The organism is Microlunatus sp. GCM10028923 (assembly GCF_042666975.1).
In the GTDB taxonomy this organism is placed as follows: domain Bacteria; phylum Actinomycetota; class Actinomycetes; order Propionibacteriales; family Propionibacteriaceae; genus Microlunatus.
The window spans coordinates 54,800-111,350 of the sequence record NZ_JBHTFF010000005.1; the positions used below are offsets into that span (position 1 = coordinate 54,800).

At 70.5% G+C, this 56,551-nt stretch carries 53 protein-coding genes (2 of these 53 cut by a window edge); 31 read left to right on the plus strand and 22 right to left on the minus strand.

All coding sequences use genetic code 11. From position 1 onward, the window contains the following. Positions 1-43, plus strand: partial view of a M64 family metallopeptidase gene (locus tag ACFQU4_RS13365; protein WP_377492430.1) — the final stretch only. Its footprint begins 1,391 nt before the window's first position; the window shows 43 of its 1,434 coding nt (coding positions 1,392-1,434); its start codon lies off the left edge, out of view; it ends in the stop codon at positions 41-43. Between the two features lie 111 nt (positions 44-154). Further along, positions 155-1,180, plus strand: a complete 1,026-nt coding sequence (locus ACFQU4_RS13370) for an acyltransferase domain-containing protein (protein ID WP_377492433.1) — start codon at positions 155-157, stop codon at positions 1,178-1,180. On the opposite strand, the gene ACFQU4_RS13375 is transcribed toward ACFQU4_RS13370, so the two are convergent. The 6 genes from ACFQU4_RS13375 to ACFQU4_RS13400 all read right to left on the minus strand — a co-directional run bounded on the left by ACFQU4_RS13375 (position 1,181) and on the right by ACFQU4_RS13400 (position 7,398). Further along, positions 1,181-1,777 (minus strand): GNAT family N-acetyltransferase, encoded by a 597-nt coding sequence (locus ACFQU4_RS13375; RefSeq protein WP_377492436.1) that lies wholly within the window; start codon positions 1,775-1,777, stop codon positions 1,181-1,183. A 143-nt stretch (positions 1,778-1,920) separates the two neighbouring features. Next, positions 1,921-2,976 carry a M24 family metallopeptidase gene (locus ACFQU4_RS13380; RefSeq protein WP_377492439.1) on the minus strand — a complete coding sequence of 352 codons (1,056 nt, stop codon included), beginning with the start codon at positions 2,974-2,976 and terminating at the stop codon, positions 1,921-1,923. A gap of 9 nt (positions 2,977-2,985) precedes the next feature. Then, the gene (locus tag ACFQU4_RS13385) at positions 2,986-3,894 is read right to left on the minus strand and encodes a carbohydrate ABC transporter permease (RefSeq protein ID WP_377492442.1); all 909 of its coding nucleotides are present in this window, start codon (positions 3,892-3,894) and stop codon (positions 2,986-2,988) included. Beyond that, positions 3,887-4,819, minus strand: coding sequence for a carbohydrate ABC transporter permease (locus ACFQU4_RS13390; protein ID WP_377492445.1), 933 nt, complete (start codon positions 4,817-4,819; stop codon positions 3,887-3,889). Before ACFQU4_RS13390 ends, ACFQU4_RS13385 begins: the two co-directional genes overlap by 8 nt. 30 nt (positions 4,820-4,849) lie before the next feature. Then, entirely contained in the window at positions 4,850-6,142 is a 1,293-nt protein-coding gene (locus tag ACFQU4_RS13395; protein WP_377492448.1) for an ABC transporter substrate-binding protein, read from the minus strand. Between the two features lie 251 nt (positions 6,143-6,393). Beyond that, on the minus strand, positions 6,394-7,398 hold the full coding sequence (locus tag ACFQU4_RS13400) for a LacI family DNA-binding transcriptional regulator (RefSeq protein ID WP_377492451.1): 1,005 nt from the start codon (positions 7,396-7,398) through the stop codon (positions 6,394-6,396). 200 nt (positions 7,399-7,598) lie between these two features. Here ACFQU4_RS13400 and ACFQU4_RS13405 point away from each other — a divergent pair, with 200 nt between their 5' ends. From ACFQU4_RS13405 to ACFQU4_RS13425, 5 genes are read left to right on the plus strand one after another with little or no spacing between them, the layout of a single operon-like run. Then, the gene (locus ACFQU4_RS13405) at positions 7,599-8,909 is read left to right on the plus strand and encodes a Gfo/Idh/MocA family protein (RefSeq protein WP_377492454.1); all 1,311 of its coding nucleotides are present in this window, start codon (positions 7,599-7,601) and stop codon (positions 8,907-8,909) included. Between the two features lie 2 nt (positions 8,910-8,911). After that, a complete protein-coding gene (locus ACFQU4_RS13410; RefSeq protein ID WP_377492457.1) occupies positions 8,912-9,823 on the plus strand; it encodes an NAD-dependent epimerase/dehydratase family protein in 912 nt (303 codons plus the stop codon). A gap of 9 nt (positions 9,824-9,832) precedes the next feature. Then, entirely contained in the window at positions 9,833-10,744 is a 912-nt protein-coding gene (locus ACFQU4_RS13415; RefSeq protein WP_377492460.1) for a 5-dehydro-4-deoxyglucarate dehydratase, read from the plus strand. After that, positions 10,741-11,808: a mandelate racemase/muconate lactonizing enzyme family protein gene (locus ACFQU4_RS13420; RefSeq protein WP_377492463.1), complete on the plus strand. Its 1,068-nt coding sequence runs from the start codon at positions 10,741-10,743 to the stop codon at positions 11,806-11,808. The genes ACFQU4_RS13415 and ACFQU4_RS13420 overlap by 4 nt, the downstream gene beginning before the upstream one ends. 45 nt (positions 11,809-11,853) lie before the next feature. Beyond that, positions 11,854-13,023 (plus strand): neutral zinc metallopeptidase, encoded by a 1,170-nt coding sequence (locus tag ACFQU4_RS13425; protein ID WP_377492466.1) that lies wholly within the window; start codon positions 11,854-11,856, stop codon positions 13,021-13,023. Between the two features lies 1 nt (position 13,024). Here ACFQU4_RS13425 and ACFQU4_RS13430 read toward each other — a convergent pair whose 3' ends face one another. The 7 genes from ACFQU4_RS13430 to ACFQU4_RS13460 all read right to left on the minus strand — a co-directional run bounded on the left by ACFQU4_RS13430 (position 13,025) and on the right by ACFQU4_RS13460 (position 20,987). Continuing rightward, entirely contained in the window at positions 13,025-13,918 is an 894-nt protein-coding gene (locus tag ACFQU4_RS13430) for a hypothetical protein (protein WP_377492469.1), read from the minus strand. 127 nt (positions 13,919-14,045) lie between these two features. Beyond that, entirely contained in the window at positions 14,046-14,816 is a 771-nt protein-coding gene (locus ACFQU4_RS13435; RefSeq protein ID WP_377492472.1) for a hypothetical protein, read from the minus strand. A gap of 18 nt (positions 14,817-14,834) precedes the next feature. Beyond that, the gene (folE, locus tag ACFQU4_RS13440; protein ID WP_377492475.1) at positions 14,835-15,440 is read right to left on the minus strand and encodes a GTP cyclohydrolase I FolE; all 606 of its coding nucleotides are present in this window, start codon (positions 15,438-15,440) and stop codon (positions 14,835-14,837) included. Next, positions 15,437-17,797: an ATP-dependent zinc metalloprotease FtsH gene (gene ftsH, locus ACFQU4_RS13445; RefSeq protein WP_377492478.1), complete on the minus strand. Its 2,361-nt coding sequence runs from the start codon at positions 17,795-17,797 to the stop codon at positions 15,437-15,439. The genes folE and ftsH overlap by 4 nt, the downstream gene beginning before the upstream one ends. A 220-nt stretch (positions 17,798-18,017) precedes the next feature. Beyond that, positions 18,018-18,836 (minus strand): sugar phosphate isomerase/epimerase family protein, encoded by an 819-nt coding sequence (locus tag ACFQU4_RS13450; protein WP_377492481.1) that lies wholly within the window; start codon positions 18,834-18,836, stop codon positions 18,018-18,020. After that, positions 18,820-20,007, minus strand: coding sequence for a mandelate racemase/muconate lactonizing enzyme family protein (locus tag ACFQU4_RS13455; protein WP_377492484.1), 1,188 nt, complete (start codon positions 20,005-20,007; stop codon positions 18,820-18,822). The genes ACFQU4_RS13450 and ACFQU4_RS13455 overlap by 17 nt, the downstream gene beginning before the upstream one ends. Then, a complete protein-coding gene (locus ACFQU4_RS13460; protein ID WP_377492487.1) occupies positions 20,004-20,987 on the minus strand; it encodes a hydroxyacid dehydrogenase in 984 nt (327 codons plus the stop codon). Before ACFQU4_RS13460 ends, ACFQU4_RS13455 begins: the two co-directional genes overlap by 4 nt. A 99-nt stretch (positions 20,988-21,086) precedes the next feature. Here ACFQU4_RS13460 and ACFQU4_RS13465 point away from each other — a divergent pair, with 99 nt between their 5' ends. The 7 genes from ACFQU4_RS13465 (at position 21,087) to ACFQU4_RS13495 (ending at position 28,887) form a co-directional block, all read left to right on the plus strand. Next, positions 21,087-21,710 (plus strand): TetR/AcrR family transcriptional regulator, encoded by a 624-nt coding sequence (locus tag ACFQU4_RS13465; RefSeq protein WP_377492490.1) that lies wholly within the window; start codon positions 21,087-21,089, stop codon positions 21,708-21,710. Positions 21,711-21,760: 50 nt separating this feature from the next. Next, complete coding sequence (locus ACFQU4_RS13470; RefSeq protein ID WP_377492493.1) at positions 21,761-22,423, plus strand: VC0807 family protein; 663 nt, start codon at positions 21,761-21,763, stop codon at positions 22,421-22,423. After that, positions 22,420-23,193, plus strand: coding sequence for an SDR family oxidoreductase (locus tag ACFQU4_RS13475; RefSeq protein WP_377492496.1), 774 nt, complete (start codon positions 22,420-22,422; stop codon positions 23,191-23,193). Before ACFQU4_RS13470 ends, ACFQU4_RS13475 begins: the two co-directional genes overlap by 4 nt. A 19-nt stretch (positions 23,194-23,212) precedes the next feature. Continuing rightward, complete coding sequence (locus ACFQU4_RS13480) at positions 23,213-24,091, plus strand: LysR substrate-binding domain-containing protein (protein ID WP_377492499.1); 879 nt, start codon at positions 23,213-23,215, stop codon at positions 24,089-24,091. A gap of 83 nt (positions 24,092-24,174) precedes the next feature. Continuing rightward, entirely contained in the window at positions 24,175-24,402 is a 228-nt protein-coding gene (locus ACFQU4_RS13485; RefSeq protein WP_377492502.1) for a hypothetical protein, read from the plus strand. 62 nt (positions 24,403-24,464) lie between these two features. Then, positions 24,465-27,080, plus strand: a complete 2,616-nt coding sequence (locus ACFQU4_RS13490) for a LuxR C-terminal-related transcriptional regulator (RefSeq protein ID WP_377492505.1) — start codon at positions 24,465-24,467, stop codon at positions 27,078-27,080. Positions 27,081-27,267: 187 nt separating this feature from the next. Then, positions 27,268-28,887: a caspase domain-containing protein gene (locus tag ACFQU4_RS13495; RefSeq protein WP_377492508.1), complete on the plus strand. Its 1,620-nt coding sequence runs from the start codon at positions 27,268-27,270 to the stop codon at positions 28,885-28,887. Between the two features lie 146 nt (positions 28,888-29,033). Here ACFQU4_RS13495 and ACFQU4_RS13500 read toward each other — a convergent pair whose 3' ends face one another. From ACFQU4_RS13500 to dacB, 5 genes are all read right to left on the minus strand, one after another. Further along, positions 29,034-29,771 (minus strand): alpha/beta fold hydrolase, encoded by a 738-nt coding sequence (locus ACFQU4_RS13500; RefSeq protein ID WP_377492511.1) that lies wholly within the window; start codon positions 29,769-29,771, stop codon positions 29,034-29,036. A 35-nt stretch (positions 29,772-29,806) separates the two neighbouring features. Beyond that, complete coding sequence (gene hpt, locus ACFQU4_RS13505; RefSeq protein WP_377492514.1) at positions 29,807-30,358, minus strand: hypoxanthine phosphoribosyltransferase; 552 nt, start codon at positions 30,356-30,358, stop codon at positions 29,807-29,809. Next, positions 30,351-31,337: a tRNA lysidine(34) synthetase TilS gene (gene tilS, locus ACFQU4_RS13510; RefSeq protein WP_377492517.1), complete on the minus strand. Its 987-nt coding sequence runs from the start codon at positions 31,335-31,337 to the stop codon at positions 30,351-30,353. The genes hpt and tilS overlap by 8 nt, the downstream gene beginning before the upstream one ends. Before the next feature lie 10 nt (positions 31,338-31,347). Further along, positions 31,348-32,427, minus strand: a complete 1,080-nt coding sequence (locus ACFQU4_RS13515) for a zinc-dependent metalloprotease (protein WP_377492521.1) — start codon at positions 32,425-32,427, stop codon at positions 31,348-31,350. Positions 32,428-32,488: 61 nt separating this feature from the next. Further along, positions 32,489-33,889 carry a D-alanyl-D-alanine carboxypeptidase/D-alanyl-D-alanine-endopeptidase gene (gene dacB, locus ACFQU4_RS13520; protein WP_377492524.1) on the minus strand — a complete coding sequence of 467 codons (1,401 nt, stop codon included), beginning with the start codon at positions 33,887-33,889 and terminating at the stop codon, positions 32,489-32,491. A gap of 106 nt (positions 33,890-33,995) precedes the next feature. Here dacB and ACFQU4_RS13525 point away from each other — a divergent pair, with 106 nt between their 5' ends. Both ACFQU4_RS13525 and ACFQU4_RS13530 read left to right on the plus strand, forming a co-directional pair. Next, the gene (locus ACFQU4_RS13525; protein WP_377492527.1) at positions 33,996-34,496 is read left to right on the plus strand and encodes an inorganic diphosphatase; all 501 of its coding nucleotides are present in this window, start codon (positions 33,996-33,998) and stop codon (positions 34,494-34,496) included. Between the two features lie 42 nt (positions 34,497-34,538). Further along, the gene (locus ACFQU4_RS13530) at positions 34,539-35,549 is read left to right on the plus strand and encodes a TRM11 family SAM-dependent methyltransferase (RefSeq protein ID WP_377492530.1); all 1,011 of its coding nucleotides are present in this window, start codon (positions 34,539-34,541) and stop codon (positions 35,547-35,549) included. 30 nt (positions 35,550-35,579) lie between these two features. Here ACFQU4_RS13530 and ACFQU4_RS13535 read toward each other — a convergent pair whose 3' ends face one another. Next, positions 35,580-36,584: an acetylxylan esterase gene (locus ACFQU4_RS13535; RefSeq protein ID WP_377492533.1), complete on the minus strand. Its 1,005-nt coding sequence runs from the start codon at positions 36,582-36,584 to the stop codon at positions 35,580-35,582. Between the two features lie 86 nt (positions 36,585-36,670). Between ACFQU4_RS13535 and ACFQU4_RS13540 the strand changes: the two genes are divergently transcribed. The 11 genes from ACFQU4_RS13540 (at position 36,671) to ACFQU4_RS13590 (ending at position 50,112) form a co-directional block, all read left to right on the plus strand. Next, the gene (locus ACFQU4_RS13540; RefSeq protein ID WP_377492536.1) at positions 36,671-37,624 is read left to right on the plus strand and encodes an ABC transporter substrate-binding protein; all 954 of its coding nucleotides are present in this window, start codon (positions 36,671-36,673) and stop codon (positions 37,622-37,624) included. Positions 37,625-38,445: 821 nt separating this feature from the next. After that, on the plus strand, positions 38,446-39,054 hold the full coding sequence (locus ACFQU4_RS13545; protein WP_377492539.1) for an acyltransferase: 609 nt from the start codon (positions 38,446-38,448) through the stop codon (positions 39,052-39,054). Then, positions 39,055-40,359, plus strand: a complete 1,305-nt coding sequence (locus ACFQU4_RS13550) for an MFS transporter (protein ID WP_377492542.1) — start codon at positions 39,055-39,057, stop codon at positions 40,357-40,359. It begins immediately after the preceding gene. Then, a complete protein-coding gene (locus ACFQU4_RS13555; RefSeq protein ID WP_377492545.1) occupies positions 40,356-41,399 on the plus strand; it encodes a hypothetical protein in 1,044 nt (347 codons plus the stop codon). The genes ACFQU4_RS13550 and ACFQU4_RS13555 overlap by 4 nt, the downstream gene beginning before the upstream one ends. After that, positions 41,396-42,790 (plus strand): glycosyltransferase family 4 protein, encoded by a 1,395-nt coding sequence (locus ACFQU4_RS13560; RefSeq protein WP_377492548.1) that lies wholly within the window; start codon positions 41,396-41,398, stop codon positions 42,788-42,790. Before ACFQU4_RS13555 ends, ACFQU4_RS13560 begins: the two co-directional genes overlap by 4 nt. Next, the gene (locus tag ACFQU4_RS13565) at positions 42,787-44,187 is read left to right on the plus strand and encodes a UDP-glucose dehydrogenase family protein (protein WP_377492551.1); all 1,401 of its coding nucleotides are present in this window, start codon (positions 42,787-42,789) and stop codon (positions 44,185-44,187) included. The genes ACFQU4_RS13560 and ACFQU4_RS13565 overlap by 4 nt, the downstream gene beginning before the upstream one ends. Then, entirely contained in the window at positions 44,184-45,764 is a 1,581-nt protein-coding gene (locus ACFQU4_RS13570; protein ID WP_377492554.1) for an acyl-CoA ligase (AMP-forming), exosortase A system-associated, read from the plus strand. The genes ACFQU4_RS13565 and ACFQU4_RS13570 overlap by 4 nt, the downstream gene beginning before the upstream one ends. After that, positions 45,761-47,002, plus strand: a complete 1,242-nt coding sequence (locus ACFQU4_RS13575) for a pyridoxal-dependent decarboxylase, exosortase A system-associated (protein WP_377492557.1) — start codon at positions 45,761-45,763, stop codon at positions 47,000-47,002. The genes ACFQU4_RS13570 and ACFQU4_RS13575 overlap by 4 nt, the downstream gene beginning before the upstream one ends. Before the next feature lie 10 nt (positions 47,003-47,012). Then, a complete protein-coding gene (locus ACFQU4_RS13580) occupies positions 47,013-47,282 on the plus strand; it encodes an acyl carrier protein (protein WP_377492560.1) in 270 nt (89 codons plus the stop codon). Positions 47,283-47,297: 15 nt separating this feature from the next. Beyond that, positions 47,298-48,302 (plus strand): hypothetical protein, encoded by a 1,005-nt coding sequence (locus ACFQU4_RS13585; protein ID WP_377492563.1) that lies wholly within the window; start codon positions 47,298-47,300, stop codon positions 48,300-48,302. A gap of 28 nt (positions 48,303-48,330) precedes the next feature. Further along, positions 48,331-50,112, plus strand: coding sequence for a hypothetical protein (locus ACFQU4_RS13590; protein ID WP_377492566.1), 1,782 nt, complete (start codon positions 48,331-48,333; stop codon positions 50,110-50,112). A gap of 9 nt (positions 50,113-50,121) precedes the next feature. Here the strand turns inward: ACFQU4_RS13590 and ACFQU4_RS13595 are convergent, their stop codons facing one another. Continuing rightward, on the minus strand, positions 50,122-51,720 hold the full coding sequence (locus ACFQU4_RS13595) for a DUF4082 domain-containing protein (RefSeq protein ID WP_377492569.1): 1,599 nt from the start codon (positions 51,718-51,720) through the stop codon (positions 50,122-50,124). Positions 51,721-52,012: 292 nt separating this feature from the next. Between ACFQU4_RS13595 and ACFQU4_RS13600 the strand changes: the two genes are divergently transcribed. Beyond that, complete coding sequence (locus ACFQU4_RS13600; protein ID WP_377492572.1) at positions 52,013-52,291, plus strand: hypothetical protein; 279 nt, start codon at positions 52,013-52,015, stop codon at positions 52,289-52,291. A gap of 339 nt (positions 52,292-52,630) precedes the next feature. Here the strand turns inward: ACFQU4_RS13600 and ACFQU4_RS13605 are convergent, their stop codons facing one another. Then, positions 52,631-53,494: a hypothetical protein gene (locus ACFQU4_RS13605; protein WP_377492575.1), complete on the minus strand. Its 864-nt coding sequence runs from the start codon at positions 53,492-53,494 to the stop codon at positions 52,631-52,633. A 120-nt stretch (positions 53,495-53,614) separates the two neighbouring features. Between ACFQU4_RS13605 and ACFQU4_RS13610 the strand changes: the two genes are divergently transcribed. From ACFQU4_RS13610 to ACFQU4_RS13620, 3 genes are all read left to right on the plus strand, one after another. Next, a complete protein-coding gene (locus ACFQU4_RS13610; protein WP_377492578.1) occupies positions 53,615-54,460 on the plus strand; it encodes a glycosyltransferase in 846 nt (281 codons plus the stop codon). Continuing rightward, positions 54,457-55,137, plus strand: coding sequence for a polysaccharide deacetylase family protein (locus tag ACFQU4_RS13615; protein WP_377492581.1), 681 nt, complete (start codon positions 54,457-54,459; stop codon positions 55,135-55,137). The genes ACFQU4_RS13610 and ACFQU4_RS13615 overlap by 4 nt, the downstream gene beginning before the upstream one ends. A gap of 140 nt (positions 55,138-55,277) precedes the next feature. Beyond that, positions 55,278-56,333 (plus strand): acyltransferase family protein, encoded by a 1,056-nt coding sequence (locus ACFQU4_RS13620; RefSeq protein ID WP_377492584.1) that lies wholly within the window; start codon positions 55,278-55,280, stop codon positions 56,331-56,333. Here the strand turns inward: ACFQU4_RS13620 and ACFQU4_RS13625 are convergent. Beyond that, positions 56,311-56,551, minus strand: partial view of a hypothetical protein gene (locus tag ACFQU4_RS13625; RefSeq protein ID WP_377492587.1) — the end only. It continues 428 nt past the right edge of the window; only the last 241 of its 669 coding nucleotides appear in the window; its start codon lies beyond the right edge, outside the window — the gene reads right to left on this strand; it ends in the stop codon at positions 56,311-56,313. The two genes, ACFQU4_RS13620 and ACFQU4_RS13625, sit on opposite strands and share 23 nt — an antisense overlap.

A 56,551-nucleotide genomic window follows, 5' to 3' on the forward strand; every position in this document is an offset into this window, starting at 1 on the left:
GTCCGTCCTCTCCCGGTACGCGGCTGCCTGGCTGACCCGCTGAACCAGTGGCGAACCTCCACGCCATCGAACTATCGTGCTGAGGGAGGCCCCGAGGAGTCACCCCCGCCCCCGAGTCCGGACCACGGACTCGCCGAGTGAGGGAGTGATCTTGATGAACCACCACGCCTCGACCCCGGCTTGGCAGCGCCTCAGCCTGTCCGAGGTCGCCCGGACGCTGGCCCTCGAGCCGGACGTCGTGGAGCGGCTGACTCCGGTCGCCGGGCCGGACGGTCCGCGGCTGTCCGTACCCGATCATGAAACGGCCGACCGACTGCTGGCCAGGCTGAACACGGAACCGGAGGATCGCGCGACGACGCTCGCCGCCCGCCCTGATCCGGACGACGATCCGGAGCTGTGCTGGCTGCTCGACCGGTCGGCCCGGTTGCTGATCAGCCGGCTGGGCCGGCGGCCACCCGGCAACCCGGCCTGGGCGGCGCTGCCGGGTGGCCCGGTCGCGCGCCACCTGTACGTCTGGGTGTTCCTGACCGTCCTTCCGTACGTCCGCGATCATCATGCGGACCTCGGCCTCAACGACGACGAGTCCTGGGCGTCGCTCGGCGCCCTCGGTTCCGCGCTGGCGAGCGATCGCCGGGTCAACGGCCGGCCCGGGCTCGACGCGACCTGGGGCCTGCCGATGACGTTCTCCGGCACCGGGTTCCGGCTCGGCCGGCTGGCGTACGAACGGCAGCCCCGGCACACCGAAACCGGCCACCCGGTCCTGCGGCCCGGCGAGAGCGCCCTGAACACCCACATTCCCGGCAACTCCGGGCCGCTCACCCCGGCCGCCTGCGACGCGTCGTTCGACCGGGCGCTGGAGCTGGCCCGCGGCTTCCCCGAACAGGTCGCCGGGTTCGGCTGCCACTCCTGGCTGATGGACGATCAGCTGGCCGGCTACCTGCCCGCCGGGTCCAACATCATTCGCTTCCAGCGCCGCTTCACCGCCGTCAACGACCGGATGCGGGCGGACTGGGCGCCGATCCTGCACGTCTTCGGACGGCGGTTCGACGGTCCCGTGGTCCCGCCCGCGTTGCTGGACGAGCTGCCCCAGCGGACCTCCCTGGAACGCGCCGTCGTCGGTCACCTGCGCGACGGCGGTCACTGGTACAACCAGACCGGCTGGTTCCGCCGGCTTCCCTGACTAGCGGAGTTGCAGCCGCATCACGAGCCGCTTGCCCGGCTCGCGGAGGGCGGTGAACCCGCGCGCCTCGTACGAGGAGCGGCGGCCCATCCAGTGGTAGTTCTCCTCGGCCCGCCGGCTCGTACTCGTGTGCGGCGCGTCCTCGGCCTTCGGGAACGCGTCGACCGCCGACGCGCCGGACCGGCGGGCCTCGTCGATCGCGGCGTCGAGCAGCGCCGAGGCGATGCCGGATCCCCGGTCCTCCGGCTGGACGTAGAAGCAGGTGATCGTGAAGACGTCCGCGTCGCCGGGTTCGGGACCGTACTGGCGGGAACGTTCCAGCCGTGGCTGGTCGGCCCGGGCCGACACCGCGACCCAGCCGACCGCCCGGCCGTCGACGTACGCGAGCAGGCCGACCGGCCGGCCGTCGTCGACGGAGGCCTTGAGCGCGGCCTTGCGTTCCGGACGCGGCCGGTCGGACTCGTCGCGCCAGGCCATGCACCAGCAGTGCCCGGGGATCGGGGTCCCGCCGCGCGGACCCTTGCGTTCGAAGAACTCGACCAGGTCGTCCCACCGGTCAGCCGTGACCGGGTGGACCTCGACCGGTTTCGTGATCATGGCCCCATCCTCCCGCGGAGTCCCGGCCCTCGTGGAGTCCCGACCCCGACCCGCCAAGCCCAACCGACCGGGCACTTCAGCAGCGCCACGCCGCCGAAACGCCTGCTTTTGTGCCCGGTCAGCGGGCTTTGGTTGGGGTGGTTCTAGAGGGGGAGGGTGGTGGGGCGGGGGAGGTCGGCCACGGGGGTGGTGGGCCAGGCCGGGTCGGCGGTGAGGACCTCGAAGCCCGTCTCGGTCCGGAGCACGGTGTCCTCGACCTTGCAGCCGGGGGCAGTCGGGTTCCAGGCGAAGGCCTGGCCGGCGAGGATCCGGTCGGCGGCGTCCACCGTGGCGCGCGGGTCGCGGCCGTTGTAGCCGGCCACGCCGCCCTGGTGGTGCCGCTGCCACTCGTCGGCCGCGAACCCGTGCTCGGCATAGCCGGCGCAGCCGGCTCGGAAGGCGTCGCCGAGCGTGCTGCCGGGTACGGTCGCGGCCAGGAAGCCGGCCTCGACGGCGAGGATCCGCTCGTCGGCCGACTGCTCCCCCGGCTCGGCCGGGCCGAACCGGACCCAGCGGGTCAGGTTGATCACCAGCCCGTGCCGGCGCGCGCCGAGCACGGCCATGAAGCGGCGGCCGACCGGGTCGAGCGTCGGCAGCGGATGCCGGTACGGCAGCCGGTCCGCGCCACCGACCAGCACCACCAGCGGCTCGGCCCCGACCTCGACCAGCGCCCCGGTCAGGGCGGCGGCGACCGCTCGCTCGGTGTCGGCCGGCGTCCGGCCGCTCAGCACCTCGGTCATCACCCGGGCCGCGTCCCGGCCCAGCTCCCCATACCGCGCCGCCTCCCCCGGCAGCAGCGGTGCCCGCGCCGCTCGCAGCTGGTCGGCGACCTGGTCCTCGTGCAGGGTGTCCGGCTCAAGATCGATCCCGGCGGGCACCTCCGACCAGGCCAGTTCCCGGATCTCGACCCCGGCCGGCAGTTCCTCGTCCCGCAGCCGGGCCGACTCGTTGCCGGTCAAGATCACCTCGTCGCCCGCCGCTCCGACCAGGACGGCGACGATCGGCGGTGCGGCCAGGTTGACGTGCACCCGAGCCCCGTCGAGATACCAGGCCAGGGCCGGCTGCGAGGTCAGCAGCAGCCGGCCCGCTCCCTGGTCCGCGATGATCTTCAGCAGCCGGTCCCGCTTGATCCCATGATCATCGCCGGTCCGTTCACCCATACCCATGCCTCACTTCAGTCCGGTGGTGGCGATTCCCTTGATCAGGAACCGTTGTCCGAAGAGGAACGCCAGGAAGATCGGCAGCAGCGAGATCACCGACATCGCGAACATCGCACCCCAGTTGCTGCCACCGGTCGAGTCGATGAACGAGCGCAACGCGATCGGCACCGTGAACATGTCCGGCGCGGTCAGGTAGATCAACGCGGTGAAGAAGTCGTTCCAGGTCCAGATGAACGTGAAGATCGCCGTCGTGGCCAGGGCCGGCACCATCAGCGGCAGGATGATGTAGCCGAAGATCTTGATGTGGCCGCAGCCGTCCAGCCGGGCCGCCTCGTCCAGCTGGGTCGGGATGCCGCGGATGAACTGGACCATCAGGAACACGAAGAACGCGTCGGTGGCCAGGAACTTCGGCACCAGCAACGGCCAGAACGTGTTCACCCAGTCCATCTGCGAGAACATGATGTACTGCGGCACCACGGTGACGTGGAACGGCAGCATGATCGTCAGCAGCATCAGGGCGAACCAGAGCCGGCGCAGCTTGAACCGGAGCCGGGCGAAGGCGTACGCGGCGAGCGAGCAGGACACCAGGTTGCCCAGGATCGAGCCGAAGACGACAATCGCCGAGTTGGCCAGGTACTGCCCGAAGGGGTACGCCAGCGCGTTCCAGCCCAGCTCGTAGTTCTCCACGTTCAGGCTGGTCAGCCAGAGCCCGGGCTGGCGGAAGATCAACTCGTTCGGCCGCAGCGAGCTGACCGCCATCCAGAGCAGCGGATAGATCATCAGGATCCCGGCGACGATCATCAGCACGTGCTTGAGCACGGATCTGACCGTCGCCCCGCCGGGCCGGCGCCGGACCCGGTAGTGGCGCACCGGCGGCGGTGCGGGCTTCGTACGGTCAGCCTCGATCAGTTCAGTCATCGTAGAACACCCAATACTTGGCGGCCAGGAAGTTGATCGCGGTGAAGCCGGCGATGATCACGACCAGCAGCCAGGCCATCGCCGAGGCGTAGCCCATGTCCAACTGGCCGAATCCCTTCTGATACAGGTAAAGCGTGTAGAACATCGTCGAGTCGGACGGACCGCCGGAACCGCCCGAGACGATGAACGCCTGGGTGAACGACTGGAACGCACCGATCAACTGCAGCACCAGGTTGAAGAAGATGATCGGCGACAGCAGCGGCAGCGTGATGGTGAGGAACCGGGTCCACCGGCTGGCGCCGTCCACCTCCGCCGCCTCGTAGTACATCCGCGGGATCTGCCGCAGCCCGGCCAGGAAGATGATCATCGGCGAGCCGAACGTCCAGACGTGCAACAGGATGATCGTGCCGAGCGCCGTGTCCGGGTTGGAGATCCAGCCCGGCGGCGACTGGACCCCGAGCAACTGCAGCACCTGGTTCACCAGCCCGGTCGTACCGAAGATCTGCCGCCACAAGATCGCCACCGCGACCGAGGAACCGAGCAGCGACGGCAGGTAGAAGATCGAACGGTAGAACGCCAGTCCGCGCATCCCGCGGTCCAGCAGCAGCGCAATCCCCAGCGCGAGGGCCAGCTGCAGCGGCACCGAGACGATCACATAGACGAAGGTGACCCGGAGCGAGTTGTGCAGCCGGGCGTCGTTCGCCATCGCGACGAAGTTCTCCAGACCGACCCAGTTCGGCGGCTGGAGCAGGTTGTAGTCCGTGAAGGACAACACCAGGGACGCGATCATCGGGCCGATCGTGATCCCGAACAGGCCGATCAACCAGGGCGCCAGGAACAGATAGGCGACCTTGTTGTCCGGCGTCTCGTCCTTGCTGCCCTTCGTCCGCCGCCTCAGCGCGCTGAGCTCACCGACAACGCTCATCGCGTCCCCCGCCCTTCGTGATCATGGACGTCACTTCTGGATGTTGGCGTTGATCTCGTCGATCATCTTCGTCGCCGCGTCGGCCGGCTTGGACTGGCCGAACAGGACCTCCTGGCCGTACCGCTTGACCACGTCGGGCAGGTTCCCGGCGCCGATCGGCGGTGCCAACGGGGTGTCGCCGAGCTCGGGCTTGATCGCATCCAGGAAGGCGATCACCTTCTTGTCCGACGCATTCAGCTCGGACTCGATGGCGGCCCGGACCTCGGTGTTCGGCGGCACGCCCCGCTCGGTCAGTCCGATCTTGCCCGACTCGATCGAGTTCACCAGGAAGTTGACGAACGCGACAGCCGCGTCCGGATCACCGGTCTTGGCCGAGATCGACCAGAACTGGGAGGCCTTGTACCAGAGCTTCGCCTCGGCCGCCTGGCCCGCCTCACTCGGATAGCGGAGCAGGGCGATGTCCTCGCCCGAGGCGTTGTCGAACGCGCTGACCTGGTTCGACCAGGCGAAGCCGAAGCCCAGCCGGCCGGTCGCGAACGCACCCTGGTCCAGCGACTGACCGTCCTCCTCGGCCACCACGCTCGCCGGCTGCCCGGCCTTGGAGTTCATCACCTCGAGGTTGTACGCATACCAGTCGGTCGCGTCGGCCACGTCGAAGGCCAGCCCGGTCGCCGTGAACAGCGCCTTGCCGCGTTGCCGGAGGAAGGCGCTGAAGGCCGCGTCGTTGGAGATCAGCGATCCCATCCCGAAGGTCCCGTTCGGGCTGCCCTTCGTCACCGCGGCGGCGACCTTGATCAACTCGTCCCAGGTCCAGGACTTGTCGTCCGGCGGTTCGACGCCGGCGGCGGCGAAGACCTTCGGGTGGACCATCGCGACCGGCGCGTTGATCCCGGCGTTGACCGCCATCAGGCCGGTGTCGGTCTGGCCGGGCTCGACGGTGCCCGGAGCGAACTTGGACACGTCGACCTTGCCGTTCAGATCCAGCAGGGCGCCGCGGCCGCCGTACTCGCGGACGTACTTCTCGTCCATCTGGATGATGTCCGGCGCGCCGTTCCCGGCGACCTGGGTGGCCAGCTTGTCCCAGTAGGCGTTCCAGTCGCCGAACTCGGGAGCGACGGTGACGTCGGGCTTCTCGGTCTTGAAGGCCTCGATGATCTTGAGCGTGTTCGCCTGCCGGGTGTCGTTGCCCCACCAGGTGACGCGGAGTTTGCCGGTGCCACCGCCGGCGGGTGTGCTCTGTCCGCGGCCGCAGCCGGCGACGGCCACCAGCCCGGCGGAGAGACTGAGGCCGAGCAGTGCTCGTCGGCCAAGGGTTGTGGGCACATCGGCCCTTCCAGGAATCATCGTCGACTCGTCCTTCCCGAGAGATTGCGGGACTGAGCAGTGCTCAGTAACCGCTTTCTAACAGCCGCGCGACGATCCTGTCAATGCCGCACGGGGGCGACGATTCCACGGATTTCCGTTATGTCACGAGTCGGTGGCCGATCAGGCAGGATGTCGGGCGTCCCGGTTCGTGCTCGCGCGCGTTTGCCGCGATCGGCCAGACTGAGAAAACGATTCCGTAACGCCCGGCTTCAGTCGACCCGGGCCCGGCCGGTGCTGCTGCGGGCGACCAGCCGCGGCCGGAACATCGCACTGCGCTCGGGCTTGCGGCCGTTCAGCATCGCCCACAGGCTCTCCCAGGCCAGCTCGCCGAGCTCCATCTGCGGCACCGAGGCCGTGGTCAGCGCCGGGCTGGTGAACTGGGCGAACGGGATGTCGTCGAATCCGGCGACGGAGAGCCGGTCCGGCACCTCGACGCCGAGCTCGTGCAGTGCGCCGAGCAGCCCGAGCGCCACCACGTCGTTGAACGCGATCACCGCGGTCGCGCCCGAGTCCAGCACCTGGCCGGCCGCGGCGTGCCCGTCGGCGAACATCGCGCCGCACGGGATCGAGACCAGCTCGATGGTCGAGCCGAAGCTCTCGAAGCCGCGCAGCCGGGCCGCATTGGAGGCACTGATCGGCGGGCCGGCCAGATAGGCGATCCGGCGGTGCCCGAGGCCGGTCAGGTGCCGGACCAGGTCGCGGATCCCGGACGCCCAGTCGATGCCGAGCAGCGGCGACGAGTCGTCGGTCGGTTCGCGGTTGAGCAGCACCACCGGCGCCAGTTCGGGCAGCAGCCGGCGCAGCTCCTCCTCCGGCATCCGCGGCGCGCAGAGCACCAGGGCGTCGCAGCGGCGGCGCGACTCGACGGCCAGGATCGGCTCCTCCTCGACCCGCTCGGCCGTGTCGGCGACGAGCACCCGGTAGCCCTCCTTGGCGGCGGCCAGGCTGAGCCCGCGCATCGCCCCGTGGAAGGCCGGATTGGTCAGGTCGGGCACGATGTAGCCGATCGTGTGGGACCGGCCGAGGGCGAGACTGCGGGCGGCGGCGCTCGGCGTGTAGCTCAGCTCCTCGGCGGCCTTGAGAACGCGCTCGGCGATCTCCCGGTCGACCGTCGACAGCCCGTTCATCACCCGGGAAACGGTTGCTCGCGAAACGCCCGCTTTCGTTGCCACGTCGGCAATGGTGACCCTGGTCTTATCCCTCGATCGCGCCATGATCTCCCCGCTCCCTGTCCCGCTGACTCTCGTAATTACCTAGTCGCCCCGCCACCTCGTCTCGGTCACGGGCAGCATATCCGGTTGCCGCCCAGGGCGGGACGGTTTGGCTTGCGATTGCCGAGGCTGGCCGAATAGAGTGAAGAAATCGGTTACTCAGATTGGCACTCACAGCGTTGCCAGTGAGGGAGACAGCGAACATGACCAGGAAGAAGTACGCACTCGTCGGCACCGGATCCCGGGCCCGGATGTATCTGAAGGCCCTGACCGAGAGTCACGCCGACGTCGGGGAGATCGTCGGCCTGTGTGACACGAACCCGGTCCGGCTGGCGTACCACGCGGAGCAACTCAAGCCCGCCGAGGTGCCGACCTACGCAGCCGCGGACTTCGCTGCGATGCTGGACGAGCAGCGGCCGGACTGCGTCATCGTCACCTCGATGGACGTCACCCACTCCGACTACATCTGCGCCGCGCTCGACCGCGGCCTCGACGTGATCACCGAGAAGCCGATGACGACGACGGCGGAGCGGATCGCCAGCATCGTCGAGTCGGTGGGCAAGTCGTCCGGCACGCTGACCGTGACGTTCAACTACCGCTACTCGCCGCGGAACTCGATCATCCGGCAGCTGATCGCGGCCGGCGAGATCGGCACCGTGACCGCGGTGCACTTCGAGTGGCTGCTCAACACCGCCCACGGCGCGGACTACTTCCGCCGCTGGCACCGGGAGAAGCAGAACTCCGGCGGCCTGCTGGTGCACAAGTCGACCCACCACTTCGACCTGGCCAACTGGTGGCTCGGCGAGGTCCCCGAGTCGGTGTACGCCCGGGGTGGGCTGCGCTACTACGGGGCGGAGAACGCGGCCGCGCGTGGCCTCGGCCCGCGGCCGGCGCTGAGCCGGGACACCGATCCCGCGACCGACCCGTTCCACATCGACCTGGCCGCGAACGAGACCAACCGGCGGCTCTACCTGGAGGCGGAGCAGGCCGACGGCTACCACCGGGACCAGGACGTGTTCGCGCCGGGCATCACGATCGAGGACAACCTCAGCCTGCTCGTCGGCTACTCCGGTGGCGCCCACCTGACGTACAACCTGACGGCGCACGCGCCCTGGGAGGGTTACCGGGTCGGCTTCACCGGCACCGCCGGGCGGCTCGAGCTCGAGGTCGTCGAGTCCGCCTGGGTGCGGCCGGCCACGACGACGATCGACCCGTCCGCGAACGACGACGGCGAGCAGGCCGCCGTACGGCCGAAGGGCGCCCGGATCCTGCTGCAGAAGCACTGGGAGCAGGCCCGCGAGGTGGAGATCCCGACCGGCACCGGTGGCCACGGCGGCGGCGACGTGAAGCTGCTGGACGACCTGTTCCGGGAGCCGGCCGAGGACCCGCTGGGCCACAAGGCCGGCTACCTCGACGGCGTCCGCAGCGTCCTGGTCGGGGTGTCGGGCAACAAGAGCCTGGAGACCGGGCTGCCGGTCCGGCTGGCCGACTTCGGCCTTCCGCTGGAGGCCTGACGATGAAGGTCATGGTGACCGGCGGCTCCGGGCGGCTGGGCCGGAGCGTCGTGGCCGGGTTGGCCGAGCGCGGGCACGAGGTGGTCTCGGTCGACCTACGCCCGGCCGACGGTACGGTCCCGGACGGCGTGGTCGAGCGGCAGGTCGATCTGACCGATCCCGAAGGCTGCGCGCGGCTGTTCGCCGAGGTCCGGCCGGAGGGGCTGGTCCACCTGGCCGGGATCGCGGTGCCGTTCGTGGCGCCGGAGCGGCACATCTTCACCACCAACGCGACGATCGCGTTCACCACCCTGCAGGCAGCCGTCGAGCACGGCACCAGCCGGATCCTGGTGGCCTCCAGCCCGACCCCGCTCGGGTACGGCTCGCCGCACGGCTGGCTGCCCCAGTATCTGCCGATCGACGAGGCGCACCCGCTGCTGCCGTGGAACGCGTACGCGCTGTCCAAGCAGACCATCGAGCACACCGTCGCCATGTTCAGCGCGCAGACCGGCGGGGCCGTCCGGCTCGGCGTCTTCCGGCCCTGCTTCGTGATCTCCCCCGAGGAGTGGCGGGGCGCGCCGACCCAGCAGGGCCACACGGTACGGGAGCGGCTGGACGACCCGGCCCTCGCGGCGGTGTCGCTGTTCAACTACATCGACGCCCGGGACGCGGCCGGCTTCATCGACACCTGGCTGGCCGCGGCCACCGAGCTGCCGGGCGGCGAGGTGTTCTATGTCGGCGCCGCGGATGCGATGGCCCGCAAGCCGCTGGCCGAATTGATGCCGCTGTACCATCCGGGCACGGACCGGCTCGCCGCCGGGCTGACCGGCACCGAGCCGGCGTTCTCGATCGCCAAGGCCGAACGCCTGCTCGGCTGGCGGCCCGGCCGCAGCTGGCGTACCGAGCTGGTCGACCATGATCATCCGACTGACTGAGGAGCACCCGTGACGTTGAGCTTCGATGGGGTCCTGTTCTTCCCGGTGACCCCGTTCGACGAGCGGTCCACGATCGTCGAGGGCTTGATCACCGAACAGATCCAGTCCCGGCTGGAGCACCGGCCGGGCGGCATCTTCGCCGCCTGCGGCACCGGCGAGTTCCACAGCCTCTCGGTCGCCGAGGTCGGCACCGTCGTCGGCGCCACGGTCACCGCGACGAACGGCGCGGTGCCGGTGATCAGCGGCGCCGGCGGTCCGCTCGGGCACGCGATCGACTGCGCGAAGGCCGCCGCGGACGCCGGTGCGGACGGGCTGCTGCTGTTGCCGCCGTACCTGGTCTCCGCCCCGGTCGACGGCTTGATCAACTACGTGCAGGCGGTGGCCGCGGCGACCGAGTTGCCGATCATCGTCTACCACCGTGCGAATGCGAAGTTCACCGCCGCGGCGATGGCCCGGCTGGCCGAGAACCCGCAGGTGATCGGGTTCAAGGACGGCGTCGGTGATCTTGCCGAGGCGCAGCGGATCGTGCTCGCAGTGAACGCCGCCGGGCGGTCCGACTTCCAGTTCTTCAACGGCCTGCTCACGGCCGAGTTGTCGCAGGCCGCGTACCGGGCGATCGGGGTGCCGCTCTATTCGTCGGCAGCGTTCGCGATGGCGCCGGAGCTGGCCAACGCGTTCTACACCGCGCTGGCCGAGGGCGACGAGGCGCGCCGGCTGGAACTGCTGGCCGGGTTCTACGAGCCGTTGGTGGCGCTCCGGGACAAGGTGCCCGGTTACGCCGTCTCGTTGATCAAGGCCGGGGTGGTCGCCGGCGGGCTGGCGGTCGGCGGGGTCCGGCCGCCCTTGATCGATCCGCCGGCCGATGATCTGGCTGCACTGAAGGAGATCCTGGCGCGCGGCCGGGACCTGCTCGGCTCATGATCACCGGCACGGTCGCCGGGCTGCGCACCCGGCTGCTCACCGCGCCGCTGCCCCGCCCGTGGGGTCCGGACGTGCCCGAGGTGCACGTGATCGTGGTCGAGCTGACCACGGACGACGGCCGGACCGGGACCGGGTTCAGCTGGACCCCGACGATCGGCGCGGCCGCGGTGCAGGCGCTGCTCGATCACGACATCGCCGAGTTCATGATCGGCAAGCCGGCCCATCCGGCGGCGGTCTGGGACGACCTGTGGCGGCACCTGCACGAGGCGGGTGGTGGCGGGATCACCACGATCGCGATGGCCGGTGTCGACCTCGCCCTCTGGGACCTGCAGGCCCGGACCCTGGGCCGCTCGGTGCCGTCCCTGCTCGGCGTCCGGCACACCGAGCTGACCGGGTACGGCAGCGGGGTGAACCTGCACTACTCGACCGAGGAGCTGCTGGACCAGGTCCGCCGCTGGCTGGCGACCGGCTACCGGGCGATCAAGATCAAGGTCGGCAGCCCGGATCTTGATCGCGACCTGGACCGCGTCGCGGCGATCCGGGAGCTGACCGGGCCGTCGGTGAAATTGATGCTGGATGCCAACCAGCGTTGGGATCTGGCGGCCGCGCTGCGCGCCGTGACCGCGTTGTCGCGGTTCGATCCGTACTGGATCGAGGAGCCGGTCCGGGCCGACGACACCACCTCCCACGTCGAGCTGCGGCGCCGGACGTCGGTGCCGGTCGCGGCCGGCGAGAACGTCCACCACCGCTACCGGTTCGCCGAGTTGATCATGGCCGGCGGGATCGACGTGGTGCAGCCGAACGTGGTCCGGGTCGGCGGGATCACCCCGTTCCTGCGGATCGCCGAGCTGACCGCCAGCCACGGGCTGCAGCTGGCGCCGCACCTGCTGGCCGATCTGTCCGCCCAGCTGTCGGTGACCCTGCCCGGTCCGGTCTGGGTCGAGGAGGTCGAGGACACCTCGTTCGAACAACTGGGCCTGGTGACCGCTCCGACGCCGGTCGTCCGGGACGGCGCGCGGGTCCGGGTGACCGATCAGTTGGGCCTCGGGCTGGACTTCGCCTGATCACGACTGCCGTTCCCGGCTGGCCTTGTCTATGCTGACTCCCAAATGAATCAGCCTTCGGGACCACCGGGCTGGCCTGCGGCGGGCCAGCCCGCCTGGGGTCCGCCCGCGGAGCCTGCCGCGGGTGCCGGCGGTCCCGGAGCCCGGTACCCACCGCCGCTGCCGCCGCCACCGCCCGAGCCGCCCCGGCGCGGCGGGCTGATCGCGGCCCTGGTGATCGTGATCTGCGTCCTGCTGATCGGGACGATCGTGATCGCCACCGGAGTGATTTCCGCGTTCCGCGACGTCGCCGGTGATCTTGGCCAGATCCCGACCGCGTCGCCCCGCCCCCGGCCGACGCTGACCAAGCCGACCCCGGCCAAGCCGACGCCCACCAAGCCGACCCGGCCGACGCCGCAGCAGCCACAGACCAGCCGACCCGAGCCGTCCCCGAAGCCGTCGGAGCCCGATCCGACGCCGTCGGAGCCGACCGAGACGCCGAAGGACCCGGGCACCGGTTTGATCAAGAACTCCTTGTACGAGCTCGACCTCGACCGCGGCGACGGTGACTGCGACATCAAGGTCCGGCGACCGAAGCCGCCGCTCAAGGACAAGCGGCTGAAGCCGTACCTGGAAGACGTCGTCGACTGCATGGTCGATCTCTACCGGAAGCCACTGGCCAAGATCGGCTTCGACCTGAGCACGCCCAAGATCAAGACCTACGACGGCACCGTGAAGTCACCCTGCGGACGGCTCGACCAGAACGGCTCGCCGGCCTACTACTGTTCCGCCGACCGGACCATCTACTGGCCCGAGACCAGCGACGACGACCGGGAGGCCTACACGTTCGCCCGGCTCGGCTACGTCGGCCTGCTGGCGCACGAGTTCGGCCACCACCTGCAGGCCGAGGCCGGGATGTTCCGGGAGTACTCGTACGCGTGGGCCGAGGCGAGCAGCGCGAAACAGCTGGAGCTGAGCCGGCGGCTGGAGCTGCAGGCGCAGTGCTTCGAGGGCGTCTTCCTCTCCTACGCCTCGGACTCGATCAACTTCGACGCCGACGACCTGTACGAGATCCGGGAGTGGCATTCCTACACCGGCGACGAGGATCCGCCGGAGACCCGGATCGCCGACCACGGCACCAGCCGGTCCCAGGTCCGCTGGCTGGAACGCGGCTACGACAGCACCGACTTCGGCCGCTGCAACACCTGGAAGGCGAGCACCAAGTCGGTGAAGTAGCTCACCGGCTCCCGACGGGTACGGGGTCGGCGAGCCGCGGCCGCCAGGCCGGACAGCCGACGAACAGGGCGGCCACGGCCGAGAGCTGGCCCACCATCGCGATGATCTTCCCGACCGGTGCCGCATCACCACCGGACGGTGCCTGCTCGAAGGTGTCGGCCATCGACATGCCCATCCCGAACGCCGTGATCCAGGAGGTGTAGCCGACCATCGCGACCAGCAACAGCCCGGCGATCACAACCCGCCGCGTGGTCGCGACCGTCGATTTCCGGCCGAGCCGGCAGAACACCGGGAACGCCAGCGCCAGCCCGCCCCAGACCACGGCCCAGACGATGATGATCGGCGCGCCGGTCGGCTCGCCCACCGCGGCCAGCCGGCCGTAGATCTGGTCCAGGCTCAGCCCCGGCAGCTTGGCCAGCGGGTTCCAGACCGTGACCTGCAGGATCATGATCGGCAGCAGCGCCAGCATGGCGGCCGAGAACGGCAGCGCGATCCGGAACCGGGTGGCCGGGTCGGTCGGCCGGGCACCCGGTTCGACGTAGGCCAGCTGCGAGCCGCCGAGCACCATCAAGGCCATCAGATTCCCGTACGGGATGGCCATCACGACCGTGAGGACCGCCAGCGTCGCCACCCCGGCCGCGACCAGCAGGACGGTCAGGGGCACGGGAGTCCGCAGTGCGCGGACCAGCAGCGGGACGCCGAGGGCGAGACCTGCGGAGCCGAGCAGGACCCCTGCCAGGATCAGGATCGCCGCGGCGACCCCGACCGCGGCCACCCCGATCGCGCCGTCGTAGAGCGTGTACGGATAGCCGCCCAGCAGCACCGCGGCCGACCCGAGGAACGCCGCCGCCCACCGCGCCCGCGCCGCCGTGTCGGATCCACCCGAAGTATCCACCGTGACCCCGTTCGTCACTCTGGCCTCAAGTTTTTCACGTTACGTGAAAAACTGTCGCTTCCCGCGAGATATAACGCGCGGGAAGTGCCAACAAGTGTGGGGAAGTGGGCTCGGGCCCACGAGGAGGTTAGGTTCCGACGGTCGCCCGTCCCCAGGCCGGACCGCCGACGATCAGGGCGAGGACCGTGGCCAGCTGGGCCACGATCGCGATGATCGGTCCGCCCGGCGAGATCGACAAGTCCGGGCCGATCCCGGTCAGCCAATGGCTGTAGCCGACGATCGCGACCAGCAGCAGCCCGGCACAGACGATCCGCCGCGGCGGTCCGGCGAGGATCGGGACCTCACGGAGACCCAGCAGCGGAAGGGCCACCGCCGCCACGACGCTGATCGAGGCCCACAAGATCATCATCCAGGTGCCGGCCGTCGGCCCGCCCACCGCCTGCAGCACGCCAATCGCCACGATCACCAGCACGGCGATCGAGTACGGCAGCGCGAGCCGCAGCCGGACGGCCGGTCGTGGGGACGGCGCGCCCCGCGCCACGAACCGCAGCTGTGTCCCGGCGACCACGACCAAGATCACCAAAGCCGCGAACGACAGGCTCATCAGGGTGGCGGCGGCCAGGACACCGAGACCGCAGAGCGCGGTGAGCACGATGGGCCGCGGACTGTCGGTCCGCTCCGGGTGCCGCAACAGCGGCGCCACGACGATCAGGCCGAGCAGACCGAACAACATGCCGACGAAGATCAGCAAGATGGCGATCGGACGGATCGCGCCTAAGCCCGGACCGCCGTAGTAGATCGTCTGGGCATGTCCGGAGATCAGCACGACGCCGGCGCCCATCAGCACCACCGCCCAGCGCACACGGATCGAACTGTCGGATTCCCGCAAATCCTCCATCACACGATGGTAAGGCAGTCAGTGACGTCCGTTCATGATCAGCGACATGGCCTCGGCGCGCGTCGCGGCATTGCGGAGCTGTCCGCGGACGGCGCTGGTGACGGTTCGGGAGCCGGGTTTGCGGACTCCGCGCATGGTCATGCAGAGGTGTTCGCACTCGAAGACGACGATCACGCCGCTCGGTTGCAGGAACTCGACCATTGCATCCGCGACCTGGGTGGTCAGGCGCTCCTGCACCTGCGGCCGCTTGGCGAAGACGTCGACCAGCCGGGCCAGCTTGCTCAGCCCGGTGATCCGGCCGTTGGCGTTCGGGATGTAGCCGACGTGGGCCACCCCGGTGAACGGCACCAGGTGGTGCTCGCAGCAGCTCCACACCTCGATGTCCTTGACCAGGACGAACTCGTCATGACCAAGATCGAACGTGGTGGCCAGTACGTCCTCCGGCTGCTGGGTCAGGCCGCGGAACAACTCGGCGTAGGACCGGGCCACCCGGTCCGGCGTCTCGCGCAATCCGTCCCGGTCCGGGTCCTCGCCGATCCCGATCAGGATCTCCCGGACCGCCTTCGCGATCCGGTCATGATCGAACGTGCCGGGGGCCAGCCCGGCGAGCTGCTGCTCGGTCACCGAGACTCAGGTCCCTGCGGCGGCTGCCCCTGCGGCGGCTGCCCGTCGCCGGGCTGACCGTTGCCTGCTTGACCATTGCCGGATTGGCCGTTGCCGGACGGCTCGTCCGGCTGACCCTGGTAGCCGTACGGCTGCTGCGGGTGCGGCGGCCAGGTCGGCTGACCCTGCTGCTGCTCCGGAGCGGGCTGCCCCGGCTGCTGCTCGTACTGGCCGTACGGCTGCTGGTACTGGGGCTGGTGGTACTGGGGCTGGTCGTACTGCTGCGGCTGCTGAGGCTGCCCGTACTGCTGATCAAGGGGCTGCTGGCCCTGCAACGGCGCACCCGGCCCGCCCGCGGGCGGCTGCCCGGGCAGCCCCGGCGGCACCGGCTGGTGTCCCGGCGGGAGCTGAGTGCCGCCCGGCGCGCCGTGCGACCCGGAGGTGCCGTTCGGCGACGGGGCCTCGATCTGCGGCGGAGGCGGCGTCACCGGCGGGACGCTGGACGGCTGCCGCTGGTCCGAGCCGGTCCAGGCCGGCCGCTTCGGCCACCGCTTGAGCGGCTTGAAGACCTCGGCGACCTGCTCACGGTCCAGCGTCTCCCGCTCGAACAGGGCGCGAACAAGATCATCCAGCACCTCCCGGTTCTCGCTCAGGATGTCGAACGCCTCCTGGTGAGCGGTCGCGATCAGTGCCGCGACCTCCTCGTCGACCGCGGCCGCCTTCTGCTCCGAGTAGTCCCGGTTGCTGCCGAAATCCCTGCCCATGAAGGGTTCCGCGTCGCCGGTGCCGAGCTTGACCGCGCCCAGCCGCTCGGTCATCCCGTACTGGGTGACCATCGCGCGGGCCAGGTTGGTCGCCTTCTCGATGTCGTTGCTGGCGCCGGTGGTCGGGTCGTGGAAGACCAGTTCCTCGGCCGCCCGGCCGCCCATCATGTACGCGAGTTGATCAAGGAGCTCGGCCCGCGAGTTGGAGTACTTGTCCTGCTCCGGCAGCACCATGGTGTAGCCGAGGGCACGGCCGCGCGGCAGGATCGTCACCTTCTGGACGGGGTCGGTGCCGGGCAGCGCCGCGGCGACCAGCGCATGGCCACCCTCGTGGTAGGCGGTGACCAGCTTCTCCCGCTCGTTCATCAGCCGGCTCCGCTTCTGCGGCCCGGCGACGACGCGGTCGATCGCCTCGTCCAGGTGGTAGTTGGTGATCATCCGCGCGTTCTGCCGGGCGGTCAGCAACGCCGCCTCGTTCAGCACGTTGGCCAGGTCGGCACCGGTGAAGCCCGGGGTACGACGAGCCACGGCCTCGAGATCGACATCGGGGCCCATCGGCTTTCCGGCGGCGTGCACGTTCAAGATCGCCAGGCGGCCCTTGAGGTCCGGGCCCTCGACCGAGATCTGCCGGTCGAACCGGCCCGGGCGCAGCAGCGCCGGGTCCAGCACGTCGGGCCGGTTGGTCGCGGCGATCAAGATCACGCCGCCGCGGACGTCGAAGCCGTCCATCTCGACCAGCAGCTGGTTCAGCGTCTGCTCGCGCTCGTCGTGACCGCCGCCCATACCGGCGCCGCGGTGCCGGCCGACGGCGTCGATCTCGTCGATGAAGACGATCGCCGGGGCGTTCTCCTTGGCCTGCTCGAAGAGATCGCGGACCCGGGAGGCGCCGACGCCGACGAACATCTCGACGAAGTCCGAACCGGAGATGGAATAGAAGGGCACGCCCGCCTCGCCGGCCACGGCCCGGGCCAGCAGGGTCTTGCCGGTGCCGGGCGGCCCGTACAGCAGCACGCCCTTGGGGATCTTCGCGCCGACCGCCTGGAACTTCGCGGGCTCGGCCAGGAACTCCTTGATCTCCTCGAGCTCCTCGATCGCCTCCTCGCAGCCGGCGACGTCGCTGAAGGTCGTCTTCGGGGTGTCCTTGTTGGCGATCTTGGCCTTGGACTTGCCGAACTGCATCACCCGGCTGCCGCCGCCCTGCATCGAGTTGAGCAGGAAGAAGAACAGCACGCCGATGATCAGGAACGGGATCAGGGTGCCGAGCAGGGACGAGAAGAAGCCCGGCGTCGGGTTCTCACCGTCCCACTTCTCCAGCGTCTTCTCGGCGTAGCGCTGATCCAGCCGCTCCCGCAGCGCATCGTCCTGATTGCCGACCCAGGTCGCCTTGTACTTGGTCGTGCCGTCGCCCATGGTGACCTCGATGGTCTGTTCACCATCGATCAGCTTGGCCTCTTTCAACGGCTCGTTGCCGTTGATGATCGCGACCACCTGCGACGTCGGGACGTCGGTGAAACCGCCGGCCAGCCGGCCGCTGAAATCGAGCAGCAGGCCGATCACCACGACGCCCAGAATGATCCACAGGATGGGCCCGCGGAGAATGCGCTTCAAGTTCATAACCTGCCTGCTGTGTCGGATTCACTCCTGCGTACACCACTCGCCAGGAGTACGAGTACGCAGGTAAGAGTATCGTTCGCGCCCAACCCCGGACCGGCGCTCCGGTGACCCGGCGCCCCGGTCGCCCGATCCGGTCCCGGTGAGTGGCCTGGGTCACGCATCAGCAGGGGCCGGACTCCCGAGGGTGGCACGAGCAGGTCAGCGGCCGAACGGCCCGGACTCAGACGGTCCAGTGGCCGCGGGCGGCCAGCAGGTCCGCCCGGACCAGCTCCGCTTTCCCCTCCGGGTCGCTCGGTTCGGAGTACTCGGCGGTGAGGCAGACCGGACGGTCCCAGCCGCGGTGGCGGAGGTGGCCGAGGATGCGGGCCCAGTCGGCCATCCCGGAGTCGGCCGGGCCCCACCAGTGCCGATACCGCGGCGCGCCGGGGCCGGCGTCCGGCTCCGGGCGGTAGTGGCCGTTCTTGAGGTTGACCAGGCCCAGCCGCGGCCAGGCCAGGTCGAGGGTCAGCACCGGGTCGACGCCGGTCAGTGCGTCATGGCCGGCGTCCCAGACCAGGTCGAAGCCGGCCAGGTCGTCGATCAACTGCAGTACGCCGAGCGTGCTCTCCACGAACCGCCCGCGGTGCGGCTGGACGCCGACCCGGACCCCGTACCGCTCGGTCAGCGGTTGCACGGCAGCCCAGTCCCGGCGCAGCCGCTCGGTCGAGGCGAGGTAGCCGTCGTCGCCGAGCGGGGCCATGATCCGGATCAGCGGCACGCCGGCCTCGGCGCAGGCCGCGAAGACCGGCTCGGTCGGATCGGCGGCGACGCTGATCACCGTCACACCCTGCTCGGCGAGGGTACGGACGAAGCCGGGCAGCAGCCGGCCGGCGGAGCCGGGATCGACGTACGCGCCCGGCCGGACCGGCACCTCGGCGCCGCCGAACCCGAGACCGGCCAGGCGCTCCCCCAGCGGGCCGGGCGCCTCGCCCGCCCAGGGTTTGCTGAACACGGCCCAGAGCGGTTCCTGCGGATGATCGGAATCAGCGTGCGGTGCCACGGATGCGCTCCTCGTCCACGTCGACGCCGAGGCCGGGCCGGTTCGGCACCCGGGCGATCGCGTCGGTGATCTGCAGGCCCTCGACATAGAGGTCGGCCAGCAGTTCGGGTCCGTTCAGTTCGGCCGGCAGGGCCAAGTCCATCAGGCTGAACAGGTGCAGGGCCGCGGCGAACCCGACGCCGCAGTCGGTCAGCCCGCTGGCCAGGATCTCCAGCCCGTGCGCCTTCGCCACCGCCGCGGTCCGCAACGCCTGGCGCAGCCCGCCCGCCTTGCAGAGCTTGATCACGACCAGATCCGCGCCGCCGAGCACCGCGGTCCGGGCCAGGTCGGCGGCGGTGAAGCTGCCCTCGTCGATCGCGACCGGCAGCGACGATCGTTCCCGGACCTTGATCATCCCGGCCCAGTCGGTGCTCGGCACTGGCTGCTCGACGCAGTACAGCTGCGGTACGTCCTCGATCTCCTGCAGCAGCCGGTGCAGCGAGGACGGCCGGTAGGACTGGTTGGCGTCCAGCCAGATCGGCTTGCCCGCGGCGGGTTCAGTGATCGCGTGCAGTGCCGCGGCGTCGGCCGCGACGTCCCCACCGATCTTGATCTTGTACGCGTGGTAGGCGGCACTCCCCCGGACCCGCTCCGCCATCGCCTCCGGAGTGTCGATGCCGATCGCCGAACAGAGCGGGATCTCGGTGTGCACCGCGCCGCCGAGCAGGGCGTGCACGGGCAGCCCGGCCAGCTTCCCGGCGACATCGTGCAGGGCCAGGTCGACCGCCGCCCGGGCGAACGGGAACCCGTTCGACACCGACGGGCTGAGCGCCCGGTCCGCCCTGCGGTGGAAGGATTCCACGGCGAACGGGTCGGTCCCGATCAGCAGCGGCGCCAGGTTGTTGTTGATCACCGCGACGATCGTCTCGGCCGTCTCGTAGCTCCAGCTGGGCAGGGCCCGCTGCTCGCCCCAGCCGGTCGCGCCGTCGTCGGTGGTCAGCTTGACGAAGATCACGTCGCCGGTCCGGTCGGGCTCGCTGACCGTACCGCTGCCGATCTTGAACGCGTGCGCGAACGGCACCGGCACGACGAAGGTCTCGAGCTTGCTGATCTTGGAGCTCTTTCCGGGGTCCCCGCGGCGTTGTTCGGGGGAGCGCAGCGGAGGAGAAGAACGTCGTGGGGTGGAGTTCATGCGAGCAGGCTCCAGCGTTGCGGGTCGACCCAGCTGGGGCCGTGGGATCCGTCGGCAAGGAAGGCGATCACGTCGTCGACGACGTACCGGACCAGGGCCAGATGCCCCTCCAGCGAGTCGCCGGCGATGTGCGGCGTGAGCAGCACGTCCGGCGAGGCGAGCAGCTCCGGCGACAACTGGGCCGGCTCGGGATCGTAGACGTCCAAGGCGATCCGGAGCCTTCCCGACAACGCCTCCCGCTCCAGGGCGACCGGGTCGACGGCGCCGGCCCGGGCCGAGTTGATCAGGACCGAGCCGTCCGGGATCCGGGCCAGCAGGTCGGCGGTGATCATGCCCTTGGTGGCCGGCAGGTCGGGTACGTGGATCGACACGACATCGGCGTTCATCGCCGCCGGCAGGCCGACCAGGGTGACGTCCAGCTCGCGGGCCCGCTCCTGATCAAGGTACGGGTCGTACACCAGCACCCGTGCCCCGAACGGTTCCAGCAGGCTCCGGAACGCCCGCGCCGTCGACGAGCCGCCGATCAGCGCGACCGTCCGGCCGCGCAGCTCCCGGCCCCGGAAGTCTGTCGGCTTCCAGCCGCCGGCCCGGGTCCGCGCGTCGTAGGACGGCAGCCGCCGGTGCAGCGTGAGGCAGGCGGCCAGGCAGTACTCGCCGACCGACCAGGCGATCCGGGTGGCGGCGGAGAAGACGGTCAGCCGGTCCCCGACCAGCGCGGACGGCACCAGCCGCTTCACCGTTCCGGCGGCGTGCGCGACGATCCGGGGCCCGGTCTCGCCCAACAGGTCCGCCGGCAGCGACGGCGTACCCCAGCTGGTGATCATGATCTCGGCGCCGTCGGCCAGCCGGGCCACCTCGGCCTGGTCCAGTTGATCACCGGCCCAGCGCACCTCGAAGCGTTCTTCCAGCAGGGCTCGGGTCTCGTCGTCGCAGACGTCGGCGGCGCGCGCCGGGGTCATCGCCATGGCCAGAGTGGGCATGCCGGTCAAGGTACGGGCCGAAGGCGATACCCGTCCAAGTCGAATTGAGCATCACCCAATACCGTCACGACATGGCGTGCGCGGGGTAGCATCCGCGCCGTGGATGCCCAGCCCCCGCCGCGCGGCCCGCGCCAGCGCCTCGGCGAAGATCAACGGCGCAAGCAGCTGATGGCGGCGACCGTCCTCGAGGTCGCCGAACGGGGCTACGAGGGCGCCACCCTGACCAAGATCGCCACCCGGGCCGACGTCGCCAAGGGCCTGGTCTGGCGCTACTTCGCCGACAAGGACGACCTGATGGAGGCGACCGCGAAGGCAACGCTGGAAACCATGCGGGCAACCATCGTCGACGCGCTCGACCTGGGCCGACCGGTGCCGGAGATCATCCGCGCCGCGCTGCGCCTGGCCGCCGCCCAGATCCGCACCCACCGGAACGAACTGGTCGCCCTGGACCGGATCCTGCACAACCTGCCCGGCCCGGACGGCGGCGAGCGGGTGATCACCGACTTCTACGAGGAGTCCTACCGGGGCCAGGAGTCGCTGTTCCGGCGCGGCCAGGCCGAGGGCAGCCTGGGCGACTTCGACGCCAGGATCATGGCCGTCACCTATCAGGGCTCGATCGACGCCATGCTCGCGTACCTCGAAATCCATCCGGAACTGGAGCCGCAGGACTACGCGGACGGCCTCGCCGAGATCCTCCTCGGCGCCATGAAGGCCACCGCCTGACCGAACTCCCGGGTTGGTTTATTGACCACGCGGTCATTACTATTGACCACATGGTCATTAAAACGGAGGCGACGCAGCGCGCGGCCAACCCGCAGCGCGAGATCGTCCTGAGCCTCGTCATCAACGCGGTGCTCCCGATCGCGGTGTTCTACGGCCTGCGTGCCCTCGGCGTCGACCAGTGGACGGCCCTGTTGCTCGGCCTGGTCGGGCCTGCCGTCAAGACGCTCCACTCGGTGATCACGAAGCGCCGGGTCGATCAGCTGGCGGCGCTGGTCATGACGGCCCTGCTGCTGAGCGTGGCGCTGTCGTTCCTGACCGGCAGCCCGAGAACGCTGCTGGCGCGCGACGGCTGGGTGACCGCCGTGGTCGGCGGCTGGATCCTGGTCACGCTGCTGCGCACCCCGTACTACCTGTTCGCGCTGCGCACCTTCACCGGCGGCACGCTGCGCGACGGGATCAACGCCGCCTGGCAGGACGTGCCGGCCTTCCGGCGGGTGGTGCGCGGGTGCACGATCCTCTGGGGATCGGCGTTGCTGACCGATGCGGCGAGCACGGTGGTGCTGGCGTACACGCTGCCGATCGACCTGGTCCCGCTGATCGGCGCGGTCAAACTGGTCGGGCTGATCGTCCTCGCCGAGGTGTGCAGTCAGCTCTACTTCCGGCGCCGCGGCGTTCCGCTGCTCGGCGACGAGCCGACGGAGGAGGTCCGGTGAGCGATCGCAGGTATGTCGTCACCGGCTCGGCGTCCGGGATCGGTGCCGCGACAGCGACCCTGCTCCGGGACCAGGGCGCCACGGTCATCGGCTGCGACCTCGACGACGCCGACATCGTCGCCGATCTGTCGACGCCGGCCGGCCGGAACTCCCTGGTCGAGCAGGTGGCCCGGTCGGGCCCGATCGACGCGGTGCTGGCGGTCGCCGGCGGCGGGCGGACCGGCCTCCTCGAGACGAACTACTTCGGTACGGTCGCGACCCTCGAGGGACTTCGCCCGATGCTCGCGCGCAGCGCCGCACCGCGCGCCGTCGCGGTCTCGTCGACGGCCTCGCTCGCCCCCGCGGACGAACGGATTCTGCAGGCCTGCGCGGACGGCGACGAGGCCACCGCGACGGCACTGCTCGCCGACGATCCCGCCCTGCACGGCTCCGCGTACGGCATCGCCAAGCGGGCCCTGAACGGTTGGGTACGGCGGACGGCCCCGACCGCCGACTGGGCCGGCGCCGGCATTCCGCTGAACGCGGTCGCACCCGGCGTCGTCGACACCCCGGCCGCTGCCTGGATCCTGACCGACGAGACGGTCCGGCAGGCGATCGCGTCGTCGGCGCCACAGCCGCTCGGCTTCCCCGGCCGGCCCGAATGGATCGGGCAGCTGATCGGCTGGCTGGCCGGACCCGAGAACCGCTTCGTCACCGGCCAGGTGATCTTCGCCGACGGCGGCGCCGAAGCGACTCTGATCGGCGACCGGCACTGGCGGGCCGCCGGTTGAGCCGGGATACCGTCGCGGCATGGACTACTCGCTGGCTCAGCTGCGCGGTTTCGTCGCCGTGGCCGAGGAGCTCCACTTCGGCCGGGCGGCGGAACGGCTGGCGATGACCCAGCCGCCGCTGACCCGGCAGATCCAGGCCCTGGAACGCGCGCTGCAGGTGCGGCTGTTCGACCGGAGCCCGCGCGGGGTGAGTCTGACCGCCGCCGGCCGGACCTTCCTCGCCGACGCGCGCCGGGTGCTCACCCTGGTCGAGGCGGCGCCCGAGTCGGCCCGCCGGGTCGCGGCCGGTCAGGCCGGCACGCTGCGGCTCGGGTTCACCGCGATCGGGGCGTACGCGGTGCTCGGCGACATGCTCACCCTGCTCACCCGGGTGCTGCCGGGGGTGAGCGTCGCACTGGACGAGCAGACCAGCGAGGTGCAGTTCCCGGCCTTGATCAGCGGCACCCTCGACCTCGGCCTGGTCCGGCCGCCGGTCCCCGATGATCTTGCTTCGGTGCCGATCCACAGCGAGCAGCTGGTGCTCGCCGTACCGGATCGTCATCCGCTCGCCAGCGGGGACGGGCCGGCTCGGCTGGCCGATGTCGCGGCGGACTACATCGGCTATAGCCCGGAAGGATCGCGCTACCTGCACGACGTCTGCGCGGCGCTGGTCGGGATGCAGGACTTCCTGCGCGCCCAGATCGCCTCCCAGGTGCCGACCATGCTCGCCCTGGTCCGGGCCGGCCGCGGCTTCGCCCTGGTGCCCCGGTCCTGTACGGCGATGCGGGTGGAGGGTGTGGTCTTCCGGGAGCTGGCCGAGGCCGACGCCCGTACCGTCAGCCTGCATGCCTGCTGGAACCCGGCGTCGACGAACCCGGTGCTGGAGCGACTGGTCCCGGAACTGGCCGAGTTCTCCTGACCCGGTGCAGCGGCGGTGCAGATTTCGAGGCGAGTGGCGGGCTACTCTCCCGGATCGGCGGGTCGAGCGAGGAAGCTGAGCACATGCCAACGCCGGTGGACCGGGAGCGGGCCCTGCGCCAGCTCCCCGACGCCTATGCCCGAGCTCTGCGGCTCCGCGACGCAGGGTCGTCCGAAACCGAGATCGCGGCCCGGCTCGAACTCGAGCCGGAAGCGATCGGGCCGCTGCTCGAGGTCGCCGAAGCCAAGCTGGCCGCCGCGATCAAGAGGCAAAGGTCCCGAGTTGATCAAGGTCTTGCCGACGGTTCTTGATCATTTCGGACGATCTGTCGATCATGGGCGGGAATCGAACATTCCGGGACTAAAATCCTTGAGTGGCGGGGGAATGGCCGCTGACCGGGCGGGCCGAGGAGCTCCGCTATCTCAGCGAGAGCATCCGGCGCGGCAACGAAGCGGCCGGCGTCGTGATCGCCGGCGCGCTCGGCGTGGGCAAGACCCGGCTGGCCCGCGAGGTGCTGGCCACGGCCGAACGACGAGGCCGTACCGTCCGCTGGGTGACCGCCTCGGTCGCGGCGCAGCAGTTGCCGCTCGGGGCGTTCGCATCGTCGCTGACCGCCCCGGTCACCGATCCGGCCCGGCTGTTGTACAAGGTCAACGAGGAACTGCTCGCCGGCGCCGGCCGCGCCGGCGCCCTGGTCGCGGTGGACGACGCGCAACTGCTGGACGAACTCTCGGTCCTGCTGGTGCAGCAGTTGATCACTCGCCGGACCGCCACCGTGGTGCTGACCCTGCGGACCGGGGCGCCCGCGCCGGAGGGCATCACCGGACTCTGGAAGGACGGCCGACTGCGCCGGCTCGAGCTGCAGCCGCTGTCCGGGGCCGAGACCGCGGCCCTGCTGGCCACCGTGTTGGGCGGCCCGGTCGACAGCGCCGCCGCGCGCCGGATGTGGTCGATCACCCGGGGCAACCCGCTCTACCTGCGGCACCTGGTCGCCGGCGAGGTCGAGGCGCATCGGCTGCACCGCGTGGCCGGCGTCTGGATCTGGACCGGTGAACCCGAACTGTCGCCCGGGCTGACCGAACTCGTCGCGGCGCGGATGGGCCGGCTCACCGAACCGGTTCGTGACGTGCTCGACGTGCTGGCGGTCGGCGAGCCGCTCGACGTCGGTCAACTCAGCCGGCTGACCGCCGCGGAGGGGATCGAGGAGGCGGAGGCCCGCGGGCTGATCGAGGTGTCCGGCGGCCGCACGCTGCAGGCCCGGCTCGCCCATCCCCTGTACGGCGAGGTGCACCGGCGCGGCATCGGCCGGATCCGGGCCCGCCGGCTCCGCGGGCTGATCGCGGCCAGCTTCCCCGAGTCGCCGGAGCCGGAGCGCATCCTGCGCCGCGCCGTGCTGTCCCTGGACGCGGACCTGGCGCCCGACCCGGCCCTGCTCACCGCCGCCGCCCGGTTGGCCTTCCGGATGGCCGACCTGGCCCTGGCCGAGCGGCTGGCTCGGGCGGCGGTCGCGGCCGGCGGCGGCTTCGACAGCCGGCTGGCGCTGTCGTACGCGTTGACCTGGCTCGACCGCGGCGACGAGGCCGACCAGGAACTGCGGCACCTCGAGCGGCGGGCCCGGCGGGACCCCGAACGGGTCCAGGTGGCGGTGCCGCGGGCCGGCAACCTCTTCTGGATCCTGCGCCGTCCGGTGGCCGCCGAGCGGGTACTGGACCGGGCCCGGGCCGGCGTCCAGGACCGAGCCGGGCGGGCCGAGCTCGAGGCCCTGCAGGCCGCGTTCCACGCCTGGCTGGCGCGCCCGCGCCGAGCCGTCCGCGCGGCCGAACGTGCGTTGGCCGCGGCGCCGTCGGACCAGGCCGTGGTGCTGGCCAGCTGGGGCCTGGTCACCGGGCTGATGATGCTCGGCCGGGCGGACGCGGCCCGTACCGCGGCGGCCCGCGGCTATGCGGCCGCCGCCCGCGCGGCCAACGGCGCGGTGCTCGGGCTCGGCCTGCGCGACCTGCACCTGGTCGGGCTGCGGCTGGCCGGTTACGTCGTCGAGGCCGACCTGGTCGCCCGGCAGGGCTACGAGCTGTACGGGGAGGCCATCGGGACGCCGCGCTCGATGGCGGGCGCGATCCGCGGCCAGGCCGCGCTCGCGCAGGGCCGGCTGCGGACCTGCCTCGGCTGGGCCGGCGAGGCGCATGCCGCCCTGGCCGGACGGGACACCGGCGGCTGGGACGTACGGTGCCTGATCGCGATCACCCAGGCCCGGGCGATGTCCGGCGACGGGCCGGCCGCCCGGGCCGCCCTGGTCCAGCTGGAGGAACGGTGGCATCCGTCGTTCGGCTATCTCGAACCGGAACGGCTGCTGACCCGGGCCTGGGTGGCGGCGGCCGAGGGCGCGGTCAGCGAAGGGATCAGCACCGCCCTCGCGGCGGCGGCGCTGGCCGCCGATCATGATCAACTCGCCTACGAGATCGCGGCCCTGGACACCGCGACCCGGTTCGGCGCGCCCGGTCAGGCCGGCCGGCTGGCCGTACTGGCCGAGCAGGTGGACGGCCCGCGAGCCCCAATCGCCGCCGCTCACGCCGCTGCCCTGGCCGGCGACGATCCCGACGCTCTGCTCGACGTCTCCGACCGGCTGGAACGGATGGGCGATCCGCTGGCGGCCGCGGACGCCGCAGCCCAGGCCGCCGTCGGCTACCGGCGCCGACGCTCCGAGGCGGCCCGGTCCGCGATCGCCCGGACCAGCCGGCTGGGCCGGCTCTGCGAGGGAGCCCGGACGCCCGCCATGGCCATGATCACCGCGCCGGCACCGCTGACCGGGCGCGAGCTCGAGGTGGTGACGCTGGCCGCGCAGGGCTACAGCAACCGCGAGATCGGTGATCGACTGGTGCTCTCGGTCCGTACCGTCGAAGGACATCTCTACCGCGCGGCCGCCAAGCTCGGTACCTCCGACCGGGCGGCGTTCGCGGCCCTGCTCAAGCTCCCACCGCATCGTCAACCTTGATCAACTTCTCGCCGGCCGCTGCGTGGAACGGGCCCGCCCGAGTGTGACCGCGGGCCGAAGTCGAGTAGTCGATCACTCGTGACGCGGCGCCGGCGCAGGCCGGATGGTTCTGGTGAGGTCGTACGCCGGGTTCCGGGTGCGACCCGACAACACGTGACCCGAGACGGGCCAATCGAGAGGGGGACGCATGGCGATCTTCAAGGCGCTCCTGGTCGGCATCGACGACTACGGGGATCCACGGAACAACCTGAACAGCTGTCTGGCGGACGTCCAGCACGTCCGAAACCGGCTGGAACGCGACTACGGGTTCTCGGCCCAGAACATCACGACGCTCGTCGACGCCGCCGCGACGGTGGCGAACGTCAAGGCCGCGCTGGACACCTTGTTCAGTGGGGTCGGCCCGGACGACCGGCTGGTCTTCATGTACAGCGGACACGGCTTCCAGGTCCCGGAGGGCAACGCACTGACCGAGGTGCTGGTGCTCCGGGACGGCTTCTTCTCGGACGACGAGCTGAGCGACCGGACCCAGGCACTGCCGCCGGCCGTCCTCACCGTGGTCTTCGACTCCTGCTTCTCCGGCGGCATGCAGAAGTTCTTCGTCACCAAGTCCGGTGGCGAGGCGACCCGGTCCAAGGTCTGGCTCCCGGACGACGAGCAGGCCAAGGCCCTGAACCTCGCGCTGACCTCCGGCACCGTGAAGCGACTCGGTCCGTTCGGGGCGCACGCGATCAGTTCCAACCACGTCGCCGCCTCCGAGAAGGGCGTGGTCAGCCCGCCGGTCGAGGGCCAGCCCGCCAAGGCCAGCGTCGACGAGGAGGGACAGCTCCGGATCAACGCGCTGCTGCTGAGCGCCTGCCGGGAGAACGAGACCGCGTCCGCCAAGCGCAGCGACACCCAGGGCCTGTCGGCCTTCACCTTCGCCCTCGGCAAGGCGATCGACACGTTGGGGATCGACGCCTCGCCGCCGGACCTGCACCAGGAGGCGGAACGGATCCTGACCGAGATGAGCTTCGGTCAGCGACCGCTCCTCTTCGAACCGCCGACCGCTCCGCAGATGGCGGTGGCCTCGTTCGTCCTCGGCAAGACCCTCTACCACCAGCCGATCGCCGCCGCGACGGATGTCAGTTCCATGATCGCCGCCGCGATCGAGCAAGCCCTTCAGGCATTGAGAAAGGACAAGATCATGACAGCAACCGCCGTCCAGCCGACCATCGCCACAGCCCCCACCGCACCGGTGGCCGAGGGCCAGGAGAAGTGGGGATTCCTGGCCGCAGCCCTGCCCATCGTGCTACCGCCGCTGATCGATGGCATCAGCAGCCTGTTCAAGACCTACCAGGCCACCGAGAGCGCCCCGCCGCAGAAGTCCGCGACCGTGGTGGAACAGGGCGACGAGAAGTGGCTGAGCTTCCTCACCTCGGCCCTGCCCATCGTCCTGCCGCCGCTGATGGACGGCATCGGCAGCCTGTTCAAGACCTACCAGGCCACCGGCAGCGTCCCGCAGAAGTCCGCGACCGTCGAACAGGGCGACGAGAAGTGGCTGAGCTTCCTCACCTCGACGCTGCCCATCGTCCTGCCGCCCCTGATGGACGGCATCGGCAGCCTGTTCAAGACCTACCAGGCCACCGGCAGCGTCCCGCAGAAGTCCGCGACCGTCGAACAGGGCGACGAGAAGTGGCTGGACTTCCTGGCCTCGACCCTGCCCATCGTCCTGCCGCCCCTGATGGACGGCATCGGCAGCCTGTTCAAGACCTACCAGGCCAATGGAGCCGTCGTGACGACGACCGCTCCGGTTCCGGTCCCGAGCTGAGCCGGGCCCAGGGGGCGTCACGCCGCCGGCCCTCGCGTCCGCCATATCGGCCGCGGGGCCGGCGGTCACCCGTGACCGAATTCCAGCGCACTTCGCAACGAACGGCCCATTCCGGCCCGGATCCGCGCGAGTGCGCTGGATTCCGGTCAGTCGGGTCGGGCGAGGAAAGCCCGGATCCGCTGAGCCCAGCGGTCCGGCTGCTCGTAGTGGCACAGATGCGCGGCACCCGTGATCACCGCCAGCTCGCTCGCCGGCAGCGCGGCGTGCAGCCGCTCGGCGAGCGGGAGCGGGAAGCCCATGTCCTGCTCTCCGTGCAAGATCAGGATCGGTCCGCCCCAGTCGCGCAGGATCGCCTCCGCGTCACCCACCACCCAGGGATGCATCCGGCCGTCCAGGTAGCGCTGATAGCTCCAGTCGCCCTGGTCGAGGCCTTCGATCAAGTCCCGGTAGCCGGCCGCCTTCTCGAGGTCCCAGACGAAGATCGTGGAGTTCCGCAGGGCGCCGCCGGCCGCCTCCTCCAGGGCTCGGCGCCGCTGGTATTCGGGCCAGTCCCGGAGATACGGCTCGGCGTCGGCGCTCGGGTACGCCGACGTCGAGGCGAGCACCAGCCGCCGGACCTGGTTCGGATGCCGCTGCACGAAGGCGGTGGCCGCCCGGCCTCCGGTGGAGAAGCCGAGCAGGTCGACCCGGCCGAGGCCGAGCCGGTCGATCAGGCGGTGGGCGTCGTCGATCACGTACTCCGGCTGCAGCGCGTCCTCGGGAAGACCACGGCTGCTCCGCCCGCAGCCGCGGAAGTCGAAGATCACCACATGATGATCATGGGCGAGCGGCTCCAGCCCCGGCACCAGGTAGCTGTGCCCGAGGTCCGGGCCTCCGTGCAGCACGAGCAGCGACGGCCGACCGGACCGCCGGCCAAGGGTCAGCTGTAGATGTGCGGGGCCAGGGTGCCGACGCTGCGCAGGTTGCGGTAGCGGCCGTCGAAGTCGAGGCCGTAGCCGACGACGAACTCGTTCGGGATGTCGAAGCCGACGTAGGCCACGTCGACGGCGTTGCGGGCCGCCTCGGGCTTGCGGAACATCGTCATGATCCGCAGGCTGGCCGGGTCGCGCGACTGCAGGTTGCTGATCAGGTACGACAGCGTCAGGCCGGTGTCGATGATGTCCTCGACGACCAGGACGTGCTTGCCGCTGATGTCGGTGTTGAGGTCCTTGAGGATCCGCACCACGCCGGACGACTGGGTCCCCGAACCGTACGAGGAGATCGCCATCCAGTCCATCGTGCAGTGGCTCCGCAGGGCCCGGGACAGGTCCGCCATCACCATCACGGCCCCGTTCAGCACGCCGACCAGGACCAGGTCCTTGTCGGCGTAGTCGGAGTCGATCTTCGCGCCGAGTTCGGCGATCCGCTCGGCGATGTCCTCGGAGGTGTACAGGACATTGGTCAGGTCGCCGATGATGTCGGTGTCATCCACGATCGCCAAGCCTGCCACACGTGATCAGGTGTCCCTCGCTTCGGGTGACGGTCACGCCCGGCAGGTCGATCCCGGACTGGCCGTGCCAGTCGGTGACCAGCCGGGACACCTCCGCCAACCGCTCCGCGGACACCTCCCGGGCGCCCTGTTCGCGCAGCCAGTTCCGCAGCACGCGGGACCGCAGAGCTGCCGGCTGGGCGAGGGTTCCGGCACAGTCCAGTCCCCCGTCGCCGGTACGCAGCTCGTCCGCGGCTCGGGCGGCCAGGTCGTCCAGCAGTTCGGCGTCGTCGCGGGCCAGCCGGGCGGTCCGGGCCAGCGCGGCCGCGATGCCCGGCCCGAGCTCGGTCTCCAGGATCGGCAGCACCCGGTCCCGGACCCGGACCCGGGTGTAGGCCGGGTCGGCGTTGTGCGGATCCCGCCACGGGGTCAACCCCGCCTCGGCACAGGCCTGCTCGGTGGTCGCCCGAGGCAGGTCGAGCAGCGGCCGGACCAGCCGTCCCGAGCGGGGCGCCATCCCGGCCAGCGACCGGGTGCCGGAGCCGCGGGCCAGCCCGAGCAGCACCGTCTCGGCCTGGTCGTCCCGGGTGTGCCCGAGCAGGATCGTGGTCGCGCCCAGCCGGTCGGCGGCCTGCTGCAGGGCCCGGTGCCGGGCGGTCCGGGCGGCCGCCTCCGGACCGTCGCCGGAGGCCGGGTCGACCTCGACCGGGATCACCTCGACGGCCGGCAACCCGGCACCGAGGAGTTGATCATGAACGCCGGCGGCCACCCGGTCCGAGCCGTCCTGCAGGCGATGGTCGATGATCACGACGGTCAGCGGGCGGCCCGACCGGCGGGCCACCTCGTGCGCGCCGGCGGCGAGAGCGAGCGAGTCCGGACCGCCCGAGCAGCCGACCAGCAGGCCATGATCGACTTCGGTCAGCGCCCGGGTGATCGCCTGCACCACCTCGAGCTGTGCCGGCCCGAGCGCCTTCACGGCCATGAAGGTTACGTCAGGCCGGGGTGCCGTGCACCCGGTTCAGCCACAGGTCGGGGAACGCGATCTCGTCCTTGCTGGGCAGGGTTTCCGGGGAGATCCAGACCTGGTTCAGGCCGTTCATGCCGACCCGGTCGAGCACCCGGCGGCAGAATGCCGCGCCGTCGCGGTACTGCCTGATCTTGGCGTCCAGCCCGAGCAGCCGACGGATGATCTTGTCGAACCCGTGACCCTCCCGGCGGACGTTGAACTTGCGCCGGATGTCGGCGATGGAACCGATCACGTCGGGCCCGACGCTGTCCATCACGATGTCGGCGTGCCCCTCGAGCAGGGACATCACGGCGGTCATCGCGTCTACGGTCTCCCGCTGGTCGGGCGTCTGGACCAGGTCGATGATCGAGATCTCCTCGTCGCCGCGGAGCCCGTCGCCGATCTTCTTCGCGGCGGTCTTGATCATGTCGCTCATCACGCCGGCGTCCAGGTCGGCCGAAGCGACCAGCTTCTCGATCAGCCCGTTCAGGTGGTCCCGCAGCCAGGGCACGGCGGTGAACTGGACCCGGTGGGTCTCCTCGTGCAGGCAGACCCAGAGCCGGAAGTCGGCCGGGTCGAGCTGCAGCTCCCGCTCCACGTGCACGATGTTCGGCGCCACCAGCAGCAACCGGCCGCCGGGCTCACCGTCGGTCCCGGGATGGAACGGGTCGAACTGGCCGAGCACCTTCGGCGACAGGTAGCTGAGCAGCGCGCCGATCTCGACCCCGGTCACCCGGGCGCCGACCTGGGCCATGGTCTGCTGCACCTGGGACGGGTTCTCGGCGAGCCGGTGATCGAACTTGGCGGACAGCGGCGCGACGATGTGCCGGAAGCCGTCCAGGTTGGCCTGGATCCAGCCCGGCCGGTCGACCACCAGCACCGGTGCGGTCGGCCCGGGCACCCGGAGGCCGGTCACGTCCGCGACATACGCCTCGGCCCGCACCGCCGCCTCGCGGAGGGCGGCAACGGCCGACCGGGCACCGGCCCGGGAGATCTCGGGTCCCGGCTTCACCAGCCGGCGTGCGGTCTGGGTCGCGACGTTCCAGTCGACCATCGTGGTAGCCATGCCTTGACTCTATGCGGGCCCGGGCCGAGGCACTATCGGCACTCACCCTGAGATTGGTCCGTCATTTGCATCCGCAGCGGGCCAGCGCGGTCGAGGCCTTGGCCACCCACTCCCGGGCCAGCCACTCGTCCTTGGGCTCGTTGATGATGAAGGCGTACGCCAGCAGGGCGCCGTCCTCGGTGCGGACGATGCCGGCGAGCGACTGGACCCCGGTCAGGGTCCCGGTCTTGCCGCGGACGAAGCCGATCCCGTCCTCCGCCGCCGGGTCGGTGAACCGGCTCCGCAGCGTACCCTCGGCGCCGGCGACCGGCAGCCCGGTCAGCACCGCCCGGAGTTCCGGATGATCATCGGACGCGGCCGCCCGGAGCACCGCCACCAGCACCTCGGCCGGGACCCGGTTCTCCCGGGACAGCCCGCTGCCGTCGTGCACCTCGGTCTTCTTGTCCCAGGCCTTCAGCCCGGTCAGGAGCTTCTTGATCTCGTCTTGGGCCTCGTCGATCGAGCCCGGCTCGCCGGCGGCGACGGCGAGGTGCCGGAACAGCACCTCGGCCCCGTCGTTGTCGCTGGTCAGTAGGACCTGCTCGACGATCCGTTCCACCGGCATCGACGACACCGAGGCCAGCGGCTTCGCCTTCGCCGCCGCCTTCTGCGTGCTGATCTTGGTGACGGAGATCTTGTGCCGTTCCAGGGCCTTGGCGAACGCCTGGGCGGCGGCCTTGGCCGGGTCGGAGTCGCGCGGCGCGCCCTGGTGCCGACCCTCGTTCACCCACAGCGCCGAGGTCGGCGTGACCTGGTCGCTGTAGTTGCCGGGCCAGGTCGCGTTCCAGGCCCGGCCGCTGAACAGGCTCGCGTCGTAGCCGAGTTTGATCGTGGTCTGCCCGCTCTTGCGGAGCTTGCGGGCGGTCTGCGCGGCCAGGTCGTCGATCGAGCCGCGGACCGGATAGCTGTCCGGGACCGCCTTGTCGGTGAGGTACGGGTCGCCGCCGCCGACCAGGATCACCTGTCCCTTCGCACCGTTCACCACCCGGGTGGTGAACTCGTGGTCCGGTCCGAGCGCGGCCAGCGCCGCCGCGGAGGTGAGCAGCTTCAGCGTGGACGCCGGCAGCACCGGTTCGTCGCCGTCGTGGTCGTACAACTCCTTGCCGGTGAAGACCTCCTCGACCACGGCGCCGAGTTCGGCCTTGGGCGAGCCGACCCGCTCGATCGCCTTCGCCACCCGGTCCGGGTTCGGCACCGGGCCCTTCCGGACCGGCTTCAGCACCGGCGCCGGAGCCGCGGCCGGTTTCGCCGCGGCGGTGGGCGACGGGGCCGGGGCGGTGCTGCCGGGCGGCTGGGTCTGGTCGGTCGCGGAGACCTGCGGGAACGGGCTGCAGGCCGACCCGAGCCCGAGCAGCACCAAGCCGACGCCGAGGCCGGCGACCGCCAGCCGCCGGCGTCGCCGAACCGTCCGCGACACCCGCATCCGTTCCTCCTGTCGGCACCCGGCCGGCCTTGGAAGGCGGCTTCGATCAGCCACTATGCTCGGCGTGCCCGGGCCATCCTAATCGGGCGTAGGTGGAGGAGGAGCAGTGAGCGACCGGCTGACGTTCGATGTGACCGTCGAGATCCCGAAGGGGCAGAAGAACAAGTACGAAGTCGATCACGCGACCGGCCGGATCCGGCTGGACCGGACCCTGTTCACCTCGACCGCCTATCCGGCCGACTACGGCTTCATCGAGGGCACCCTGGGCCAGGACGGCGACCCGCTGGATGCCCTGGTGCTGCTGCCGGAACCGACCTTCCCGGGCTGCCTGATCGAGTGCCGCGCGGTCGCCATGTTCCGGATGAAGGACGAGGCCGGCGGCGACGACAAGGTGCTCTGCGTGCCGGCCGGCGACGCCCGCAACGACGCGATCAACGACATCGCGGACATCTCCGACTACCTGCTGCTCGAGGTGGAGCACTTCTTCACCGTCTACAAGGACCTGGAGCCGGGCAAGTCCGTCGAGGGCGCCACCTGGACCGGCGTCGAGGAGGCCGAGAAGGAGGTCCGCGCCTCCTTCGAGCGGGCCAAGGAGAAGCACTACTGATCCCGATCCGCGCGCAGGTCAGCGGCCGCTACAGTCCTCTCCGTGACCGAGTACGTGATCTTGCTGGCCCCGTCGGCCAATCGGGTGTACGCCGACCAGGCGACCCGGCTGGTCGGCGCCGAACTGGCGATCCTGCTACGCCAGGACGCGCCACTGGAACGGATCAGCCTGGCCGGCGTCGACTACCTGACGGTCCGGGTGGCGGACCCGGCCGAGCTGGCACCGCTGGGCTTCGGCTCGGCGACCCTGGCGCTGTACCGCCGCGACGATGATCATCTGCTGCCGGTCCGGGTGGACCGGCCGGACGAGTTCGACGACGACCTGGTCACGATCCCGAAGTACTCCGGCAAGACCAACGAGCAGTTCACCCGGCTGTTGATCAACGTCACGCTGGCCGCCCGGCCGGCGGCGCGGTCGGACCGGCCGCGACGACCGTCGATCCTCGATCCGCTGGCCGGCCGCGGCACCACGCTGAGCACCGGGCTCACCCTCGGCTACGACGTCAACGGCGTGGAGTTGGACCCGGCCGCCTTCGAGGCGTACGCGGCGTTCCTGCGCACCTACCTGCGCCGGAAGCGGATCAAGCACACGCTGACGGTGAACCCGGTCCGCCGGGACGGCCGGCATCTGGGCAGCCGGCTGGAGGCGACGGTCTCGCCGCGGACGGACCGGCAGTTCAAGATCACCATGTTCACCGGCGACACCCGGCAGTCGGCGGCGCTGTACGGTCAGCGCCGGTTCGACGCCGTGATCACCGACGCGCCGTACGGGATCACCCACGGCAGCCACGGCGCCGGCCGGAAGGCGGGCGCACGGGACCGGTCGGCGGCCAGTCTGCTGGCCGAGGCGGCCCCGGTCTGGGCCGAGCAGCTGCGGCCCGGCGGCTCGCTCGGGGTCGCCTGGAACACGTACGGGCTGAGCCGGGCCGACTTCGCCTCGATCGCAACCAGGGCCGGATTGATCATGGTCGACACCGGGCCGTACGCGGAACTCGGCCACCGGGTCGACTCGTCGATCAACCGCGACATCCTGGTCGCGATCAAGCCGGAGTGAGAGCCCTTCGACAGGATCGGGCCACGAGGGTCAGGCGAACAGTTCGCCGAACCAGTCCAGCTGCGCGGCCGTCTGGTAGACGCCGCCGCCCTCGTGCTCGTTGTGCGAGTAGACGTTGATCGACTTCGTCACGTCCGCGTCGCCACCGTAGAAGTTGTAGGCGGCGTAGACCGTGGACGGCGGGCAGACCGGATCCATCAGGCCGACCGAGAACAGCGTCGCGGCCCGGGCCCGCTTGCCGAGATTGACCCCGTCGAAGTAGCTCAGCGTCCGGTAGGCCACGTCGACCCGGTCCCGCCAGCCGGCCAGGTAGTTGGTGATCTCCCCGTACGGGTTCCGTCCGGTGATCTGCAGCGCGCGCTGGAAGTGGCACAGGAACGGGACGTCCGGGGCCGCGCCGAGCAGGTCGATCCCGGCCGCCGGTGCCAGCCCGGCCGCCGCGATGGTGATGCCGCCACCCTGGCTGCCGCCGGTGACGATGATCTTGGACGGGTCGGTGGTCGCGTGACCGCGGACGGCGTCGAGCAGCCGCACCGCGTCCAGGTAGACCCGCCGGTAGTAGTAGTGCTTCGGGTCCTCCAGGCCGGAGGTCATGAAGCCCGGCACGTGGTTGATGCCGGCCTCGGGCGCCAGGTCGGGCGTCTCGGAACTGCCGCCCGAGGACCAGCCCTGGCCCCGGGTGTCCATCACCCAGTGCGCCCAGCCGGCCTGCGCCCACTGGGTGAACGAGTGCGGGAAGCCGCGGCCGCCGGAGTAACCGTGGTACTGCACCACGGTCGGCAGCGGACCGGTCGCGCCGGCCGGCAGGTGCAGCCAGGCCTTGACCGGGGTGCCACCGAAGCCCGGGAACGTCACGTCGTAGGTGTCGATCACCGCCAGCTTGTTGTCGATCTTGGTCACCTCGACCCCGGCGGCGGAGCCGGCGCTCCGAGCCTCCTCGATCGATGCGGTCCAGAAATCGTCGAAGTCCTCTGGTTCGGCGACCTGCGGCCGGTAGTCGCGCAACTCGTCCAGGGACAGATCGAACATCGCCATGGACGGTCATCCTAAACGGCTCCATGATCATCCACGGCGCAGGCCATCAAGTGAGGTAAGCCTTACCTATTTGATAGCGTTCGGTCATGCGCTCCCTGGCACCGCTTCTCGTCGTCCTGCTGCTGATCACCGGTTGCGCCCGGGAACTCCCGGCCGGTCCGGAGCCCGCCCCGACCGGCTGGTCCTACACCACGGCCTACGGCGAGACGATCACCCTGGCGTCCAGGCCGGACGTGATCATCACCGATGCGTACAGCGCCGCCTCGCTGTGGGAGTACGGGATCCGCCCGGCCGGCGTCTTCGGGTACGGCCTCGAGCCGGACTCGTCCCCGCTGTCGCTCGGCAACGCCGACCCGGGCCAGATGACCGTGCTGGGTCGCGGCGCCGAACTCGACCTCGAGGCCGTCGCGGCCCTGCAGCCCGACCTGATCATCGGGTACGGCAACGAGCAGGGTGACGGCTGGACCTGGTGGGACGAGGCGATGATCGGCCAGGTCACCGAGATCGCGCCGTTCGCCGGCATCCGGTTCGGCCGGCCGGTGGAACAGGTGATCGACGACTACGCCGCGCTCGCGGTCGCCCTCGGTGCCCCGGCCGACGACCCGAAGGCGGCGGCAGCCCGGGCCGACTTCGACCGGGCCAAGGAGACCCTGCGCCAGGTCGCCGCCGAACGGCCGGAACTCAGCACGATCGCCGTCAACGCGGATCCCGACCAGCTGTACCTCGGCTCCCGCGGACTGGCCCAGCTGCGGTTGATCACCGACCTCGGCGTGCGGCTGGCCGGGCCGGGCGTGATGAAGGACGAGGCCTGGCAGGTGCTGAGCTGGGAGTTGCTGCCCGACCATCCGGCCGACGTCGTGCTCGCCCATGCCGGCTCGACGCCCGTGTTCGAGGAGTCGGCCGCCTACCAGTCGCTGCCCGCGATCAAGGCCGGCCAGGCGATCCCGTGGGACGACAAGAGCCCGTACACCCACGTCCACTACGCGGCGTGGCTCAACCAGCTGGCCGAGCTCTACCGGTCCGCCGCCGACGTCGCCTGAGTCCGCCTTTTCCATTCCTCGTAATTACCGAGAAAGTAAAGTCGCCTTACTGATCTCTTATGGAATTGCAAAATTGCCGACGAGTTCCGTGATCACGACTCGGAAGTGATTTGTTTCCCTACGTCTAGCGCTTTCCCGAACGACGAGTATCCTGGCAGTTACCCCAGCCAGGTTGCTCGCAGAGACGCGACCGGCGACCGGGGTGCGATGAGGGGCGTCCCTCAACGAATCGGGGGAATTTTGCAGCCGAGCTCACGACGTTTCGGCATGGTCTGAACGTTTTGCACTCGCCGGATTCGGGGCGTCCGGCAGGGGCAGCAAGCTTTCGCAGGATTCACGGACCGCGTACGGCGGTCGGCGGCCATCGCCGGGCATCGAGATCAGCCCCCATCGGTGCCCCGAGCGTCGTCGTCCTCGGGCCTCGACTGCAGCGAGGCCGGCCGTCGTACGCCCTCGAAACCCGCCACCAGACAGGAATTCCGGGACTTTCGGCCCTGGTCCGGTCGGGCCCGGGACATCCGTCACGAGCCCGTCGCCACGAATTCACCGGTTCTGCTGGCGGACCCCCGAACCAGGGGTTACGCTCCAGCTACCTTGAGTCACGGGGGGAGAATTCACTCGAGGGGATTGCAGGCGTTCTGCGTCGCGTACCACGCCGCCTGCCTTTCCTCGGAAAACCCCACAGAGTCATGGTTATGGACGTGCGCCGTCACGGGGGGTGACGGTCGGTTCTGGGAAAGCCGGGGGCACATGGAGTTGGCCAGGAACCTTTTTCTGCGTGCGCACAAGCGTGCCTGCGCGTTCGATCCGGGTGGCGTCTGATGCCGGCCGTTTCGGCAAGCCCGAACGGTATCGCCGGATCGGAGATCTTCGTTCACCCGAAAGCCTTGTGCGACAGCGACGAGGTCGGCGCGGGAACCCGCGTTTGGGCCTTCGCGCACGTGATGGCCGGAGCCCGGGTGGGCCGGCACTGCAACATCGGCGGCGGCGCGTTCGTCGAGCAGGGTGCCGTGATCGGCGACCGGGTTACGGTGAAGAACCAGGTGATGATCTTCGACGGCGTGACGGTCGAGGACGACGTCTTCCTCGGCCCCGGAACGATCTTCACCAACGACCTTCGGCCGCGGGCCCGGATCCGGCGGGACTGGCCGGAGCTGCGGCCGACCCTGGTCCGGTCCGGGGCGACCCTCGGCGCGGGCGTGATCGTGGTCTGTGGCATCACGGTGGGACGCAACGCCTTCGCCGCCGCGGGAGCGGTGATCATCCGCGACGTCGATGATCATGCCCTGCTGGCCGGCAATCCGGCCCGGCGGATCGGCTGGGTCTGCGGTTGCGGGGAACGGCTCGACGCCGCACTGCGCTGCCCGGCCTGCGGGACCCGGCACGCGCCGAGCGGCACGGGGCTGGCCGTCGAACCGCAGGTGGACTAGATGTACGTCACGCTGCGCGAGAACCAGGGGCAGCGCACCGCCACGGCGGCCACGGGCGTGCCGCGCCGGATCCCGGCGACGGTGATCGGGCTCGGCGTGGTCAGCCTGCTCACCGACATCTCGTCGGAGTCGGTGACCGCCGTGCTGCCGCTCTACCTCACCGTGGTGCTCGGCTTCGGACCGCTGGCGTACGGCTTCGTGGACGGGATCAACCAGGCCGTCTCGGCGCTGGTCCGGCTGGCCGGCGGCTGGTGGGCGGACACCACCCGGCGGCCCAAGCGGATCGCCGTGCTCGGCTACGGCGGCTCGGCACTGTCCCGGCTCGGTTTCCTGCTGGTACAGGGATTCTGGCCGCTCACGGCCATGATCACGCTGGACCGGCTGGGCAAGGGACTGCGCACCGGGCCGCGGGATGCCATGATCGCCGCCGCCTCCGACCCGCGCGCACTCGGCCGCAACTTCGGGGTGCACCGCGCACTGGACACCACCGGTGCCCTGATCGGCCCGCTGCTCGCGTTCGGGATCCTCTTCGCCGTCCCGTACGGCCTCGGCGGGTATCGCTCCGTGTTCGCCGTCTCGGCGGCCTTCGCCGTGATCGGCGTCGCCGTGCTGCTGCTGGCCGTACCGGTCAGTCGGTTCCGGCCGTCCGCACCCGCCGAGCCCCCGGAGCCCACGGAGCCCACGGAAGCTCCGGAACCCGCGGAAGCTCCGATCCGGCCGGAGCGGACCCGGAGGCTGCCGGTGCCGGTCCCGCTGCTGGTCGCCGCCGGCCTGCTCGGCCTGGTCACCATCGGTGACGGCTTCCTCTATCTCGCGCTGTCCGAGGCCGGCGCGGTGCCGCCGCAACTGTTCCCGTTGTTGTTCGTCGGCACCAGCGTCACCTACCTCGCCCTGGCGGTCCCGTTCGGCCGGCTGGCCGACCGGTTCGGCCGCTGGAAGCTCTTCCTGGCCGGCCATCTGGTGCTGCTCGTCGGCTATCTGATCACCGCCGCCGGGCCGACCGGGCTGCCCGGCCTGATCGCAGTGGTCGGCCTGCTCGGGGTCTACTACGCGGCGACCGACGGAGTGCTCAGCGCCCTGGCCGCGCAGTTGTCGCCGGAGGGCCGCCGGGCCAGCGGGATCTCCGCCGCCCAGACCGTGGTCGCGGTGTCCCGGTTCGGCAGCGCGGTCGGCTTCGGCCTGCTCTGGCAGCTGACCGGCCAGCAGCTCGCCCTGTTCGTCGTCGCCGGCGCCCTGTTGATCATGGTGCCGGTGGCCGGCCGGCTGCTCGCCGCGTCCGTTCGGCGAGGGAGCGTGCCGGCATGATCACGACCGGGACCCGGATCGGTGTGTTGATCGGGATCAGTGTGCTGCTGCTCGGAGCGACCGGGGTCTACCTGGTCCGCAACGGCCTCGGCGCGCCCGGGCCGAGTTGGGCCGGCCAGCCGAGCGACGGGCCCGGGCCGGCGGGCACCGATCCCGCCGGCCTGCTCGGCGTACCGCACATCGTGTTCCGTTCCGCCGCGCTCGGCACCGACTACGGTCGGCTCGCCGTCGTCGCCGTCGCCGATCCCGGCGGTCCGCGCGCGGTGCTGGACGTCGACTGCGAGCGGGTCTACGCGACGGCCACCGCCGGCACCTGCGTCGCGGCCCGGCGCGGCATTCCGCCGCGTTATGCGCTGGTCCGGCTCGATGATCAACTCCGGCCGGTCGCCGAGCAGGAACTGGCCGGCCTGCCCAGCCGGGCCCGGATGTCGAGCGACGGGACCCTGGCGGCCACCACCACCTTCGTCAGCGGCCATTCCTATGCCGGGTCGTCGTTCTCCACCGAGACGGTGATCTGGCGCGACGATCACCCGGTCGGCAACCTGGAGGACTTCCGGGCGATCGTCGACGGCCGGCCGCTGACCGCGATCAACCGGAACTTCTGGGGTGTCACCTTCGCCGCCGACGGCGACACCTTCTACGCGACCGCGGCCGTCGGCGACCAGACCTGGCTGGTCCGCGGCTCGCTCTCCGATCGCACCCTGACCGCGATCCGGGAGAACGTCGAATGCCCGTCGCTGTCGCCCGACGGGCGCGCGATCGCGTACAAGAAGCGGCTGTCCGCCACCGGATCTCCGGCCTGGCGGATCGCCGTTCTCGATCTTGCTTCCGGCACCGAGACCATGATCGCCGACGAACGTTCGGTCGATGATCAGGTCGAGTGGCTGGACGACGACCACCTGCTGTATGCGATCTCGCGGCCCGGCCAGGAGGCCACGGTCACCGACGTCTGGGTCACCCCGGCCGACGGTTCCGGTACGCCGCAGATCGCCATCCCCGAAGCCGGTTCCCCGGCCGTGGTACGAGGAGGAGTTCGATGACGACCCCGACCAGAACGTCAGCCGCCGCCAGAAGGCAGGCCCCGCCCGAACCGGCGGAATCGCCCGACGCCGCCGGCGAGCACGTCTTGATCATCGTGCAGAACCTGCCGGTCCCGCTGGACCGGCGGGTCTGGCTCGAATGCCAGGCCCTGGTCGCCGCCGGCTACCGGGTCAGCGTGATCTGCCCGAAGGGGCCCGACGATCCACCCGAACAGTGGTTGGACGGGGTGTATCTGTACAAGTACCGGCCGGCCCCGGAGGCGCGCGGCCTGGCCGGCTTCCTGCTGGAGTTCAGCTACAGCTGGCTGCGCACGGCCTGGTTGTCCCGGACCGTTTGGCGGCGGCACCGGTTCACCGTGATCCAGGCGTGCAATCCGCCGGACACGTACTGGCTGCTGGCCTGGCTGTGGCGCTCCCGCGGCGTCCGGTTCGTCTTCGACCAGCACGACCTGAACCCGGAGCTCTTCCTGTCCCGCTTCGGCGAACCCGACTCGGCCCGGGAACGCGCCGAGCTGGCCGGACTGCGTTGGCTGGAACGGATGACGTACAAGATCGCGGACCGGGTGATCTCCACCAACGAGTCGTACCGGCGGATCGCGATCGACCGCGGCCGGCGGGATCCGGCCGACGTCACGGTGGTCCGCAGCGGACCGGACACCCGGGTGATGCGGCCGGTCTATCCGACCGGCCGCCGCCGGGCCGGCTTCGAGCTCGTCTACCTCGGCATCATGGGGCCGCAGGACGGCACCGAGTTGATCATCGACGTGATGGACGACCTGGTCCACCGGCGGGGCCGGCAGGACGTGCACGCCACTCTGCTCGGCTTCGGCGACTGTCTCGCCGACCTGCGCCGGCGCACCACCGAGCTTGGGCTGAACGACCAGATCACCTTCACCGGCCGGGCCGACCGGTCCATGATCGCCGAGCATCTCAGCGCCGCCGACGTCGGCCTCTGCCCCGATCTCAAGACGCCGCTGAACGACGTCTCGACGATGAACAAGACGATGGAATACATGGCGTACGCGCTCCCGTCGGTCGCGTTCGATCTGGTCGAGACCCGGGTCTCCGGCGGCGACTCGGTGCGCTACGTCGAGTCCGGCGACCGGCAGGCCTTCGCCGACCAGATCCTTGTCCTGCTGGACGATCCGGAGCTCCGGACCGACCTCGGGGTCCGGGCCCGGCGACGGGTCTCGGCGGCCCTGGACTGGCGACCGCAGGCCAGCGCCTACGTCGGCGTCTACGACCGGCTGACCGGCGCGAGCCGGCCCCCGGGCGGCGCCCGGGAGGGCCGCCATCCGGATCCGGCGTTCGACGAGCAGGGCCGGCGCTACGTCGACCTGACCGACGACGCCGAGCTGCGCCGCTTCGTCCGGGAACGGACGGCACTGTGATCACTTCCTTGGGGATCAACACCGTCGATCCCACCGTCATCGACCTGGTCCGCGACACCGAGCGGACCGACGACGACCTGGTCCTGTCCGTGATCGGGTGCGGCTACCTGGGCGCCGTGCACGCGGCGTCGATGGCGGCTCTCGGCCACACCGTGGTCGGCGTCGACGTCGACCAGTCCAAGATCACCGCGCTCGGCCAGGCCCGGCCGCCGCTCTACGAGCCGCGGCTGGCCGACCTGCTCGCCGACGGCCTCGGCTCGGGCCGGCTGCGCTTCGCCGGTGACCCGGCCGCGGTCCGCCGGGCGACCGTGCACTTCCTCTGCGTCGGAACGCCGCAACAGCCCGGTGGCGTCGCGGCCGACCTGCGTCATCTCGACGCCGCGGTCACCGCCCTGCTGCCGTACCTGAAATCGGGCGATCTCGTGGTCGGCAAGTCGACCGTGCCGGTCGGCACGGCGGCCCGGTTGCGGGCCCGGATCCAGGCCGTCGAGCCGGCCGCCGAGCTCGCCTGGAACCCGGAGTTCCTCCGCGAGGGGCATGCGGTGGCCGACACCCTGGCGCCGGACCGGCTCGTCTACGGCGTGCCCGGCGGCCCGACCGGAACGGCCGCGGCCGACCTGCTGAACCGGATCTACGCCAAGGCGGTCGCCGACGGTACCCCGGTGATCATCACCGACTACGCGACGGCCGAGCTGACCAAGGCCGCGGCCAACGCGTTCCTGGCGACCAAGATCAGCTTCATCAACGCGATGGCCGACCTGTGCGACGCGACCGGCGGCGACGTGGTCCAGCTGGCCGACGCGCTCGGCCACGACCGGCGGATCGGCCGCCAGTTCCTCGGCGCCGGCCTCGGCTTCGGCGGCGGCTGCCTGCCCAAGGACATCCGGGCCTTCCTGGCCCGCGCCGAGGAGCTGGGCGCCGGATCATCGCTGGGCTTCCTGCGCGAGGTCGATGCGATCAACCTGCACCGCCGGGCCCGGCTGGTCGAGCTCGCCCTGGACGCCTGTGGCGGGTTGCCGGCCGGCCGCCGGATCGCCGTGCTCGGCGCAGCGTTCAAGCCGGGCAGCGACGACATCCGCGACTCGCCGGCGCTGGACGTGGCCGAGCGACTGGCGTCGTTCGGTGCGGACGTCGTGATCACCGATCCGCGGGCCGTGGACCGGGTTGCCGAGACCAGGCCGCAGCTCCGGGTCACCCGGTCGCTCGACGAGGCCGTCCGCGGCGCGGAGTTGATCTTGCTACTGACCGAGTGGCCGGAGTATGTCGCACTGAACCCGGTCGCGCTGAGCAAGGTCGTCGACCGCGCCGTGATCATCGACGGCCGCAACGCGCTCGACCCGGCCCGCTGGCGAGCCGCCGGCTGGAGCTACCGCGGGCTCGGACGGGCCGGATCATGATCACCGGACTGCCGCCGACCCGGCTGCACCACCTGGTCGAACACACCGCCGCGGCGTTGCCGGACCGGCCGGCGCTGACGTACGGCGAGGCGACCCTGGACTACGCGGAGCTGTGGCGGCAGGTCGCCGCGGCCGGCGACCTGCTGACCCGGCTCGGCCTGGCGCCGGGCGACCGGGTCGCGGTGTTCGCCGAGAAGCGGCTCGAGACGGTGGCGGCGATCTTCGGCTGTTCGGTGGCCGGCGGCGTCTTCGTACCGGTCAATCCGGTGCTCCGCGCGGCACAGGTCGGGCACATCCTGACCGACTGCGGGGCCCGGTTCCTGATCACCACCGCGGAGCGGCTCGGCGCCCTCCGGCCGACGTTGACGAGCTCCTCGGTGGAGCACGTGATCGTGATCGGCGCCTCGGACGCCGGGGCGTCCGACGCCGGCGAGCCCGAGCGACACGCCTGGGCCGAGTCCATGATCACGTCCGTCACGGCCGGCCCGACCGCCCACGGTGTCGATCTTGATCCGGCCGCGATCCTCTACACGTCGGGCAGCACCGGCCTGCCCAAGGGGGTGGTGCTGAGTCACCGCAATCTGATCGCCGGCGCGGAGAGCGTGGCCGGCTATCTCGACCATGATCATCGCGACGTGATCCTGGCCGTGCTGCCGCTCGGCTTCGACGCCGGCTTCAGCCAGCTCACCACGGCGTTCCGCTGCGGTGCCCAGGTGGTGCTGCTCAACTACCTGCTGCCGGCGGACGTGCCCCGGCTCTGCGAACGGCACCGCGTCACCGCACTCACCTGCGTGCCGCCGCTCTGGCTGCAGGTGGCCCGACTGGACTGGCCGGACGCGGTCCGGCGCCGGCTGCGCTACTTCGCCAACACCGGCGGCCGGATGCCGCGCAGCACGCTGACCCGGCTGCGCGAACTGTTCCCGGCGGCCCGTCCCTATCTCATGTACGGACTGACGGAAGCCTTCCGCTCCACGTACCTCGATCCGGCTCAGGTGGATCTCCGCCCGGATTCGATCGGGAAGGCCATTCCCAATGCGGAGATCCTCGTGGTCCGTCCGGACGGGACCCGTTGCGGTCCCGGCGAAGAGGGTGAACTGGTGCATCGGGGGACCCTGGTCGCCCTCGGGTACTGGAACGATCCCGTCCGGACGAGGGAACGGTTCCGCCCGGTCCCGGACCCGACGGCGAGCTGGCGGCAGCCGGAACTCGCGGTCTGGTCCGGTGACCGGGTGGTCGCCGATGCCGATGGCTACCTGTACTTCGTCGGCCGGACCGACGAGATGATCAAGACCTCCGGCTACCGGGTCAGCCCGACCGAGGTCGAGGAGGCCGCGTACGCGACCGGGATGGTCCGGGACGCGGTCGCGCTCGGGGTGCCGGACGACCGGCTCGGTCAGCGGATCGTGCTGCTGGCGACCGAGAACGGGCATCCGCTGACGAGCTCGGCGCTGCTGGCCGAGATGCGCCGCGAACTGCCGCACTTCCAGGTGCCGTCCGAGGTGATCGTCCGGGCGGAACTGCCGCGGTCGGCGAACGGCAAGTACGACCGGGCCCGGCTGCGGACGGAGTTCGGATGACCGCGCAGGAGGTCGTCCTCGGCTCCGGACCGGCCGGCTTCGGTACGGTCGCGGGCGAACTCGCCGTCGGCGGGATCGGCCTGACCCGGCTGGCGGCCCGGATCGGCAGCACGCCGTTCTTCGCCTACGACCGTTCCTTGATCACCGAGCGGGTGGAGCTGCTGCGGCACACGCTGCCGCCGTCGATCCGGCTGCACTACGCGATCAAGGCGAACCCGATGCCGGCGGTGGTGCAGCACCTGGCCGGGCTGGTCGACGGCCTCGACGTCGCGTCCGCGGGCGAGCTGGCGGTCGCCCTGGACACCGGGATCCGCCCGGACCGGATCGGCTTCGCCGGCCCCGGCAAGGCGCCGGCCGAGATCGAGCAGGCGGTGGCCGCCGGGATCACCCTCGAACTGGAGTCGGAGACCGAGACCCGCCGGGTCGCCGAGGCCGGGATCCGGCTGGGCTGCCGGCCGAAGGTCGCGGTCCGGGTCAATCCAGACTTCGCCGTCCGCGGCTCCGGCATGCGGATGGGCGGCGGCCCGCAACAGTTCGGCGTCGACGCGGAACGGGTGCCGGACCTGCTCCGGTTGATCACGGCCCTCGACCTCGACCTGGTCGGCTTCCACGTGTTCGCCGGGTCGCAGAACCTCAACGCCGACATCCTCTGCGAGGCCCAGCGGCGCACCGTCGAGTTGATCATCACCCTGGCCGAGCACGCCAGCACGCCGATCCGCTATCTCAACCTGGGCGGCGGTTTCGGGATTCCGTACACCGAACGGGACCGGCCGCTCGACCTCGGGCCGGTCGCCGCGAACCTCGCCGAGTTGATCGACGGGCCGATCGCCGCCCGGCTGCCGGAGGCTCGCCCGGTGCTCGAACTGGGCCGCTACCTGGTCGGCGAGAGCGGCGTGTACGTGACCCGGGTGCTGGACCGCAAGCTGTCCCGCGGCGAACAGTTCCTGGTCGTCGACGGCGGGATGCACCACCAGCTCGCCGCCTCCGGCAACCTCGGCCAGGTGATCCGGCGCAACTATCCGGTCGCCGTCGGGAACAAGATCACCGAGCTGCCGGCCGAGCTGAGCACGGTCGTCGGCCGGCTCTGCACCCCGCTCGACCTGCTGGCCGACAAGGTGTCCTTGCCGACCACCGCGATCGGCGACCTGTTCGTGATCTTCCAGGCCGGCGCGTACGGGCTGACCGCCAGCCCGACCGGCTTCCTCGGCCACCCGGCCCCGGCCGAAGCACTGATCTGAAAGGACATCCATGACCATCACCTCGACCACCCTGTCCCGGGTCCAGGCGATCCTCGCCGAGACGCTCGGCCTGCCCGACGGCGGCCGCTCGCTCGGGCCGGACACCCAGCTCTACGGGGCACTGCCGGAGCTCGACTCGCTCGCCGTACTCGATCTGCTGGCCGGGTTGGAGTCCGAGTTCGGTTTCATGATCGATGATCATGAATTCGGCAGCGACCTGTTCGCGTCGGTGGGGAGTCTGGTCGCGTTCGTCGATCAGAAGCTCGCCGACGCGGCCTGAGGCCGGGTGCCGTCGATGATCGACAACAGCCTGGCCCGGCGGAGGCTCGCCGTCGCGGGGATCGTGGCAGCGCTGCTGGCTACCGGGGGAATCGGCTACGGCGTGGGCCGGCTCCAGTCCGCGGTGTCCAGCACCGTCGAGACGCCAGGCCCCGCCGGCAGTTCACCCGCGCCCCCGGCGACCCAGCCGCAGCCGACCGAACCGTCGTCCGAGCCGTCGACCGGAGCCGGCGGGCCTCCGGAAGGGCTCCCGAACGAGGACAGCACCGGGGTGCCGGCCGGGACCAAGCTCACCGCCTACACGGGACCGATGACGATCACCCAGAACGGCACGGTCATCGACGGCAAGACGGTCGACGGCGCCTTGATCATCCGGGCCGCCGACGTCACCGTACGCAATTCGATCATCAACGGTTCGATCTCCACCGACGAGATCTCGGCCGGCTTCTCGTTCACCATCGTCGACTCCGAAGTGCGGATCGGCAACAACGAAGGCACCGGCATCGGCACCGTGAACTTCACGGTGCTGCGGGTCGAGGTGACCGGTGGTAACCGGTCGATGAACTGCTGGAAGAACTGTGACATCCGTGCTTCGTACGTGCACGGTCAGTTCAAGGACGAGACCGGTGTCGCGCACGAGTCCGGGATCCGGATGGGTGCCGGCGGCAAGATCATCGGCAACACGATCATCTGTGATGCGCCGGACGTCCCGCCCGACGCGGGCTGCTCGGCCAGCCTCACCGGGTACGGAGACTTCGCCGCCGTCCGGGACATGGAGATCCGCGGCAACCTGATCGGCGCCACCACCGGCGGCTTCTGCGCCTACGGCGGCAGCTCCGGCGGCAAACCGTTCTCCGACGGAGCCCAGAACATCCGGTTCATCGACAACACGTTCCAACGCGGTAGCACCGGCAAGTGTGGTTTCTGGGGTGCGATCACCGACTTCGACTCCAACGCTCCCGGCAACGTGTGGGAGAACAACCGCTGGGACGACGACACGGCCCTCCCACCCGACAACTGACGATCATGATCATCCGAATGGCGGCACGATGAAGGCTTTCCTCGCAGTGACGCTCAGCCCCGGCCCCGGCGGGCCGGCGATCGATGAGCGGGCCCTGGCCCAGGCGGTCGGCTGCCTGCACGATTCGCCGGCGACCGAGCCGTCGCTCCGGCGTACCGACGACGGCTGGATCGCCTTCTCCGGAACGGATCCCGGCGACCTGACCGACTCCACCGATCCGGCCGGCGGGTTCACCGTGCGACTCGGCCGGGCGGCCCGCACGCGGACCCGGGACGTCGCCACGACCGAACTGCCCGCCATGATCGACAACGGCGCCGCGCTGACGGCCCTGCTGCCGCCGTTCGCCGCGGCGCACCGCTCCGCGCCGGGCGCGCCGATCATGATCGCCTGCGACTGGCTGGGCTTCCACCAGCTGTACTGGTGGCGCAGGTCCGGGGTGGCGGCCGTCTCGACCAGTGCCCGCGCCCTGTCCATCCTGGCCGGCGGCGAGTTCGATCCGGCCGGCCTCGGCGCGCAGGCCCTGATCGGCTGGCAGGTCGGCGACGCGACGATCTTCGCCGGCGTGCGGACGTTCGCTCCCGCGACGATCGCGACGCTGCACCGGGGCCGGTTGGACCTGCACCGCTATGCCGAGCCGCCGGCCCGGCCGTCGACGACGCCAACGCTCGACGAGGCGGTCGAGGAGTTGGCCGCGATCCTGTGCCAGTGGCAGACGGGCTATCTCGAAGATCATCCGGACGCCATGCTGCAGCTCACCGGTGGCCACGACTCGCGGATCCTGCTCGCCGCGATCCCGGAGCGGCTTCGGCCCGGGCTCCGCGCCCTGACCCTCGGCCCGCCGGACAGCCCCGACGTCGTGATCGCGGCCCGGCTGGCCGAACGGTTCGGCCTGGTCCATCAGGTGTACGACCCCAACGAGCAGCAACCGCCGACGCCGGCCGAGGCCCATGCGCTGGCACTCACCGCGGCCCGGGACCTCGAGTGTGCGGCGAGTCCGCTGGCCCTGGCGCCGCTGCTGCTCGCCGAGGCCCGGATGGAACAGGGCCACCGGCTGGCCGGGCTGGGCGGCGAGGTCGCCCGCGGGTTCTACTACGCCGGGCAACCGGCGCACGCCACCACCTCGCCACACCTGGTCGACCGGCTGGCCCGCTGGCGACTCTTCAGCAACGAGTCCGTCGAGGCCGACGCGCTCGAGCCGGCCTTCCTCGACCAGGCCCGCGAGTCCACGCTCGCCACCCTGCACGGCCTGTTCGGGTCCGGCGACTGGCTGCCCGCGACCGACGACTTCTACCTGATGCAACGCATGCACCGCTGGGCCGGCGTACACGGCACCGTCGCCGCGGTGCGGCGGCTCTACATCAACCCGATGTTCGACCGGCGGTTCATCGAGCTGGCGCTCGCGGTCGCGCCGACCGACAAGCGCGACTCGATGCTGCTCGGCCGGCTGACCCGGCGACTCGACCCGGAACTGGCCGGTGTCGCACTCGACTCCGGCCTGGTGCCGGCCCGGCTCGCCACCCGCTCGGTGCTCACCCGGCTGTCGACCGGCACGTTGACCGCCCGCAAGCTGGTCCGCAAGGTGCACCAACGCGCGACCCGGGCCCGGCGGGCGCAATTCGGCGCTGCCGAGCTCGCCGCACTGGTACTCGCGCACTGGCGGGCCGAACCCGAATCCTGTGCGTCCCTCTACAAGGCCCCGATGCTGCGCACGGAATGGCTGGACGGGGTGCTCGAAGGGAGCACTCCCGCCCAGCCGACCACGGTGGCGTTCTTGATCAACGTGCTCGCGGCCGCGGAAGCGACCGCCTAGCAAAGTCGATCAGTTGGACGGCGCGACGGCCTTCCCGTCGTCCCAAACGTTGCCCTCCCAGACATTGCCAGGGGCGCTGGAGTCGAAGTCGGTGATCGCACCCCAGAAACCACACTTGCCGGTGCTACCGCGTTGGAACGTGTTGTCGATGAACCGGATGTTCTGGGCTCCGTCGGAGAACGGTTTGCCGCCGGAGCTGCCGCCGTAGGCGCAGAAGCCGCCGGTGGTGGCGCCGATCAGGTTGCCGCGGATCTCCATGTCCCGGACGGCGGCGAAGTCTCCGTACCCGGTGAGGCTGGCCGAGCAGCCGGCGTCGGGCGGGACGTCGGGAGCGTCGCAGATGATCGTGTTGCCGATGATCTTGCCGCCGGCGCCCATCCGGATCCCGGACTCGTGCGCGACACCGGTCTCGTCCTTGAACTGCCCGTGCACGTACGAAGCACGGATGTCACAGTTCTTCCAGCAGTTCATCGACCGGTTACCACCGGTCACCTCGACCCGCAGCACCGTGAAGTTCACCGCACCGATCCCAGTGCCCTCCCGGTCCCCGACCCGAACCTCGGAATCGACGATCGTGAACGAGAAACCGGACGAATTCTCATCCGTGGCGATGGTGCCGTTGATCACCGAGTTGCGCACGGTCACGTTCGCGGCCCTGATGATCAACGAGCCGTCGACGGTCTTGCCGTCGATGACCGTGCCGGCCTGGGTGATCGTCTTCGGTCCGGTGTAGGCGGTGAGCTTCGTTCCGGCCGGCACACCCGTGTTGTCCGGGCCGGGGAACTCGCCGGACGGCGGATCGCTCGGCTGCGTCGGAGCCGGAGTCGGCTTCGGAGTCGGCGTGGGTACGGGGGTCGGGGTGGGCTCCGGCGTCGGCTTCGGCGAAGGCGTTGGCTTCGGCGAGGGAGCCGGATTCGGCGGAGTGGGCTTCGTGGCACGGATCAGCGGCTGCACGCCGGACTTGGTCCGGTCGGAGCCGACCGTGCGCCAGTCGTCGCGGATCCGCAGCACGGCGGCCGCGTCCTCGAGCTTGCCGGTGTCCAGCCGACCCTGATCGAACAGCGCCATGATCGCGCTGCGTTGTTCGTCGGTACGGAAGCCGGCGCGGATCGTGGCCAGGAACGTCTGCCCGGCCCGGACCTGGACGGCCCGGTCGAACTTTGCGTACTGCCAGCCCGGCTTGCCCGCGCGGAACTCGACGCGGGCCAGCGGCTTGCCGGCCTCGTCGCGGAGCGTGCCGCGGTGAGTCGTGGACTCCGCGCCGCGGAGGTAGCGCAATCCGACGATCGAGCCGTCGGCGGAGACGGTGAACCGGAGTCCGAGGTCGAGGTGAGCCATGCGGCGATCGGAGCCGTGATGGTGCCAACCGGAGCGATCATGATCGGCGCTCGGCCGATCGGTCCGCGGGTGGTCCGACGTCGGCTGCTCGGTGTGCTTCCGGTCGGCCGCGTCGGGCGACCCATCGGACGGGTGTTCGCCCGAGCCGGCGGCCGGCAGGGCGGTCGCGGGTTCGGCGGCCCGGTCGGCGGGTACAGCGGCGACCGTGCTGATGATGAACAGTCCGGCACTGGCGCCGAGCAGGCCGGCCAGGGCCAACAGGGAGCGCACGGACCGGCGTGAGCTGGTGGAGCGGTGTGAGTGGGTGGATCGGTTTGCGCTGGCGGATCGGCGTGGAACAGCAGATCGAGCCGACATGAGGCCTTCCCCTTCTTCGACAGCATGCGGCACCGCCGGGGCGACCCCGGTTCGACGCTTTCAGCTGTCAGTTGTGAAGCCCCCACAACTGGAACACGAGCCCCGGTCCCGATCGGCTCGTACGATCAAGTCCGGAATATAACGGCACGATAACGGGCCCTCGTGATCTTGGCAACCGGGGCGTCCAAGAGGAGGAACCCCTTTTATGATCAACACACTGCGGACCGGAGCCCGTTGCAGGAGCAGGAGTGATGGCGAGGAATTGCACGGCGAGCCCGGGCTCGACACCAGCGACGAGCCGTTCCTGCACCACGGCGAGGAACTGACCGAGGCGCGCGCCGAACAGCTCGCACAGGAGGCTCTGGCCAATCTCGGCCGGCCCAGTCTCATCCCGGACGGCAAGTCAATGCCAGATGGCTGGCAGTATGCCCCGGTCATGCGCCCCGGAGAGTCGATGCGAGACGACGCCCTGCCGGAGTGGTGAAGGCCGAGTTGGTCGTGTCGAGCGCCGTCGGGCCAGCACGCCAACCGGGATTCCGCGTTCTTGGGCGAGGGAAGGAGGTCGCGCTGGGCTGGTGTCACAAATCCGCAATGCAACGCCATTTGCAATCGGTTTCAGAGCTTTCTGAGGCCGTTGCATTGCAGTTTTGTGACACGCTACGGCCCGAGGCTTGAGCACCGACCACGCCAGCCGATCAGACGCCTTGACCTCCATTTCGAGCGGCGGATTCCGGCGAGAGCCTCGTGCGATGGCTCGACGATCACGAGCTTGCCCGCAGCCGGTGCGGCCCGCGGTGACGGTAAGTGTGTCGCCGGCCGGGTCTCACCACGGCACGCAGGTCAGCTCACTGTAGAGGTAGTCCACCTGGTCGGCCGTCAGGTCGTCGGACCGGAACATCTTGCGGCGCGTCCCGGGCAGATCGACCGCGCCCGCCGGCCGGCCGACCAGGCGCACCTCGGCCAGGGTCGCGATCAGCCGGTCCTTCCGGAGCAGGTACGCCCGCAGGGCCGGCAGGGCCCGCCGCAGCAGCTCCGGTCGGCTGGCGTACAGGATCGAGGCGAAGGCGGAGATCCGCTTCCGCCGGTCCCGCCGGTAGACGACGAGACAGGTGTCGTCGCCGTGGCTGATCATGACCTGGCGCGCGGCGAGGCAGCCGCGATGATCGAGATGCAGCCGAAGATCAGCTTGGCTGAGCGCCTCGGCCAGCGCGACCGGGTCCGCGGTGATCGCGATCGTGCGGTCAGTCCGCCGGGGCAGGTTGGGCAGCAGCACCGACGTGGTGTCGAACTCGGTGAACTTCAGCCGCTGGTTCACCTCGATCACCGAACCGCTCGGCGACAGGTCGGTGAACGTGTAGCCGGGTTGAGCCAGCGCCGAGCGGAGCAGCCGCACTCCGTGCAGCCGGTAGTCGTCCAGCACGCACCAGGCAGCGAGGTTGCAGAACCGCTCGGCCCGGCCCAGGATCATCCGCTCCGAGTAGATCGCGAGTTGGACGCCGACCACCCGGCCCGAGTCGGCGAGCAGGAACCCGTGGTTCGGTGCGTCGACCGGCCACGGCGGCACGACCGCCGCGGCCCAGGTCTCTGCGGAGAGGCGTCCGTTGAGCTCCGCGGCGAGGAAACGGGCGACCTGGTCGACATCCTCCGCGGTGATCGGGCGGACCTCGAGTCCGGCACCCTCGGCCACGCCTCCGACGATACGTCGAACGTCTCGTCCTAGCAGGGATTCCGTGATTTCCGAACGGGTCGGTTCGGTGGGCACTATCGTGGTCTCGATAGCGCGTCACGCTACTCGGGGGGAGAGCTGGTGACGACGGAAAATTTGATCAGCATCATCGTCGCGGCCCATGACGAGGCTGCGGTGATCGGCTCCTGCCTGATCGCGATCGGGGCGCAGCGGGACGCTCCCCCGTACGAGATCATCGTCGCCGCCAACGGCTGCAGCGATGCCACCGTCGAGGTCGCCCGCGGCCACCGCGGCGTGACCGTGCTGGACCTGCCGCAACCTGGCAAGACCGCCGCGCTGAACGCCGCGGACCGGGCCGCCCACGGCTTCCGCCGGGTCTATCTCGACGCCGACATCCTGCTGCCGCCGGACTACCTGGCCCAGCTGGACCGGGCGCTGCCGCCGCAGGGTCCGCCGCGCGCAGCGGTGCCGCACCGGCACCTTCAACTGACCGGCCGGCCGTGGCCGATTCGGTCCTATTTCGCCATCAATCAAAGGCTTCCGGCGTATCACAGCGGGCTCTTCGGCCGTGGTGTGATCGCGCTGTCCGGGCGGGGCCGGACCCGGTTCGAGCGCTTCCCGGACGTGATCGCCGACGATCTGTTCCTCGATTCGATCTTTGACGACAGCGAGAAGCTGCGCCTCGACACGACGGTCGAGGTGGCCACCCCGCAGCGGACCGGTCAGTTGATCAACCGGCTGTCCAGGGTCCGCCGCGGCAACACCGACCTGCGCCGGGCCGGCAGTGATGATCAACTTCCGGTGTCGGTACGGCCGGCGGACCGCTGGGCCTGGCTGCGCGACGTGGTGCTGCCCGAGCCCCGGCTCGCTCCGGCCGGCGCGGTCTATGCCGCGGTCACGGTGATCGCCGCCGTGCTGGCCCGCCGCGCGGCCGCCGGCACTGCCTGGAACAGCGGCGACCGATGATGATCATCAACCTCTGCTTCCACGGGATCGGCACCCCGCAGCGCGAGCTGGAGCCGGACGAGGCGGGCTACTGGATCGAGGCGGAGCTGTACGAGGACGTCCTTGATCGTTTCGGATCCCGACCGGACGTGCGGATCAGCTTCGACGACGGCAACGCCTCCGACCTCGAGATCGGCCTGCCCGGCCTGCTCCGTCGTGGTCTGACCGCGACGGTCTTTCCGCTCGCCGGACGGCTCGATCAACCGGGCAGTCTGAGCCGCGCCGACGTCCGCGAGCTCGGCCGGTCCGGCCTGACCATCGGCAGCCACGGGCTGACCCATCGCCCGTGGCGCGATCTCGATGATCATGACCTGGACCGCGAGTTGATCTTGGCTCGAGCCGATCTGGCCGAGGCGTCCAGGCACGGGATCACCCAGGCCGCGCTGCCGCTGGGCCGCTATGACCGCAGGGTCCTCGCCCGCCTCCGTACCCTCGGCTATCGCCGGGTCTTCACCAGCGACCGCGCCCCGGCGAAGGCCCGGTCCTGGCTGCAGGCGCGCTACACCGTTCGGTCCGGCGACACCGTCGAATCCCTGGAACGGGAACTCCTCGGCCCGCGACCCCTGGCCCGGAGAATAAGAAGCCGCGCCGCGACGTTCTACAAGAGCAACCGGCCCGCGCCCCGCCTCGCCTCCTGAAGCACCGGCCGCCCCAAGTCGGAAGGCCCCCACGCCAGTCTGGGAAGGAGTGGGGGTCTTCTTCTTCCCCATCAGAGCGCCGCTCTTCATGGTTTTCGCGTTTGGCCGTTGAACCGAATATTCAGGGATAGGCTCCGCGCATGGGGGTAGATCGGGGATATCTGCCGCCGCTCGACGGGATACGGGCTCTCGCCGTAGTGGCGGTCGTACTGTTCCATACCCTGATCTTCTGGTTTCCGGGCGGCGGGGTCGGCGTCGACGTGTTCTTCGTCCTGAGCGGATTCCTGATCACGCGGATTCTCGTGGCCGAACTCGATCGCACCGGCCGGATCTCCTTCGGGAATTTCTACCTGCGCCGAGCCCTGCGTCTACTGCCGGCGCTCTTCGCCCTCGCCATCCCCCTGACCGTCGCCTACCTGTTACTCCTCGACGGCGAAAGACAACGAGAAAGCCTGTTCGCGGTGTTCGCCGCGGTCGCCTACATCTCCTCGCCCGTGATGGCCTCGGGTCACCATCTCGGGCCGCTCACGCATACCTGGTCCCTGTCGGTGGAGGAATACTTCTACATCGTCTGGCCGCTGGTGCTGCTGTTGGTAACCGTCAGGGCCAAGCGATTCCGACTTCCGATCATCGCGGCCGTAGCCGCGCTCGCCGTGGTCTACCGGCTCACGGTGACCCTGGCCGGTTGGCCGGTCGAACGCGTCCACTACGCCGCGGACACCAGAGCCTCCGATCTCCTGATCGGCTGCGTGCTCGCGCTGGTGCTGGTTCGCTATCGGCTGCCGCTGCGCGAGGTCTGCGCGGTTCCGGCGACGTTGTTCCTGGTCGCGTTCGTCGTGCTGCCGGACACGCTGACCTCTCCGTTCTATCGCTACGGCGGCTTCCTGGCCGTGGCCGTCGCGGCGGCGGTCATGATCACGATCGTCGTGCAAGGCCCACAAGGAGCGACGGCACGAGTGCTCGGCACCCCGCCGCTGGTGTGGATCGGGAAACGCTCGTACGGCATCTATCTCTGGAACCCACCGATTTCCGCACTCGCCGGATTCGCGTTGCCCCAGTGGATTCCGGCCATCCCCGTTGTTCTCGTGCTCAGTTTCCTGGTCCCGGCGCTGTCCTACCGTGTCGTCGAAACGCCCTTTCTTCGGCTCAAGTCGCGGCTGCCCAGAAAAACCGTCAGGGTGCCTGCACCGCAATGATCGACTTGGTCAATCCGGCCATGCGTTCGCGCAGGATCTCCGATCCCGGAAGATAGTGTCGCATTTCCGTGATCCCGATCAGCTCGGTCCACAGCACCGAGGAGCGCGCGTCCTCGATGGACGTCGACCGCGTGTGGGTGAACGGCCACCACAGTTCGATCCTGCTCTTGGCGGCGACGGGAAGGAATTGCATGCCCGGGAACAGCCAGTGCGGTTCA

Excerpts from the sequence above, each read along its gene's own strand:
- ACFQU4_RS13370 (WP_377492433.1), top strand. The coding sequence starts at position 155 with ATGAACCACCACGCCTCGACCCCGGCTTGGCAGCGCCTCAGCCTGTCC.
- ACFQU4_RS13375 (WP_377492436.1), bottom strand. The coding sequence starts at position 1,777 with ATGATCACGAAACCGGTCGAGGTCCACCCGGTCACGGCTGACCGGTGG.
- ACFQU4_RS13380 (WP_377492439.1), bottom strand. The coding sequence starts at position 2,976 with ATGGGTGAACGGACCGGCGATGATCATGGGATCAAGCGGGACCGGCTG.
- ACFQU4_RS13385 (WP_377492442.1), bottom strand. The coding sequence starts at position 3,894 with ATGACTGAACTGATCGAGGCTGACCGTACGAAGCCCGCACCGCCGCCG.
- ACFQU4_RS13390 (WP_377492445.1), bottom strand. The coding sequence starts at position 4,819 with ATGAGCGTTGTCGGTGAGCTCAGCGCGCTGAGGCGGCGGACGAAGGGC.
- ACFQU4_RS13400 (WP_377492451.1), bottom strand. The coding sequence starts at position 7,398 with ATGGCGCGATCGAGGGATAAGACCAGGGTCACCATTGCCGACGTGGCA.
- ACFQU4_RS13405 (WP_377492454.1), top strand. The coding sequence starts at position 7,599 with ATGACCAGGAAGAAGTACGCACTCGTCGGCACCGGATCCCGGGCCCGG.
- ACFQU4_RS13410 (WP_377492457.1), top strand. The coding sequence starts at position 8,912 with ATGAAGGTCATGGTGACCGGCGGCTCCGGGCGGCTGGGCCGGAGCGTC.
- ACFQU4_RS13420 (WP_377492463.1), top strand. The coding sequence starts at position 10,741 with ATGATCACCGGCACGGTCGCCGGGCTGCGCACCCGGCTGCTCACCGCG.
- ACFQU4_RS13425 (WP_377492466.1), top strand. The coding sequence starts at position 11,854 with ATGAATCAGCCTTCGGGACCACCGGGCTGGCCTGCGGCGGGCCAGCCC.
- ACFQU4_RS13435 (WP_377492472.1), bottom strand. The coding sequence starts at position 14,816 with ATGGAGGATTTGCGGGAATCCGACAGTTCGATCCGTGTGCGCTGGGCG.
- ftsH (WP_377492478.1), bottom strand. The coding sequence starts at position 17,797 with ATGAACTTGAAGCGCATTCTCCGCGGGCCCATCCTGTGGATCATTCTG.
- ACFQU4_RS13455 (WP_377492484.1), bottom strand. The coding sequence starts at position 20,007 with ATGAACTCCACCCCACGACGTTCTTCTCCTCCGCTGCGCTCCCCCGAA.
- ACFQU4_RS13460 (WP_377492487.1), bottom strand. The coding sequence starts at position 20,987 with ATGCCCACTCTGGCCATGGCGATGACCCCGGCGCGCGCCGCCGACGTC.
- ACFQU4_RS13470 (WP_377492493.1), top strand. The coding sequence starts at position 21,761 with ATGGTCATTAAAACGGAGGCGACGCAGCGCGCGGCCAACCCGCAGCGC.
- ACFQU4_RS13480 (WP_377492499.1), top strand. The coding sequence starts at position 23,213 with ATGGACTACTCGCTGGCTCAGCTGCGCGGTTTCGTCGCCGTGGCCGAG.
- ACFQU4_RS13485 (WP_377492502.1), top strand. The coding sequence starts at position 24,175 with ATGCCAACGCCGGTGGACCGGGAGCGGGCCCTGCGCCAGCTCCCCGAC.
- ACFQU4_RS13495 (WP_377492508.1), top strand. The coding sequence starts at position 27,268 with ATGGCGATCTTCAAGGCGCTCCTGGTCGGCATCGACGACTACGGGGAT.
- tilS (WP_377492517.1), bottom strand. The coding sequence starts at position 31,337 with ATGGCCGTGAAGGCGCTCGGGCCGGCACAGCTCGAGGTGGTGCAGGCG.
- ACFQU4_RS13515 (WP_377492521.1), bottom strand. The coding sequence starts at position 32,427 with ATGGCTACCACGATGGTCGACTGGAACGTCGCGACCCAGACCGCACGC.
- dacB (WP_377492524.1), bottom strand. The coding sequence starts at position 33,889 with ATGCGGGTGTCGCGGACGGTTCGGCGACGCCGGCGGCTGGCGGTCGCC.
- ACFQU4_RS13535 (WP_377492533.1), bottom strand. The coding sequence starts at position 36,584 with ATGGCGATGTTCGATCTGTCCCTGGACGAGTTGCGCGACTACCGGCCG.
- ACFQU4_RS13540 (WP_377492536.1), top strand. The coding sequence starts at position 36,671 with ATGCGCTCCCTGGCACCGCTTCTCGTCGTCCTGCTGCTGATCACCGGT.
- ACFQU4_RS13545 (WP_377492539.1), top strand. The coding sequence starts at position 38,446 with ATGCCGGCCGTTTCGGCAAGCCCGAACGGTATCGCCGGATCGGAGATC.
- ACFQU4_RS13550 (WP_377492542.1), top strand. The coding sequence starts at position 39,055 with ATGTACGTCACGCTGCGCGAGAACCAGGGGCAGCGCACCGCCACGGCG.
- ACFQU4_RS13555 (WP_377492545.1), top strand. The coding sequence starts at position 40,356 with ATGATCACGACCGGGACCCGGATCGGTGTGTTGATCGGGATCAGTGTG.
- ACFQU4_RS13560 (WP_377492548.1), top strand. The coding sequence starts at position 41,396 with ATGACGACCCCGACCAGAACGTCAGCCGCCGCCAGAAGGCAGGCCCCG.
- ACFQU4_RS13570 (WP_377492554.1), top strand. The coding sequence starts at position 44,184 with ATGATCACCGGACTGCCGCCGACCCGGCTGCACCACCTGGTCGAACAC.
- ACFQU4_RS13575 (WP_377492557.1), top strand. The coding sequence starts at position 45,761 with ATGACCGCGCAGGAGGTCGTCCTCGGCTCCGGACCGGCCGGCTTCGGT.
- ACFQU4_RS13580 (WP_377492560.1), top strand. The coding sequence starts at position 47,013 with ATGACCATCACCTCGACCACCCTGTCCCGGGTCCAGGCGATCCTCGCC.
- ACFQU4_RS13585 (WP_377492563.1), top strand. The coding sequence starts at position 47,298 with ATGATCGACAACAGCCTGGCCCGGCGGAGGCTCGCCGTCGCGGGGATC.
- ACFQU4_RS13590 (WP_377492566.1), top strand. The coding sequence starts at position 48,331 with ATGAAGGCTTTCCTCGCAGTGACGCTCAGCCCCGGCCCCGGCGGGCCG.
- ACFQU4_RS13600 (WP_377492572.1), top strand. The coding sequence starts at position 52,013 with ATGATCAACACACTGCGGACCGGAGCCCGTTGCAGGAGCAGGAGTGAT.
- ACFQU4_RS13615 (WP_377492581.1), top strand. The coding sequence starts at position 54,457 with ATGATGATCATCAACCTCTGCTTCCACGGGATCGGCACCCCGCAGCGC.
- ACFQU4_RS13620 (WP_377492584.1), top strand. The coding sequence starts at position 55,278 with ATGGGGGTAGATCGGGGATATCTGCCGCCGCTCGACGGGATACGGGCT.